The organism is Thermosipho africanus Ob7, from assembly GCF_003351105.1.
GTDB lineage: Bacteria > Thermotogota > Thermotogae > Thermotogales > Fervidobacteriaceae > Thermosipho > Thermosipho africanus.
The window spans coordinates 1-43,572 of the sequence record NZ_NKRG01000010.1; the positions used below are offsets into that span (position 1 = coordinate 1).

At 31.9% G+C, this 43,572-nt stretch carries 46 protein-coding genes; 33 read left to right on the forward strand and 13 right to left on the reverse strand.

The window, feature by feature from the left end:
- The first annotated feature begins 548 nt into the window (after window positions 1-548).
- From OB7_RS08930 to OB7_RS08940, 3 genes are read left to right on the forward strand one after another with little or no spacing between them, the layout of a single operon-like run.
- Window positions 549-1,445: a hypothetical protein gene (locus tag OB7_RS08930; RefSeq protein WP_004100964.1), complete on the forward strand. Its 897-nt coding sequence runs from the start codon at window positions 549-551 to the stop codon at window positions 1,443-1,445.
- Between the two features lie 12 nt (window positions 1,446-1,457).
- Window positions 1,458-2,198 carry a class I SAM-dependent methyltransferase gene (locus OB7_RS08935; protein WP_004100962.1) on the forward strand — a complete coding sequence of 247 codons (741 nt, stop codon included), beginning with the start codon at window positions 1,458-1,460 and terminating at the stop codon, window positions 2,196-2,198.
- Between the two features lie 26 nt (window positions 2,199-2,224).
- Window positions 2,225-3,073, forward strand: a complete 849-nt coding sequence (locus OB7_RS08940) for a DMT family transporter (RefSeq protein ID WP_004100959.1) — start codon at window positions 2,225-2,227, stop codon at window positions 3,071-3,073.
- Between the two features lie 54 nt (window positions 3,074-3,127).
- Here OB7_RS08940 and OB7_RS08945 read toward each other — a convergent pair whose 3' ends face one another.
- From OB7_RS08945 to OB7_RS08960, 4 genes are all read right to left on the reverse strand, one after another.
- Window positions 3,128-4,462 carry an FAD-dependent oxidoreductase gene (locus OB7_RS08945; protein ID WP_114703096.1) on the reverse strand — a complete coding sequence of 445 codons (1,335 nt, stop codon included), beginning with the start codon at window positions 4,460-4,462 and terminating at the stop codon, window positions 3,128-3,130.
- Between the two features lie 131 nt (window positions 4,463-4,593).
- On the reverse strand, window positions 4,594-4,830 hold the full coding sequence (locus tag OB7_RS08950; RefSeq protein WP_012579912.1) for a thioredoxin family protein: 237 nt from the start codon (window positions 4,828-4,830) through the stop codon (window positions 4,594-4,596).
- Between the two features lie 12 nt (window positions 4,831-4,842).
- Window positions 4,843-5,931, reverse strand: a complete 1,089-nt coding sequence (locus tag OB7_RS08955; protein WP_004100954.1) for a permease — start codon at window positions 5,929-5,931, stop codon at window positions 4,843-4,845.
- A 79-nt stretch (window positions 5,932-6,010) separates the two neighbouring features.
- Window positions 6,011-6,274, reverse strand: a complete 264-nt coding sequence (locus OB7_RS08960; RefSeq protein ID WP_004100953.1) for an ArsR/SmtB family transcription factor — start codon at window positions 6,272-6,274, stop codon at window positions 6,011-6,013.
- A gap of 114 nt (window positions 6,275-6,388) precedes the next feature.
- Here OB7_RS08960 and OB7_RS08965 point away from each other — a divergent pair, with 114 nt between their 5' ends.
- Window positions 6,389-7,726 carry an MATE family efflux transporter gene (locus OB7_RS08965; RefSeq protein WP_114703097.1) on the forward strand — a complete coding sequence of 446 codons (1,338 nt, stop codon included), beginning with the start codon at window positions 6,389-6,391 and terminating at the stop codon, window positions 7,724-7,726.
- On the opposite strand, the gene OB7_RS08970 is transcribed toward OB7_RS08965, so the two are convergent.
- Complete coding sequence (locus OB7_RS08970) at window positions 7,721-9,463, reverse strand: ABC-F family ATP-binding cassette domain-containing protein (protein WP_114703098.1); 1,743 nt, start codon at window positions 9,461-9,463, stop codon at window positions 7,721-7,723. The genes OB7_RS08965 and OB7_RS08970 overlap by 6 nt on opposite strands.
- Window positions 9,464-9,470: 7 nt before the next feature.
- Window positions 9,471-9,902, reverse strand: a complete 432-nt coding sequence (locus OB7_RS08975) for a hypothetical protein (protein WP_114703099.1) — start codon at window positions 9,900-9,902, stop codon at window positions 9,471-9,473.
- 140 nt (window positions 9,903-10,042) lie between these two features.
- Between OB7_RS08975 and OB7_RS08980 the strand changes: the two genes are divergently transcribed.
- The 15 genes from OB7_RS08980 to OB7_RS09050 all read left to right on the forward strand — a co-directional run bounded on the left by OB7_RS08980 (window position 10,043) and on the right by OB7_RS09050 (window position 20,245).
- Window positions 10,043-10,855, forward strand: coding sequence for an Mrp/NBP35 family ATP-binding protein (locus tag OB7_RS08980; RefSeq protein WP_004100944.1), 813 nt, complete (start codon window positions 10,043-10,045; stop codon window positions 10,853-10,855).
- Entirely contained in the window at window positions 10,856-11,320 is a 465-nt protein-coding gene (locus tag OB7_RS08985) for a YaaR family protein (RefSeq protein WP_004100942.1), read from the forward strand.
- Between the two features lie 20 nt (window positions 11,321-11,340).
- Window positions 11,341-12,108 carry a 5'/3'-nucleotidase SurE gene (gene surE, locus OB7_RS08990; protein WP_004100941.1) on the forward strand — a complete coding sequence of 256 codons (768 nt, stop codon included), beginning with the start codon at window positions 11,341-11,343 and terminating at the stop codon, window positions 12,106-12,108.
- Window positions 12,086-12,583: a peptide deformylase gene (gene def / locus OB7_RS08995; protein ID WP_004100939.1), complete on the forward strand. Its 498-nt coding sequence runs from the start codon at window positions 12,086-12,088 to the stop codon at window positions 12,581-12,583. Before surE ends, def begins: the two co-directional genes overlap by 23 nt.
- Window positions 12,580-14,130, forward strand: a complete 1,551-nt coding sequence (locus OB7_RS09000) for a DEAD/DEAH box helicase (RefSeq protein WP_004100937.1) — start codon at window positions 12,580-12,582, stop codon at window positions 14,128-14,130. Before def ends, OB7_RS09000 begins: the two co-directional genes overlap by 4 nt.
- Window positions 14,131-14,142: 12 nt before the next feature.
- Window positions 14,143-14,631, forward strand: a complete 489-nt coding sequence (locus tag OB7_RS09005) for an OmpH family outer membrane protein (protein ID WP_004100935.1) — start codon at window positions 14,143-14,145, stop codon at window positions 14,629-14,631.
- Between the two features lie 8 nt (window positions 14,632-14,639).
- Window positions 14,640-15,335, forward strand: a complete 696-nt coding sequence (lptB, locus tag OB7_RS09010) for an LPS export ABC transporter ATP-binding protein (RefSeq protein ID WP_114703100.1) — start codon at window positions 14,640-14,642, stop codon at window positions 15,333-15,335.
- A gap of 2 nt (window positions 15,336-15,337) precedes the next feature.
- Window positions 15,338-16,081: an NHL repeat-containing protein gene (locus OB7_RS09015; protein WP_114703101.1), complete on the forward strand. Its 744-nt coding sequence runs from the start codon at window positions 15,338-15,340 to the stop codon at window positions 16,079-16,081.
- The gene (locus tag OB7_RS09020; protein WP_114703102.1) at window positions 16,078-16,680 is read left to right on the forward strand and encodes a TIGR03936 family radical SAM-associated protein; all 603 of its coding nucleotides are present in this window, start codon (window positions 16,078-16,080) and stop codon (window positions 16,678-16,680) included. Before OB7_RS09015 ends, OB7_RS09020 begins: the two co-directional genes overlap by 4 nt.
- Window positions 16,681-17,049, forward strand: coding sequence for a response regulator (locus tag OB7_RS09025; RefSeq protein ID WP_114703103.1), 369 nt, complete (start codon window positions 16,681-16,683; stop codon window positions 17,047-17,049).
- Window positions 17,042-18,415: a GAF domain-containing SpoIIE family protein phosphatase gene (locus OB7_RS09030; protein ID WP_114703104.1), complete on the forward strand. Its 1,374-nt coding sequence runs from the start codon at window positions 17,042-17,044 to the stop codon at window positions 18,413-18,415. The genes OB7_RS09025 and OB7_RS09030 overlap by 8 nt, the downstream gene beginning before the upstream one ends.
- Before the next feature lie 11 nt (window positions 18,416-18,426).
- On the forward strand, window positions 18,427-18,984 hold the full coding sequence (efp, locus tag OB7_RS09035) for an elongation factor P (RefSeq protein ID WP_114703105.1): 558 nt from the start codon (window positions 18,427-18,429) through the stop codon (window positions 18,982-18,984).
- A 16-nt stretch (window positions 18,985-19,000) separates the two neighbouring features.
- The gene (locus tag OB7_RS09040; RefSeq protein WP_004100923.1) at window positions 19,001-19,336 is read left to right on the forward strand and encodes an Asp23/Gls24 family envelope stress response protein; all 336 of its coding nucleotides are present in this window, start codon (window positions 19,001-19,003) and stop codon (window positions 19,334-19,336) included.
- A gap of 21 nt (window positions 19,337-19,357) precedes the next feature.
- A complete protein-coding gene (gene nusB, locus OB7_RS09045) occupies window positions 19,358-19,765 on the forward strand; it encodes a transcription antitermination factor NusB (RefSeq protein ID WP_428843310.1) in 408 nt (135 codons plus the stop codon).
- Window positions 19,766-19,900: 135 nt separating this feature from the next.
- Complete coding sequence (locus OB7_RS09050) at window positions 19,901-20,245, forward strand: hypothetical protein (RefSeq protein WP_249031076.1); 345 nt, start codon at window positions 19,901-19,903, stop codon at window positions 20,243-20,245.
- Here the strand turns inward: OB7_RS09050 and flhB are convergent.
- The 7 genes from flhB to OB7_RS09085 all read right to left on the reverse strand — a co-directional run bounded on the left by flhB (window position 20,228) and on the right by OB7_RS09085 (window position 28,273).
- Window positions 20,228-21,364, reverse strand: coding sequence for a flagellar biosynthesis protein FlhB (gene flhB / locus OB7_RS09055; protein WP_114703107.1), 1,137 nt, complete (start codon window positions 21,362-21,364; stop codon window positions 20,228-20,230). The two genes, OB7_RS09050 and flhB, sit on opposite strands and share 18 nt — an antisense overlap.
- Window positions 21,295-22,059 carry a flagellar biosynthetic protein FliR gene (gene fliR, locus OB7_RS09060; protein WP_114703108.1) on the reverse strand — a complete coding sequence of 255 codons (765 nt, stop codon included), beginning with the start codon at window positions 22,057-22,059 and terminating at the stop codon, window positions 21,295-21,297. The genes flhB and fliR overlap by 70 nt, the downstream gene beginning before the upstream one ends.
- 6 nt (window positions 22,060-22,065) lie before the next feature.
- Window positions 22,066-24,363 carry a methyl-accepting chemotaxis protein gene (locus OB7_RS09065; protein ID WP_114703109.1) on the reverse strand — a complete coding sequence of 766 codons (2,298 nt, stop codon included), beginning with the start codon at window positions 24,361-24,363 and terminating at the stop codon, window positions 22,066-22,068.
- 17 nt (window positions 24,364-24,380) lie between these two features.
- Window positions 24,381-25,202 carry a purine-nucleoside phosphorylase gene (locus OB7_RS09070; RefSeq protein WP_038042282.1) on the reverse strand — a complete coding sequence of 274 codons (822 nt, stop codon included), beginning with the start codon at window positions 25,200-25,202 and terminating at the stop codon, window positions 24,381-24,383.
- A gap of 123 nt (window positions 25,203-25,325) precedes the next feature.
- Window positions 25,326-25,916 (reverse strand): phosphate propanoyltransferase, encoded by a 591-nt coding sequence (gene pduL, locus OB7_RS09075; RefSeq protein ID WP_004100903.1) that lies wholly within the window; start codon window positions 25,914-25,916, stop codon window positions 25,326-25,328.
- 3 nt (window positions 25,917-25,919) lie between these two features.
- Window positions 25,920-26,996 (reverse strand): ribosome biogenesis GTPase YqeH, encoded by a 1,077-nt coding sequence (yqeH, locus tag OB7_RS09080; RefSeq protein WP_012579900.1) that lies wholly within the window; start codon window positions 26,994-26,996, stop codon window positions 25,920-25,922.
- Window positions 26,997-26,998: 2 nt separating this feature from the next.
- A complete protein-coding gene (locus tag OB7_RS09085) occupies window positions 26,999-28,273 on the reverse strand; it encodes an ArsB/NhaD family transporter (protein ID WP_114703110.1) in 1,275 nt (424 codons plus the stop codon).
- 269 nt (window positions 28,274-28,542) lie between these two features.
- Between OB7_RS09085 and iorA the strand changes: the two genes are divergently transcribed.
- From iorA to OB7_RS09155, 14 genes are all read left to right on the forward strand, one after another.
- Entirely contained in the window at window positions 28,543-30,471 is a 1,929-nt protein-coding gene (iorA, locus tag OB7_RS09090; protein ID WP_114703111.1) for an indolepyruvate ferredoxin oxidoreductase subunit alpha, read from the forward strand.
- Entirely contained in the window at window positions 30,471-31,085 is a 615-nt protein-coding gene (locus OB7_RS09095) for an indolepyruvate oxidoreductase subunit beta (protein ID WP_114703112.1), read from the forward strand. Before iorA ends, OB7_RS09095 begins: the two co-directional genes overlap by 1 nt.
- A 134-nt stretch (window positions 31,086-31,219) precedes the next feature.
- Entirely contained in the window at window positions 31,220-32,131 is a 912-nt protein-coding gene (locus tag OB7_RS09100; RefSeq protein ID WP_249031077.1) for an inorganic phosphate transporter, read from the forward strand.
- 65 nt (window positions 32,132-32,196) lie between these two features.
- Entirely contained in the window at window positions 32,197-33,114 is a 918-nt protein-coding gene (locus tag OB7_RS09105; RefSeq protein ID WP_114703114.1) for an inorganic phosphate transporter, read from the forward strand.
- A 41-nt stretch (window positions 33,115-33,155) separates the two neighbouring features.
- Complete coding sequence (locus tag OB7_RS09110; RefSeq protein WP_114703115.1) at window positions 33,156-36,086, forward strand: alpha-amylase family glycosyl hydrolase; 2,931 nt, start codon at window positions 33,156-33,158, stop codon at window positions 36,084-36,086.
- 15 nt (window positions 36,087-36,101) lie between these two features.
- Window positions 36,102-36,740, forward strand: a complete 639-nt coding sequence (locus tag OB7_RS09115) for a TIGR00153 family protein (protein ID WP_114703116.1) — start codon at window positions 36,102-36,104, stop codon at window positions 36,738-36,740.
- A gap of 20 nt (window positions 36,741-36,760) precedes the next feature.
- Window positions 36,761-37,918, forward strand: a complete 1,158-nt coding sequence (locus tag OB7_RS09120; protein WP_114703117.1) for a metallophosphoesterase family protein — start codon at window positions 36,761-36,763, stop codon at window positions 37,916-37,918.
- Entirely contained in the window at window positions 37,908-40,691 is a 2,784-nt protein-coding gene (locus tag OB7_RS09125; RefSeq protein ID WP_114703118.1) for an AAA family ATPase, read from the forward strand. Before OB7_RS09120 ends, OB7_RS09125 begins: the two co-directional genes overlap by 11 nt.
- 223 nt (window positions 40,692-40,914) lie before the next feature.
- On the forward strand, window positions 40,915-41,157 hold the full coding sequence (locus tag OB7_RS09130; protein WP_004100880.1) for a sulfurtransferase TusA family protein: 243 nt from the start codon (window positions 40,915-40,917) through the stop codon (window positions 41,155-41,157).
- 16 nt (window positions 41,158-41,173) lie between these two features.
- The gene (tsuA, locus tag OB7_RS09135) at window positions 41,174-42,166 is read left to right on the forward strand and encodes a thiosulfate transporter TsuA (RefSeq protein ID WP_114703119.1); all 993 of its coding nucleotides are present in this window, start codon (window positions 41,174-41,176) and stop codon (window positions 42,164-42,166) included.
- A 12-nt stretch (window positions 42,167-42,178) separates the two neighbouring features.
- Complete coding sequence (locus tag OB7_RS09140) at window positions 42,179-42,532, forward strand: DsrE/DsrF/TusD sulfur relay family protein (protein ID WP_004100877.1); 354 nt, start codon at window positions 42,179-42,181, stop codon at window positions 42,530-42,532.
- Between the two features lie 11 nt (window positions 42,533-42,543).
- On the forward strand, window positions 42,544-42,900 hold the full coding sequence (locus OB7_RS09145) for a DsrE family protein (protein ID WP_004100875.1): 357 nt from the start codon (window positions 42,544-42,546) through the stop codon (window positions 42,898-42,900).
- A 12-nt stretch (window positions 42,901-42,912) separates the two neighbouring features.
- On the forward strand, window positions 42,913-43,182 hold the full coding sequence (gene tusB, locus OB7_RS09150) for a sulfurtransferase complex subunit TusB (RefSeq protein WP_004100874.1): 270 nt from the start codon (window positions 42,913-42,915) through the stop codon (window positions 43,180-43,182).
- A gap of 44 nt (window positions 43,183-43,226) precedes the next feature.
- Window positions 43,227-43,572: FAD-dependent oxidoreductase (locus OB7_RS09155; RefSeq protein ID WP_114703120.1), on the forward strand; the 346-nt coding region annotated here is incomplete at its 3' end.

Sequence of the window (43,572 nt, forward strand, 5' to 3'; positions counted from 1 at the left end):
TTGTTTTATCATTTTAACAATTTTCTTTATTGCTGAATCGTAATCACTTCATAGAAGGTAGATTATTTATTAGAATATAACTTTAAATGGTTGAATATTAGTTGATACATAAGTATATAATCTATGCTCCGGATGTTTTTTTAGACTCGTGACAGTATTAAGTATTTTGTTAAATAGTTCTTGCAGAGAAGATATACTAAACGAATATTGTCGATCTACACTTTCTTTTTAACAGGTGCAGCCTTTTTTATTTTGGCCTGAGTAACTCTGTTTGTGTTAATGGGCTTGAAAAAATGAAGTTAACATATAATAAATATTAATTTTCTAAAATTTGGAGAATAAATATTTTGGAATTATTATTATTACTTTGTATCATGTAAATTATTTTTGAAATAAAAACGTTTAATATAATTATCATACATTTTTAAAAGATGAAATGAAATAAATTCATTGTTTTAAATAGATTTAAATTAATATTGACGTTTTATATATTGTTATATATAATATACGTGTCATTTTAAGTGAAAGAATAAAAGGGGGAAGAATGTATGATTGATATGCAACTATTTATGACGAAAGAGGGGGATATATGTAGTGTTGAGGGGTGGTGGCATCCTGAAGATAAAGTGATTTGCAATTACATTTACATACAACAACCTGATGGAGATATAGAGATAGAAAACAGAAAATATGTAAAAGTAATACGTAAGAAAGATGGAAGTTGGCGCAGCTTTGAAGAACAGTTAGAGTATATTAAAAAATTGGGAAGAAAACATACAAAAGCATATTTTGTTGAACATAAAATGTTGGTTGATAAAAGTAATATAGAAAAATTTTATGATCCGTTTTATACATTTGATAAATTTTCGAATAATTATCCTCAAGAGTTTTACTATTTAGAAGAATTTTTAAAATTATTAGGTGTCTCAAAAGAAGAATACAGTGAAATAGGAATGGTTGGATCATATCAGGTAGGACTTAGAAAAGAAAAGAGTGATATAGATGTTTTATTTAGATTTAATTTGAAAAGAAATATGGAAATATTTGAAAAGATTATAGGATTATCATCTAAAAAGGGTATGGAAGTTTTTGATAGAGGAAAGAAAACTCCTTTAAGAGTATACTTTAGGGATAAAATATTTTGTTGCCATTTTGCATATGAAAATACTGAGGATATTCCTAAGATATTTTCGATAGATTATAGGAATTTAGGAGCAGTAAATTATAAAGTTGAAATTATAGATAATACCCATTCAATATATGCACCTACGATTGTTTTAGGAAGAATATTAAGTACAGATGAAAAAATGAATATTGTAATATATCACGGTGGAAATAAGGGAGAGTATAATGTTGGTGATATTTTAAATGTAAAAGGTGAATTGATAGAAAATAATTTGGGAAAGTTTTTAAATGCAAAAAATGTTGAAAAGTTAAAAGATTAAGGGGATGAGAGAATGGGGGGGCATCAAGGTAATTTTAGTAAGATTTGGAATAAAGTTTGGATAGGTAATAATACATATTCTGATGAAAAGGTGAGAGACTATGTTTCAAGATTAAAAGTTAAACAGATAGTAGAATACATAAAGAGAGAATTTAAAATAAGTAATGTTGGAACTATTGCCGAAATTGGTTGTGGTGATGGAAGAATTTTAAAATTAGTAGGGAGAGATTTAAACAGTAAAGAACTTATTGGTATAGATATTTCAGAAAAGGCAATTTATAAGGCAAGGAAAATGTTTGGAAATCAAATGTTACTAAAGCTTGGTAGTGCAGTAAATGTACCAATAGAAGATAATTATTGTGATTTAGTATTGTCATTGGGAGTTATTGAGCATTATAGATTAAAAGAAGACTTAGAAAAATCTGTAAAAGAAATTTATAGAATTTTGAAACCAGGCGGTATAGCGGTGATAATGGTTCCAAATAGAATATCTTTTGGAGTTATTGATAGGATTATTCAACAAATTTTTGGAAAATGGGATTATGGTTATCAAAAAGAGTTAACTCCAAAACAGTTAGAGAAGATAATTAAAAAGAGTGGATTTTCGGTTATTAAGTATAAAATTACCAATCTTATTGTAGTTCCTGGAGTTAGGAAAAATTTTAGGTTCCGTGTAATTAGAACATTTGATACTTTTTTAAAAAAGATTGTAAATGATTGTGGATTTTATCTATATACATATTCTAAAAAATAGCATGAAAATAAAGTTGAGGTGGAAAAATGATTTATGCAATTCTTTCAGCAGTATTGATGGGTAGTACGGCTATTTTTAACAAATTTGCATTAAAAGACTTTGATCCCATGTTTGCCACAGTAATCAACTCGTTGTTAGCAGGTATTTTTTCATTATTTTTTCTAAAAAAGTTTCAGAAAATAAATATGTATGTTATTTTCGTAGGGTTGTTTAATGCCGTAGGATTGCTTTTTATGTTTATGGGTCTTTCAAAGCTTGATCCTGGTATAGCAATGGTTCTTGGAACATCATATTATATCTTTACATCTTTGTATTCTGTCCTTTTATTCAAAGAAAAAATTTCTATGAGTGTATTTTTTCAGATAGCGGTTAATATTTTTGGAATAATTTTAATTATTATGCCTTCTTATAAAGTTGAGAATCTAAATCTTGTTGGTGGTATATTTTCTATATGTTCGGCTCTATTTTTTGCAACCAGTAATTCAGTTGCAAAGTTATCAAAGATTCAGGCAGATTTTTTAGTTTTTGCAAATAATATTATAACTTTCTTAGTTATCAGCATTCTTTATTTTTCTATATATGGAACTAGCTCTCTTTCATTCAGCTTACGTGGCTTTATTTTTCTAACCATAGCTTCATTTATAGGTTCATTTTTGGGATTATATTTTTTCTACAAAAGTTTGAGTAAAATAGGTTTTTCAATTGCAAATATAGTAAGAACTTTAAATCCAATTACTTCGTTGCTACTTTCAAGACTATTCTTTCCAAATGTAATAACAATGAGACAGTGGATAGGTATAATAATTGTTATTTTTTCAATATATAGATTAAATGTTTTAATTAATAGAACAAAAGTTGAACTAAAGAAAGCTTAATTAAAGAGCTCCCCTACCTAAAAAGGCAGGGGAGCTTAGAAAATAAATTTTTGATTACTGAATAGCCTTTAATGCAACAGTATTTAAGAAATTCCAAGGTTTGTTAAAGTGGGGTTGGAAGAAAAAGTCTGAAAATGCAAGATCCACTAAAGTCATATTATTTGAAATAGCAAGTGAAAGAGTATTTATACTTTCTGCTACATTAGCTTTAGACATTATCTGACCACCTAGGATCCTTTTAGTTTTATCGTCATATACAATTTTTATGTATACTTTTTCATACTCAGGCATAAACTCCGGTCTGTTATTTTCTATTGTAAATATAGTTTTCACATCTAAATTTCTTTCTTCTGCAAACTGTTGGCTTAACCCAGTAGTAAAGACGTTATATGAATACACTTTAACACCTGAAGTTCCTTGTGTTCCCTTGTATTCTACCGTATCATCGAACAAATTATATGCAGCAATTGTTCCCATCCTAACAGCATTTGTTGCAAGTGGAATATACTCATATGAATTAGTAGGTGTAAACCAAACGGCTGCACTATCTCCTACGGCAAATAAATCATTTTCAAAAGTATGAAGATACTTGTCGACTTTAATTGCTCCGTTTTCTAGCATTTCTACTTTTCCTTTAAAAAGTTCTGTATTTGGCTTGAATCCCATTGCAAGCACTACCATATCTGCATTATATTCACCTTTGTCGGTGATAATTTTACTTACATGGTTGTTTTCACCTTTAAATTCTACAACTTTTTCTCCAAGAATAAGCTCAACACCGTTATTTTTTAATTCTGCTTCTAAAATATCTGTAAATTCTCTATCAAGGTATCTTGATAGAATTCTATCTTTTATATCAAAGAGCATAACTTCTTTTCCGTTTTCTTTAAAAGCTTCAGCAAGTTCAACGCCAATATATCCTGCACCTATAACGGCAATTCTTTTAGCATTTTTTGAATGATTAATTATATCTTGTGCGTGGTAAAAGTTTTTTGAAAGTTTTATTCCTTCAAGGTCAATTCCTGGAATATTCGGAATAATTGGCCATGAACCAGAAGATATCAGCAACTTGTCGTAAGTATCTTTGAAAGTCTCACCGGTTTCAAGATTTTTAACAAGAACCCATTTTTCATTTGTGTTGACATCAATTACCTCATGTTTCATCTTTGGATTTGCTCCCATTTCTGATAATTGTTTTGGGGAAGAATAGAATAGTTTTTCAGGGTCTTTCACCACGCCACCAACGTGGAGTGCAATTCCACATGAGAGAAATGATATTGTGCCATTTTTCTCATAGATTGTAATATCTACTTTGTCTCCATATAATTTTTTTGCAGTTACAGTAAATGCAGTTCCAGCATGTGTACAGCCTATAACTATTACTTTCATATTTTTTTCAGCCTCCTTAATTTGAGAATAATTTAACTTTTAGACTTCATCTATAATTATACTTAGTTTATACTAATTTGTCAAGTAAAAAATAAGAGGGTAAATTTACCCTCTTATTTTTCTAATTATCCTTATTGTAAAAGCTTTTTTGCTTCTTCGAGTGTAGGAATTTTTCCAGAAATAACTATTTTTCCATCGATTGCAACAGCTGGTGTTGCAACAACTCCGCGAGAGATAATCTCGTTGATATCTTGTACTTTTTCAATAGTTGCATCGATATTTAGTTCTTCTACTGCCATTTTCATTATTTTTTCAGTTTGTTTGCATCTTGGACATCCACTTCCTAAAATTTCAATCTTTTTTGCCATATTATCCCCTCCTTATATTCTTCCGTATATTAAACCAAATATAGTAGAGAATATTACTACCAAGGTAAAGTATGTAAATGCTTTTTTCTTTCCAAAAAGTCTTGTTATAACAATCATACTTGGAAGGCTCAAAGAATTTCCTGCCATAAGGAGTGCAAGTGTTGGCCCTTTTGCCATTCCAAGTTCTCTTAAAGCCTGAACAATTGGTACTTCAGTAAGTGTTGCAAAATACATAAACATTCCAATAACTGATGCAAAAAGATTTGAAAGTATTCCGTTGCTTCCAAGTATTTTTGTAACCACTTCTTGAGGAAGAAGTTTGGTTATTATTCCCGCTAAAAATACTCCAATAAAAAGGTAAGGCAAAATCTTTTTTGCAAAATCCCAAGTTTCTTCCAGCCAGCTTTTTGTAGTATCTCTTTTAAATGAAAACACTGCCATTAAAAATACAATAATTGATATGACAAACATTGTTGTATACTTAACTGCTGGATTAATTTTCAACCCACCAATTATTAAGAATGCAAGTTGTAGCAAGAAAAATACAAGAACTTTTAGACCATTTTCGCTTTTTTCTTCTGTTGTAATAAAACCACCTTCACCTTTTTCTTGGAATAATAATTCCATTATCAGACCAATCAGTATAGCAGCAGTTATAGTTGCTATTAATCTTGCCAGTCCTAGATCCCAGCCAAGAACTCTAGCAGTTAAAAATATTGCAGCTATGTTTATTGCAGGTCCAGCAAAAAGAAACGTGGTTGCCGGTCCAATTCCAGCACCTTTTTTATATATCCCTCCAAAAAGCGGAAGAATGGTACAAGAGCATACTGCAAGTATTCCACCACTTACTGCTGCAATGGGGTAAGAAATAATCCTTTTTGCAGTTGGTCCTAAAAGCTTTAGTACAGCATCTTTTTTTAGCATGACACTTATGGTTCCGGCAATAAAGAATGCCGGTACAAGACAAAGCAATACATGCTCTCTTGCATATTCTTGTAGCATTTGAAATCCATTTAATATGCTATCTTGAACGATAGAAGCATTAAATGGGACAAAGTAGAATATTAAAAATATTGTTAAAATAATCACAAACTCCTTCACAAGAAATCATCCTTTCTATAATAGTTAGTAGTTTCGATAATTAGTATATAATAAAATTCTTATATTGTCAATAAAAAAATTATTTTAAAGCGCTGAGAATAGCTTTAACAATCTTGTTATCTTGCAATTTGTATATTACCATGTTGCCATTTCTTTCATCTTTGATTAATTTTAAATTTCTTAAGATAGAAAGATGCTGTGAAAGGTTTGGTTGGCTCGTATTTATTTGTGATAGAAGTTCACAAACACAATGTTCTTTTTCACTTAGTAGGTATAATATCTTAAGTCTAATTGGATGTCCAAGTGCCTTTAAAATGCTTGCAGCCTCTTCGAATTTTTCCACTTTTTCACTCCTTTTTTTGTAAATTCTTTTTTATTATAACTAATTTTTACTAATATTGTCAATTATTTTTACGTATGTTAAAATAATTAGTAATCCTAACTAAGGAGGATTTATATGGAAATATATAAAAAAATATTTGCAATTGCACTTCCTATTGCATTACAACAATTTTTATCTACTGGTGTCAATTTTGTTGATACCTTAATGATTGGAAAACTTGGTGAAGTTGCAATTGCAAGTGTGGGACTTTCAAATCAATTTTTCTTTTTATACAATCTTATATTATTCGGACTCATATCTGGTGGATCCATCTTTTTTTCACAATTTTGGGGAAAAAAAGATCTTGATGGAATAGCAAAATCATCCGCAGTAACAAGTGCTACTGCCTTACTTTTTTCTGCAGTATTTTTTACTCTTTCTTTTTTCTTTCCACAGACTGTTATGAGGTTCTTTAGCCCTGATCCACTTGTAATTAGTGAAGGAATTATTTATTTAAAAATTATCTCTTTTTCTTTTCCTATATTTGCTTTGAGTATGGTCTTTTCTTTTGTTTTAAGAAGTGTAGAAAAGGCTCATATTCCGATGTATGTAACGATAGTAGAACTATCAACAAATGTATTTTTAAATTATAGCTTAATCTTTGGAAAGTTTGGCTTTCCAAAACTTGGTATTTTAGGCGCGGCTATAGCAACCCTTATTGCAAGAATAGTTGGACTTGTTAGTTTAATTTTGATTATAAAGGTAAAAAATCTTCCAGGATTTTTTACACTAAAACATCTTGAGATGATTGATAAGAAATTTTTAAAAAACTTTTTCCATTACACACTACCTACAATTGCTAATGAATTTGCTTGGTCTTTTGGTATGACTATGTATTCTGTTATATACGCTCATATGAGCACTCAAACAATAGCGGCAAGAAACATAATGGGAACTATTGAAGGATTTGCGTATTCCTTTACATTTTCTATTGCATCAGCTGCATCCGTTATTGTTGGAAATTATCTTGGTGCATCTAGATTTGAAGAAGCTTTTGATGTTTCAAAAAAGGTAATAAAGCTTTCACAGATTGTAGCAATTATTTCTGGCACTTTGACTGTTATTCTTTCCTACTACATAGTAAACTTCTTTGATGTTTCTGATGAGGTAAAAATGCTCGTTAGAGTAACTATAACAATTTCCATGGCCTTTATACCCATCAAGGTCTTTAATGGTTTAAACATTGTTGGTTTTTTAAGAGCAGGTGGCGATACTAGATACTCTTTTATGGTTGAAGCAGGAACTTTATGGCTTCTTGGAGTTCCTTTTGCAGCATTTTCAGGACTTGTTTTAAAATTTTCATTGCCAATTGTTTATCTTTTTACTATGAGTGATGAAATAGCAAAGGCAATTATCCTCTATTCAAGATATCACAGTAGAAAATGGGTAAAAAACGTTGTTGAAAAACTATAGAGCTTTTTCAAGTTCTTCGATTTGTTTTTCAAGTTCTTCGATCTCATGCATTGTATTAAATATATTCTCTTCTAATTCGTTTTTTTGATTTACAAGCTTTTCAGCTTTTACATAATCAGAGTCGATATTTAATAGCTCTTCTTCAACCCTTTCAAGCTCTTTTATTAATTTTTCTTCTTTTTCTTTTTTCTTTTTCAATTGCTCTTTTAGGCTTTTTAATTTGTTTTTCAGTTTCTTTTTCTCCTCAAATTCTATATTTTCTTTCTTTTTTCTTTCTTTTTCTTCGGTTGGAACATATTCACTAAGGTCAGATATTTCTTTTAGTATTCCTTTTTCTAATACAAAAAATTTGTTACACACGTTCTTTATGAGCTCTTCATCATGTGAAACAAGTATAATATTTCCTTTAAATTCTTTTAAAGCATTTTCAAGAGCCTCTAGAGTGTCTAGATCCATATGATTTGTAGGTTCATCAAGCACTAAAAGATTTGGTTTTCTAAGGAGCACCTTTGCAAGAGCAAGGATCTGTCTTTCGCCGCCACTAAGGTTGTGTACTTCTTTAAATACATCTTCACCCTTGAAACCAAATTTTCCAGCATAAGCTCGTATTACATAATCTGGTTCAAATTCCATTTCATTTGATATTTCTTCAAATACAGTACTTTCTTCATCTAATTCTTCTACAAATTGATCAAGAAATTCTACTCTTACATTGTATCCAAATTCAACTGTTCCAGAGCCATTTATATCTCCTTTAATTAACCTTAGTATAGTACTTTTTCCAGAGCCGTTTTTACCAAGCAGAGCCATTTTATCCCCCGAATGGATCGTAAAGCTTACATCTTTTAGTATATCCAAGAATTTTAAATGTTTTACGGTTAAAACTACGTAACCTGGCATTTCAGGAGTTGGAAGGGATATTTTTTTATCAAATTCTTCTTCGTTGAAAGTTACTTCAGATTCAAGCTCTTCAAGCATCTTTTGTAGCATTTTTTCTTTACTCTTTGCTTGTTTTATGAATTTTTCTCTTCCCCATTTTCTGTATCTTTCAATTATCTTTTTTAACCTTTCAATTTCCTTTTGCTTGTTCTTCATTGTTCTTTGTTGGTGGAGTATAAGTCTTTCTCTTTCGACAAGATAACTGTCAAATTTCATTTTAAAATCCCATATTTTTTCGTTGTTTATTTCTAAAAATCTTTCACATGTATCTCTTAAAAAGCTCCTATCGTGCGAGATTATAATGTAACCTCCATTAAAGTTTTTTAAGAGGTTTTTAAGAAATCTTATTCCTAAAATATCAAGATAATTTGTTGGCTCGTCTAATAGAATAAACTCTGCATCTTCAATGAAAAGCCTTCCAATTTGAAGTCTTGTTCTCTCTCCTCCACTAAAAGTGGAGATATCTCTGTGCCAATCTTCTTCTTCAAATCCCAGGCCCTTAAGTATACTTCTAACTAGTCTTTCTTTTTCTGGAGTGTTAGCTACTTTCATATAGTATTCGTATGGAGTTTTTTCATCAAATGTTCTAAACTGGTCAAGATACAAAATTTTACCGGAAGTGATTATCTTTCCTGTATAGTCGTTAAAAATACCAGCTATTGCCTTTAAAAGTGTTGTTTTCCCTGAACCATTTTTACCAATTAGTGCAACCCTTTCTTTATCGGATATATTTAAATTAACATCCGACAACAGAGTTTTTCCTGGAAATGAAATTGTAAGATTATTTAGAATGATCAAAGCAAAATCACCTCGTGCTTATTTTTTTTGTTAATTTAAAGCATTCGATTGAAATTAATATAGCAAAAAGATGCCACAAAATTACAAAGATTGTTATGAAAAATAAATGTATCCCGTTTAAGTTTGTATCTCCATGGGCAAGTCCTGTAAGATAAGCATATATATTGGCAGCTAAGAAGTTAGAAATAGATAGTGAAAACAGTAAAACTAACTTTTTGTATTCAAAGAATGCTTTTTTATCTATAATTTGCAAAGTAATAATGCCTAAGGAAGCAATGATTGTAAACGAAATTAATTCTGCTGGCATCATAAAATCGTATAAAAATTTGCCTTTGCTTATTAAAACGATTATTGTTAGCAATACCGGGGTGACCACTGGAAAAGTTGAAACTATAGAAAATAAGTAACTTAAAAATTTAAAAATGTTGCTTTTTTTCATGTTTTGTCACCCCCTTTCATAGTTAGTTTATCACAAAATGCTCTTTAATTCTAATTCTTGACAGAAAATTCATTATTTATACATATTAACATTAATATATATGTGTTATAATGATATGAAAGAAATATGGAGGTGAGATAATGCAGCCACAGTTTAATTTGAATAATGAAAACACAAAAATTAAGGAAAAGATGAAAAATGTAAAACACAAGATAGCAGTTTTAAGTGGAAAAGGTGGAGTTGGAAAGACCACAGTTGCTGTAAACCTTGCAACAGCACTTGCAGAGAGTGGTTACAAAGTAGGGCTTCTTGACCTTGATATGCACGGTCCTAACATAGTAAGGATGCTTGGTGAAAAAAATCCATCGGTTGATGGTGAAGAGATAGTTCCTGCTGAAATTTTACCTAATTTAAAGGCACTTTCTATAGGTATGCTTGTTGAAAGCGGAAAAGCTGTAATATGGAGAGGTCCACTCAAACATTCTGCTATAAAGCAGTTTTTAGGAGATACAAAGTGGGGTGAACTTGACTTTTTGATTTTTGATTTACCACCTGGAACAGGCGATGAAGCGTTAAGTTTATTCCAAACACTCGATGATCTAGATGGAGTAGTTATGGTAACCACACCTCAAAAAGTAGCCCTTGATGATGTAAGAAGGGCAATTGACTTTGTACATTCGATGAACAAAAAATTAATTGGTATAGTCGAAAATATGTCATTTGTAAGGTGCCCAAAATGCGGAGAAAAAATTGAAATATTTGGAAGTGGCGGAGGAAAAATTCTTGCAGAAGAATACAATGTAGAGCTTTTAGGACAAATTCCTCTTGATCCAAAGGCTGCAAAACTTGCAGATGAAGGAAAACCAGTCACCCTTTATATGAGAGAAAGTGAAGTCGAAGAAGAATTTAGAAAGATAGCTGAAAAGGTCGCAAAAGCTGTAGAGGTGGAATAAATGAGAATTGAGCCAACCGGGGATCCTAAGATAAAAAATGAAAATATAAAGAAGAAAAAAGGTTTAAAAGGAAAGCATAAAGTCAGTTTTTCCAGTGAAACCCCCGGTTTTTTCGATGTTTTGCTTGATGTGGAAGAGGAACAAATAAACCAAGAACTTGAAAGAATAGTAAATGACATTCTGGAGGCGGGGAACGATTTTGTTCGTTCTCCAACTCCAGATTCTTTAAGAAAATACAAAGAAAAGATAAAGAAGTTTTTGAAGCTCATTGAAAAAAAGATGTACAAGCTTGGTGGAAAAATGGATTATGCGACTAACACACCACGTCTTCATGTTATTGTTGAAGAAATCGATTCAAAACTTCAAAATCTTGCAGAGAAATTGATTTCAAGTGAGGCTGGAACAATCAATTATGCTGCAAAGGTTGAGGAAATTAATGGACTTATTCTTGATTTGTATAAGTAACAAGTAAGAGGTGAAAGTGTATGAATATTTTGGTTACAAACGATGACGGTGTAACAGCCGATGGAATACTATGTCTTGCTAGAACATTAAGCAAGAAATACAAGGTAACAGTTGTTGCTCCAGAGACTGAACAGAGTGCAGTTGGACATGCAATTACATTAAGGCTACCGCTTTGGCTTAGAAAGTTAGACATAAACGAAAACTTTGAGATATATTCTGTATCAGGGACACCAGCTGATTGTGTAAAAATGGGAATAGATGTTGTACTTGGGGAAAAACCTGATTTGCTAATAAGTGGGATAAATAGAGGGAATAATTTAGGAACTGATGTTGTGTATTCAGGAACTGTTAGCGGAGCACTTGAGGGTGCTATAGCAGGTGTGCCTTCAATTGCAGTTTCAAGTTATAGCTTTGAAAATCCAATGTACGAAACAGCAGCAAAGTTTATATTAGATTTTCTTGAAGAATTTGATGTAAGATCTATTCCGAGGTTTACTGCTCTTAATATAAATGTACCTTCGGTTCCATATGATCAGATTAAGGGATGGAAATTGACACGACAGAGTAAGAGAATGTACGATGATTACTTTGAAAAACGTGTTGACCCTTCTGGAGGAAATTACTATTGGATGATGGGAACTATAATAGAAGATGATCCCGATCCAAAGGCTGATTACAAGGCTATTGCTGAAAATTATGTTTCAGTAACTCCAATAAGTGTTTTCTTAACAAATGAAGAATATTTAAAAAGATTGGAGGAAAGGTATGAAGATAAGACTATACGGTGATCCAATCTTGAGAAAAAAGGCAAAAATAGTGGAAGATTTTGAATATATTCAACAAATAAAGGAAGACTTGTTAAAGATAATGTACCTTGAAGATGGTGTTGGACTTGCGGCACCACAGGTTGGTATCTCTTTAAGATTTTTTGCAATGGATGATGGTAGCGGACCTTTAATCATTGTAAATCCTGAGATAATAGAACATTCTCAGGAAAAAGAAATTGGAGAAGAAGGTTGTTTAAGTCTTCCAGGTATATTTGAAGATGTTGAAAGGTATAAATGGGTAAAATTAAGATATCAGGATGAATATGGGAAAGTTCAGGAAAAGTTGTTTGAGGGGTACAGTGCAAGAATTGTTCAACACGAAAGGGACCATTTAGATGGAATACTCTTTATTGATCATCTGCCAACTAGCGTAAAAAGACGACTTTCTACTGAGCTTTCTAAAATAATGAGGATGAGAATGGAGGAAAAAAAGTGAATTTTGAGGATTTTAACTTGAGTGAAAAAACGTTGAGGGCAATCAACGAGAAAGGATTTGAAAATCCAACGCCAGTACAGGAAAAGGTAATACCTACACTCTTGAAAAAGGAGAAGAATTTAATAGTACAGGCAAAGACTGGAACAGGAAAGACTGCAGCATTTGGAATACCTTTAATTGAACTACTAGAAAACAAAGGATATGTTCAAGCGATCATTTTAACACCGACTAGAGAGCTTGCACTCCAGGTTTCTGAAGAGATTAATTCTCTAAAGCGAAAAAAATTAAAAATTCTTCCAATATACGGTGGTCAATCTATTCAAAGACAGATTGATCATTTGAGAAAAGGTGTAGATATAGTCGTTGGAACTCCGGGAAGAATATTGGATCATCTTGAAAGGGGAACAATAGACCTTTCAAAAGTGGATTATTTTATTTTAGATGAAGCAGACGAAATGCTTGACATGGGATTTATTGATGATGTCGAGAAAATATTAAAGAGCACATCTGATGATAAATTTTTCTTGATGTTCTCTGCAACAATTCCAAAGAGAATAATTGATCTTGCAAAAAAGTATATAAAAAATTATGAGGTTATAAAGATTCAGGATAAGCAGTTGACAACAAATTTAACAGAACAGATATATATTGAACTAAGAGAAAGTGATAAATTTGAGGCGTTGTGTAGAATAATAGACATGGAAGAAGAATTCTATGGAATGGTATTTTGTAGAACAAAAGTTGAAGTTGATACTGTATCATCAAAATTAATTGAAAGAGGATATGATGCCGAAGCACTTCATGGAGATTTCTCTCAATATCAAAGGGAAAGAGTATTAAAAAAATTCAGGGAAAAGAAGGTTAATATTCTTGTTGCAACCGATGTTGCTGCACGTGGAATTGATATAACAGGCTTAACACACGTTATTAATTATTCAATTCCTTTGAATCCTGAACATTACGTTCACAGAATAGGAAGAACAGGAAGAGCCGGGAAAGAAGGTATTGCGATAACTTTTGTAACTCCAAGGGAATATAGACAATTATTTAGAATAAAGAAGTTTTCTAACGCAAAGATAAAGGAAGGAAAAGTTCCATCTGTGGATCAGATTATTAAGACAAAAGCGAAAAAGATAAAAAAACAAGTTGTTGAAAATAATTCAAAAAAGCATGATATTTACTATGAACTTGCAAAAGAACTTCTCAATGAACTTCCTGCCGAAGAGGTTGTTGCAACGTTACTTAGTATGGGGTATAAATCTTTAAACCCAGAAAGTTACAATAATATTTCTCAAATTTCTTCAAAGAAAGAAGAAGTTGTAAGATTATTTATTGCGCTTGGAAAACAATCTGGAATTAACAAAAAGCAATTGATTGATTACATAGTTAAAAATACCGGTATATCAAGTAAAGTTATAAGTGATATTACGGTATTAGATAAATTTTCCTTTATTACAGTTCCTTACAGAGAGGCTGAAATAATTCTTTCCGTCTTTAAAAAGAGAGGACGAAGATCAATAGTATCAAAAGCAAGGGCGAGAAACTAGGAGGTGGATTTTGTGAAGAAGCTTGGTATGGTAGTTTTAGCATCTTTAATTCTTTTATCATTTGTACTCTTGTTTGCAGGAGGGGATAGTACTCAAGGTCCAAAACTTGCCTACATTGATTCTACAAAGGTTTTACAATCATACGATAAATGGATTGACCTTCAGACAAAGTATCAGGAAGATGTTCAATTTTATCAAAAAAAGTTAAATGAACTTGCAGCTGAGATCAACGATATGAAAGAAAAAGGTGCAGCAGCTGATTTAATAAATGCAAAAATTGCAGAGTACACTCAAAAACAAAAACAATACTCTGATTTGTTAAACAGCGAATATCAGAAAAAGTTTGCAGAGCTTGAACAGGAAATACTTCAAAAAATAGCAGAATATGCAGAGATAATGGGTTATGATTTTGTATTTAATAGCAAGACGATGGCATATGGAAATTCAAAGTACGATATTACCGCTCAATTTATTGAATATTTAAAAAGTATGGCACAATAAAAGGTAATATGGAGATAGTATGTAAGGATGTAAAAAAAAGATTCGGTAGAAAACAGGTTTTAAATGGTATAAATTTAAATGTTAGAACAGGTGAAGTGGTAGGCTTGCTGGGACCAAATGGTTCCGGCAAGACTACTTTATTTAATATTATACTTGGTGTTGTTATCCCAAGCTCTGGGAAAATCTATTTAGGTGAAAAAGATATTACAAAAATTCCTATCCATAAAAGGGCAAAGCTTGGTATAACTTATCTTCAACAAGAAACATCAGTTTTTAGACAATTATCCGTTGAAGATAATTTAAAGCTTGTTATTGAATACCATGATAAAGACGTGAAAAAAATACCAAAACTATTAAAAGAATTTGGAATAGATTCGTTAAAGGATCAATATGCGTTTTATCTTTCAGGTGGTGAAAAAAGAAGACTCGAACTTGCAAGAATGATGACCCTTTCTCCGAAGTTTTTGTTGCTTGACGAGCCTTTTGTTGGTATAGATCCAAAAACAGTTAAAGAAATTCAAAAGATGGTTATATCATTAAAAGAGCGCGGGCTTGGTATAATTATAACGGATCACAGCGTGGATGCATTAAAAGATATTGTTGACAGATTATATGTAATACACAAAGGTGATATAATTGCAAGTGGACAACCAGAAGAAGTTTTAAACGATGAAACTGTAAAAGAAGTTTATTTGGGGGGGTAGTTATGAAAATCATTTTAAGCTTAATTTTTTCTATTTGGGGACTTTTTGCGCCTGAAAGTGTTGTTGTAGATAACAGTGGTGGATATTTTATTTCAAATATGGGGAAATTATATGTAAAAGATGGTAATGTTCTCTATCAATCAAAAGAAAAGAATGAATATATTTTGTCTCTTGTTGATCCAAGAGGCCTCTATTTGAATGGAAAAGATTTGTGGATTGTTGATTTTGATAGGTTAATTAAATATGATTTAAGTAGTAAAACATATAAAAGTTATTTTGCTACTTTTCCAAGGTACTTAAATGATGTTACTATGTATGAAGGAAAAGTTTATGTTACTGACACTTACGGTAACTCTGTTTATATCTTAGAGAATGATAAATTAAATGTTGTCTTTAATATTTTAAGACCAAACGGTATTACAACTGATGGAAAATATTTGTATGTCATTTCTTTTGAAAATCCTGCAGTGGTTTATAAATGTTCTAAGGAAAGTGTTGTTGAAAGCTTTACACTTTCAGATGTTAAAGGTGGAGATGGAATCTTTTTTGCTGATGATTTATTTTTTGTTTCAGGTTACAACTCCAAGAATGTAGTTGTATATGATAAGGATTGGAATAAACTACTTGAAAAGAAAGGTTTTTCATCGCCTTCAGATCTGTATTATAAGGATGGATATTTGTATGTTCCCGATATGAAAGATGGGAAAATTTATGTATTTCAGGTGAAAAAGGAGAAAAGTAAATGAGTTATAGCTATCTTGTAAGGTTTAAAAAACTAGGTCCATATAGATTTGTAGCAGGGCTTGATACAATTACTATGATTGAGAGGACTTTTAGAAGAACAAATTTAAAATTAACTTTTACGGAAGGTTTTCATCCAAAACCTAAGTTTTCATATATTGATCCAGTTTCAACGGGTGTAATCGACCTTGCATTTTACGTAAATATAAATCTTGAAGAAGACTATGATCCGCAAGTTGTTTATAACGAAATTGAAGAGGTTCAGCCGCTTCATTTGAAAGTAGATAATGTAACTAAAAATTTTGTAAATTTATCAAAAATAGAAAAATATGAATTTTTAGTTTTTGTAAAAAAGCCTTTTGATTTTGATGTGACTAAAGTTATTGAAAAGAAAACAAAACGAGGGATACGTCAAATTAGCCTGGATGTTCTTGAAAATGTAAGAAAATTTGAAAAAAAGGATTATGTTGTGATAAACTATATTATTAGGAAGGAAAATACTTTTAATCCATATCTTTTATCAGATAAAGTTTTTCTTGCACTAAGAAAAGAAGCTTATATTCAAGATAATGCTCTTTCTCTTCTTTTTGAAAGGGGTGCTTAAATGAAAAAAATATTAGTGGTAGATGATTCCGAGGTTTTAAGAAAAATTACATCCTTTAATTTAAAGAAAGCAGGCTTTGAAATTTATGAAGCAGTTGATGGTGTTGACGGTCTTGAGAAAATGAAAGAAATAATGCCGGATTTGATAATTCTAGATATTATGATGCCAAGGCTCGATGGTTTTGGAGTTTTAAAGGAAAAAGGTCAAGATGAATCAATTAAGGATATCCCGGTTATAATCTTAACTGCAAAGGGTGGCAGTGAGGATGAAAGACTTGCAAAATCTTTAGGGGCAAAGATGGTAATGACCAAACCATTTAGTCCTTCACAACTAATTGAAGAAGTTAAGAGGTTGATTGAAAATGATTAAAAGATTACAAGAAATTTATGAAAGACTCTGTGAAATTTCTGGTAAAGAATCCAAAATTTTCGAATCAGAAGAAAAACTATTGAATGCAATAGAAGAAGAAATAGAAAAAATAAATGCAGAAATTTTGGCTTACAAGCAAGAGCTTGAATCTTCAACTATTTTAATTGAGAGTCAACTTGAAGAGATAACAAGGCTATATGAGGAAATTTCCACACTTTTTGAAATTAGCAAAATTATTACCTCTAATATTGAGACAAAGCAGATTTTAAGACCTATACTTTATACATTAAAGAAGGCAATGGGATTTAAATGTGGAATAATTTCTATAAATTTTGATGGAAAGGTTATAGAAACGGTTGGAACATGCCCAGAAAATATTGACCAGCTTCTTAGTGAGAATGCAATGGAGTTTTCTCCTGATACAGTTATTAAAGAAAGATGTGAAAAATTAAACGGTGAAAGTATAATTTTTAAATATATTTCAACTACATCTGATGAAAAAACTGGTTATCTATTATTTGTTGGAAAAGAAAGTGGTTCTATTTTTACAGCAGGGGATAAAAAGATCGTAGAATCTACGGCTCAGCAGATTTCAGGGAGTATTGAAAGAGAAATAGCATTGAAAGAAGAAATTGAAAGAGAAAGATTAAACCAGCAGATAGAAATTGCAAGAAATATCCAGCTTAACTTCTTTCCAAAGAAATTCCCACATGATGATAATTTTGATTCTTTTGGTGAAAGCACGCCGGCAATACATGTTGGTGGAGATTATTTTGATATATTTGTAAAAAATGACTTTTTATTTGGAATTGTTGCGGATGTATCTGGAAAAGGACTTCCCGCATCTTTAATTATGTCTTCTATGAGAAGTGCTTTTAAATCTTTGATAGAAAGTACTGATGGAGATTTAAAAAGAACGTTTAATAGTTTAAATAACATGGTTTCTGTAGATGTTGGTGAGGATAGATTTGTAACGTGTGTTTCTTTTAAAATATCAAGAGATGGTGTTCTTGAAGTAATAAATGCTGGTCATGATCCGCTTTACATAGTAAATTCTTCTTCCATATCTAAGGTTGAATCTACAAATACTCCTCTTGGAATGTTTGAGGATATGGATTTTGAGGTTCAAACATTTAAACTTTCTAGTGGTGATTTAATTTTTGCATATACGGATGGAATTCCTGAAGCAAGGAATTTGAGTGGAGAAGAATATGATTTTGAACGTCTTGAGAGAATTTTAAAGAAGGTATATCTTTTATCTGCAAAGGAAATAATATACAACGTTGAGAATGATGTTTTAAAATTTTCTCAGGGTGCCCCGCAGCACGATGATATGACCTTACTTGCTATTAAATATTTTAATTAGGAGGTGTATTGATGGTAGATGTAGGTTCTTTAAGTAAGGGAATGTACATAAAGTATGAAGGAGAAATTTACAGGGTAATTGATGTAAACAAACATTTTAGGGCAAGAGGCTCAGGTTTGATTAGAACAAAACTTAAAAATATATCTACAGGACTTGTAAGGGAAGTAAATTTCAACAGTGGTGAAAAAGTAGAAGAAGCAGAAATTACGTTTAGAAAGGCTTCATATATATATAACGATGGTGAAAACTATTACTTTATGGATAATGAAACGTTTGAACAATATGGTATCCCTGAAAGTGATATAGAAGAAGAAAAAAATTATTTGGTTGAAAATACAGAAGTGGATTTGATAATGCATGATGGTAAGCCTATTGGAATACAGCTCCCAACAAGTGTTGTCCTTGAAGTTGTAGAAACAGAACCAGGATTTAAAGGAGATACAGTTTCTGGTGGAGGAAAACCTGCTGTTTTGGAAACAGGATTGAAGATAACTGTTCCATTCTTTGTTGAAAAAGGTCAAAAAGTAAGGGTAGATACAAGAACTGGTGAGTACATAGAAAGGGCATAAGAAGGAGGGTGAGCCCATGGATTTTGAACAAGGAAGTATAAATATTAGTGATGAAGTTTTAAAAGAAATAGCATTTAGAAGTTTTTTAGAAGTTCTTGAGCTGTCTGCAGATGATAAAGATGCAAAAAAGTTAAAGAAAAATATTGAAATTGAAAGGACACCGGATGATAACGTAATAGTAAATGTCAAGACTGTAGCTCCATATGGAAAGAGTTTGGTTGAATTTGGAAAGAAAATTATGCAGAATATTTCGGAAAATATTCAGAGAATGACGGAACTTCAAGTATCTGCAGTTAACGTTTCTATCATTGATGTAGTTGAAAAAATAGAGCCGGCAGAGGAGGAAGAATAATTGATAAAAAGGCGTCATAAAATGCGCGAAAGTGTTTTTAAAACACTTTTTCAATGGGACTTTCAAAAAGATGAAGACTTAACTGAAATAGCAAAGCAGCATGTAAGCTTACTTGAAGATGAAAAGCTTAGAGAGCAAGCGTATAGTTATATAGAGGGGATTAAGAAGACTATAGAATCTTTAGATGAAATTATTTCTAAATATCTTCAAAATTGGACACTAGATAGACTTTCTGTAACAGATAGAAACATTTTAAGGCTTGGAACGTATGAACTTTTATATGTCGATGATGTTCCTATAGAAGTTACTTTAGATGAAATGATAGAGCTTGGAAAGACATATGGAACTGAAAATAGCGGTAAATTTGTTAACGGGGTATTAGATAGAATAGCCAAGGGGGAAGCACCTAAAGAAAAATTTGAAATGTAAGAGAGACATAGGGGGGTAAATATTTCTTTTTCTGAGGTTTTAGTTGGAATAATAATAGCAGTTATAGTTTTAGCATCATGTTATATGATGCTAACTTCTGTTATTAATTGGTATTTTAATATTAAAAGGGACTATTTGAGAACTCTTGAAGCCTTTTTTATTGTAAATTACATAAGGCACGATTTTTATTCCCGTGGCATTTCTGAAATTGTATATATTTCACCGCAGAGTATCTCTTTTAAGGAAAGAATAAAGACAGGTGTTGTTAAGAGTGTAAAATACAAAGTTTTGGATTATAACGGAAAGTGTGTTGTTGAAAGGCAAGCAAGTGATGGCAAGAATTACTTTGGTCCTTTTAAGGAAAAAATTGAATTTGAAGATGGGAAAGGTTATATCCTTATAAAAAGCTATATTGGAAAGTTTTTAATACCTAAAAAGCCCGTTGACAAGGTAATACGTAAATTAATACCTCTCTTTTAGGCTGTATACGTATGCAAGAACTTCTGCAACTGCTCTGTATAGTTTTTGTGGTATTTCATCACCAATTTCTACGCTAAAATACAATTCCCTTGCAAGTGGTGGATTTCTTAATATTGGCACGTTATTTTTTCTTGCAATTTCCTTTATTTTTTGTGCAAGCTTATCTGCACCTTTTGCAACAACTATTGGAACATCCATTTCATCTGAGTCATACTTAATTGCAACAGCAAAGTGTGTTGGATTTGTTACCACAACGGTAGCTTCAGGTACTTCCTGCATCATTCTGTTCATAGAATATTGCATCATGATTTGACGCTGCTTCCTTTTAATCTCAGGATTTCCTTCCACTTCTTTAAATTCTTCCTTTACTTCTTGCTTTGTCATCCTTATATTTTTTTCATATTCATATCTTGAGAAAAAGTAATCAGCAATTGAGACAATAAATAGTGCGATACCACATTTAATTAAAAGCTCAAATGTAATGTCCCAGATAAGAAGTGCTCCATCGCTTACACTTGTATCTGTTGCAAGAAGCAGTTTGTTCCAATTTGATTTTACGACAAGGTATCCAACATAGCCAACAATAACTAGTTTTAGAATAGATTTAAGAAGTTCAAAAAGTGATCTAAGGGAAAACATTCTTTTGAGACCGCTAATTGGGTTTATCTTTGAAAAATCAAGTTTAATGCTCTTAAAGGTTATTAAAAATTTTGTTTGAAGACTTCCAGTAATGATTCCTGTCATCATTACAAGTGCTACAAAAATAATAAGGTCAATTATAACTCCTTTGAAAGCTTCTATTGTATATATGCCAAGATCTTGTATAGTTAAAGAATCATATGATGGGAGTTTTGAAAAAAATGCAACAGCAGATTGAAGTCCTATTATAATTCCACGGCCTAAAAAAGCAAAGCCAAGCACTGCCGCAAGAAAAGTAAATCCAGAGGTTAATTCCCTGGATATTGGGACTTGTCCTTCTTCTCTAGCTTTTTGTCTTCTTCTTGGTGTTGCTTTTTCTGTTTTATCAGGATCGGCAAATAATTGCAGATCTATCCTGAAAGAAATTGTTGAATTACCTTCTCTAAAAGCACAGTAAGTTTTGCGGAAGTCTCTGCCCATATCGGCACCATCCCTAAAAAGATTACGAATACCAAAAGTGATTTTAGAGGAATTCCAACCATAAAGACGTTCATCTGTGGAACAAGCCTCGAAAGTATTCCAAGTAGAACGTTTATTATAAACATATAACCAATTACCGGAAGCCCTATTTTTAAGGCTATAAAGAACATTTCGATAAATTTTGTTTCAATAAACTTTACTAAAGAGAAATCTAATTTATCCAGGTATAGAGGAAAAGTTTGTATAGAATCTACAACTCCTTGATATACAACCATATGGCCGTTTAAAGAAATAAAGACAAATATTGAAAGAAGAAATATTAATTGACCAACAATTGGACTTTCTTCCATTGTAGGATCCATAGCAGTAGCAAGACCAAAACCAGATTCAATTCCTAATAACTCTCCTGCGATAGAAAATGCACCAAATATAAAATAGGCAAGAAGTCCTATGGCAAAGCCAATAAGGAAATTATTTAGAAGGGAAAGAACGATAGTGATAACTGGTGTATCAAGTGGTATAGGATTTACCTGTGGTAGTGACATATAAGAAAGTGCAAGAACAAGAAAAGCCCTCACTGTCGTGGGCACGAATGCCGCTGACAGTAAGGGTGTAATTAAGAACATTCCAGTTAATCTGCTAATGAGCATTGCCCAATTCAAAAATTGTGTTTCGACAAAGTCGATTATTTCCATTATTTATTAATCCCCAATCTTAAACCATTTAGCTATTTGTTTAAGCCTTTCAGAGACTGAATCTATATCTTTGACCATCTTGTTTAGTTTTTTAGAAAATTCTTCTAGCTTTTTCATTTTTACTTCAATTGTAGTCATTTTGTCAACAGTTTGTCCAACATTTTGGGCAGACCTTGATGAAATTTCTACCATATGGTTGAATACCTCTTTCGTTTGTTCCAAAATAGAAGATACATTCTTTGTTGTATTAACAAGATTTTCAATACGTTGAGTTATTATTTTAAAGCTTTCAGAGAAATCTTCTTTGGTTTTTGAAAGAGCATTAAAACTTTCCTTTGAATTTTCGTATACAGCATTTAAACTACCAAGATTTTCAGTGTAATTTTCCATATCTTTCATTAATTTTTTCGAGATTTCATTAATCTCGACTGATAGTTTCATTATCTCATCTGCAACAACCGCAAAACCTTTTCCAGCTTCTCCCGCCCTTGCGGCTTCAATTGCCGCATTCAGTGCAAGAAGGTTAGTTTGGTTTGCAACGTTTTGAATTTTCGAGATTTCTTCGGTTACTTGATTAAATTGTCTAATTGTTTGGTTTATATAGCTATTGAATTTCTCGATAGTTTCCAGAGAATTTTTGATGCTTTCATCAAATTCTCTTACAAATTTTTGGTTTTCGTCAATTTTTTCTTCTGCTTCAAGTATTTCATCAACAAGGTTTTCGAGAGTAGTTACTACTTGATTAATAACATCTTTTGCATTGTCTGTGCTTGATTTCATTTCGTCAAAGTCATCTAAAATAATAGATGTGTTGTTAGAAAATACCTTTACAGCTTCGGAGAAATCTTGAGAGGTTTTTTGCAAGATATTATTTAGTTCTTCAAGGTTGTCAACCTCAGATACAAGTTGGGTTGAACTTGTAAGGAGCTTTTTAGCAAAGTCTTTAAATGTTTCAGAAAGTTTTTTCAAAGAATCCAAGATTATTTTAAATTCTCCAGATGCTTTGTCGCTTTCAATGTTTACAAATTCACCTTCAGATAATTTTTCAATTACAGTTTTTGAGTGTTCTAAAGATTTAAGAAGTTGCTTTGTTATTACAAATATTAGAACAATGCTAATAGCAAGAATAATTAGCGCAAGAAGTACAGATTTTTGAACTATTGCTTTATTATCTATTTTTAAGCTAATATTTACATCTGGTTTTTCAAGTTCAGGAATTACAAATGGCTTTGGTTTTGGAAAATTAAAGTTTGTATCTAATTTTTCAAATGGTATTGCAACTTCAAGGATACCTATTTCTTTACCAAGATAAGTAAAACTACCCTTTTTTGCAAAATAAGATTTTCCGAGAATTTCGATTATGTTGTTATTACTTTGTGAAAGAGATTGTCCCGTTAATCTTTTTCCGTCTTTTCCTACTTTAGTGGTAATAAGTGCTTTGTTATTCACATACAAAGTGATTTCAGAATTTGAAATTGATTTTATATTATCCAAAAAGTTGTTGTCTAATTTATTTACAAATACCACAAAGCCGTTTATTGTATTTCCAAGTACTGGATGCATAACGGGAACTACAGCAATTGAGTATAGTGAATCTATATATGGAAAAATAAATGTTCGATAAAATACTGATTTAGAATTTAAAATTTCCTTGAATACCTTTGAAAGTTCTTCATTATACGGAGGTTTTTTGTAGAATGAAATATTTGCTGAAGATGAAAGCACATTTGCATATTCTACAACAAACTTGTTGTCAATTTCAGCATAGAGCTTGCTTTTTATTTTTGGCTTTGTTTCATCAATTGTCCAAAGACCAGCGTACTCAAAGTTGTATTTTTCTATAAATGGGAATAATAAAGATTTTCTTTCTGTGATGGATAAATTTTTTTCATTTGCTGCATCTACAACCTCTTTTAAAGAAGCAGCAATTCTTGCACCAGTAAGAAGTTGTTCGTTTTCTTGTTTTATTAAATTAATTACTGTTTGAAATGTGAAATTTGCTTGTGTTGAAAGAGTTTTTAAGTAAATTTCATCGAATTTTTTCTGAATTCTTTGCTCTTGCTCCTTGACTGTTTTTTCAAGATCATTGGTATATTCTTCAGATTGAGCAATTATCTCACTTTGAAATTTTTGGAGATAATCTTCGTAATTTTTCACAACATTTTTGTTTATATTATTTTTAACTTCATCTTGCAAAGTATCTAATTGAGAACTTACAGTTGATATATTGACATAAGTAACTAAAAACATTGGAATCGTTACCAAAAATATCGCAAACAACAAAATTTTTGTCCTAAAAGACATTTTATTTTGATGCCTCCTTATAATTCTTTTACAAGTTCGGAGATTATTTTAACGATCATTCCACCTGTTTTGTTTGCAACTTCTAGTACTTCTTCTGCAGTAAGTGGTTTAAGATCTTCATGAACAGCTTTATCTGTAATTGCGGAAACTCCAAGTACTTTTAATCCACCGTGATTTGCAACTATCACTTCAGGAACTGTTGACATACCAACTGCATCTGCTCCCATCCATCTAAGCATTTTTAATTCTGCAGGAGTTTCAAAGTTTGGACCAGAGACTGCAACGTAAACACCTTCATAGAATGGTATATTTAACTTTTTAGCAATTTCTGTTGCTTTTTGTCTTAATTCTTTATCGTATGCATTTGACATATCTGGAAATCTTGGTCCCCATTCTTCAACGTTTGGCCCAATCAAAGGGTTGTCTCCCATCATATTGATATGATCGGTAATGAACATTGGGCGTCCAATTTCAAATTCTGGATTCATTCCACCGGCTGCGTTAGTAACAATTAATATTTCAACACCAAGAAGTTGCATTACCCTAATTGGGAACGTAACAGTTTTCATATCGTATCCTTCATAGTAGTGGAATCTTCCATTCATTAACATTACATCTTTTCCGTTTAGTTTTCCAAAGATTAATTCACCTTTGTGACCTGGTGCTGTGGAAACTGGAAAACCTGGAATTTCTTTGTAAGAAAATTTCTTTGGATTTTCAATACTTTCTGCAATTCCATGGAGACCAGAACCTAGTATAATAGCAATTTTTGGGATATTGTCAATGTGCTCTTTTAAAAACTCTACAGCTTTGTTGACTCTTTCAATGTATTCTTTCATCTTTAACTCCTCCTTTGCCTTTTTTTTGGAAACATCCAAAAATATTATATCATGACAAATTAAAAACAAGAAAAATCCCCTCCTAAGAAAAAGAAGGGGATTTTTCTAGATTATTTTCTTTAATTATTCTTCATCAATTATATAGACAAGATCACCAGTCTTTAAAAGTGCAGCATTAGCCTCGTCTGTGTCAACGTGGAATTCAAGTGCGTATTTTTCGCTAACTCTTATTAAAACATCGTCGAATATAAGTCTTCTGCCTTCTTTTTCAACTAAAACTTTTACTATATCTTTATCTTTTACACCATATTTTTCTGCATCGGAAGTGTGCATGTGAATATGTCTTTTTGCTATAATCACACCTTTATCTTTAATTACACTGCCTTTTGGTCCGACAATTACTATTCCTGGTGTTCCATCAAGGTCTCCTGAATCTCTTACAGGAGGTCTAACACCAATTTTAAATGCATCTGTAAGGGATATTTCAATTTGTGTCTCTTTTCTTTCTGGACCTAAAACTCTTACTTTTTCAATAGCACCTTTTGGTCCAACTATGATAACAGTTTCTTGACAGGCAAATTGACCAGGTTGACCTAGATCTTTTATTGGAGTAAGTTGGTAGTCTTTTCCAAAAAGAATTTCCACATCTTCTCTTGAAAGGTGAACGTGTCTGTTGCTTACACCAGCAATAATTCCAGGTTCTTTGATTTTCATTTTTTAACCTCCTCTTTTTGGTTTTAGTAATCTATCTCTCAAGGTAACGTTAATATTTTCTGGAACAGTAATTTTGGCTACAAACGGTCCTCTTTTAATGTTGATAAAGCATAAGCCGTTTATTGAAATTTCCTGCTTTTGATCGACTAATATTCTTTCTGTTTTAAAGTTATATTTTGACATATCAGTTTTTTTACATGGTGGCTGCAATAAATCTCCTGCTCTTTGATGGATTAATTGATCTGCTCTTTCACTCTTTGTTTCATGAAAAGTCACTTTTTCAGGAGCAAATATTTGAAAAATTGGCTTTTTATCTCCATCAAATTCAACCTCGATTTTGCAAAAAGCACTAACTAAGATGGCGCGTGATTGGTCAATTTTAAAAGTTTTTCTAGTTAAGTTATTTGTTTTAAGTATTTTAGCCTGACACTCAGGAGATAAAAGATCTATGACTCTGTCATTTGTCAAAATTCCTGGAGTATCGTATATGTAGGTGTTAAAAACTTTCCTTTTTACTATTCCAAGGGTTGTTCCAGGAAATGGAGATATTGTCGGATGCTCTTTTGTAAAAGCTGAAAGGAGAGAAGATTTTCCAACGTTGGTTACTCCTACGATTAAAATGTCTTTTTTTGAGTCTTTAAAGAACTTTTCAAGTTTTTTCAATCCAAACCCATTTTTACTACTTGTGAGGAAGATTTTTTCAGAAGTTGTATTTAATCTTTTTTTAAGCCACTCTTGAGCTTCAATAGAGGAAAGTGATCTTGGGAGAAGGTCAAACTTTGTTATGGCAAAGTACACGTCTTTTCCTTGCAATTTTTCCATTATTTCACTTCTATACGTGCCTTCAAAATCGGTAATGTCTATAACGTATAATACTTTTTCAAAATTTTTAATAACTTTATCGATTTGGTGTAAGAATATTTCTTCTTGTACAGGTACTGTTAATTTTCCATAGTGGATTATTCTATAGCACCTTTGACATAATGGATCAGGTTCATTTTCCAAAATCTCTTTTGGAATATATCCTGGTTTTTTTGGATCTGTGTATTGAAGCTCTGCACCACAACCTCTACATTTCATACTTAACCTCCAATATAGATTCTAAGTAATATGTATAGAAATCCTACTAATGAGGTAACAAGATAAGGTTTAAAAGCCCATTTTATGTATTCTCCAAATGAAAAATTTCTTCCAATTTGTTTTGATAAAAGATTTACTCCAACAATATTTTGAACAGCGCCAAGAGGAGTTAAATTTGTAGCAAGATTTGCACTTATTGCATATACCCACCAAAATGTTGATGAAAAACCGGAAGATATGAGAATTTTGATAACAGGTGCAATGATCAATGTTCCTGGAACAGCGCTGAGCCACGGAATTGAAATTGAAACAAATAAGAATATTACAAAGATAGATAAAAATTGATGATTTGAAAGCGGACTAAATAAACCTGCAAGTAAATTTGTAATACCAATTTCTTCTAGTGTAAAGGAGAGTATGTACAATCCGGCATAAAAGAATAGAGTATCCCAGTCAATTTCATTACTTATATCGTTAAATTGTTTTTTGTGAAATAACATAACCGCTATTGCACCTAAAAGAGCAACAAAGGAAAGATCAAGTTCTATTACTTGATGGAGTCCAAAGAGTGATAAGACTATTAAGAAAACAATTAAAGTGAATTTTAAAGATTTTTTATCTGTAATTGCTCTACTTTCATCTATATCAGAAAGTTTTTCTAATTTTTCTTCAACGGACTTATCGACTTTTGTGTATTTTTTAAACATAAATACGGTTATTAAAAAGCTTATTATTGTAATAAACCACATGTTATTTATAAAATCATTAAAGCCTAAACCACTTACCGAGCCAAGAACTAGGTTCAAAGGACTTCCAATTAATGTTGACATACCACCTATATTATCTATTATTATAGTCAGCATTAAAAATGGGATAGGGTTGAGGCCAAGAGAATCGGTAATCAAAAATATCATGGGGGCTATAAGGATGATTGTTACGAGGTTGTCTAAGAATGCAGAAGAAAGTGCAACCAGCGCCATCAGTCCTACAATTGTTAAAAAGAATCTCTTTCCGCCCTTTTTAACAATTCTAATTGCAAGAAATTGGAAAAGGCCTGTCTTTTTTAAAAATTCAACAATTACCGTCATACCAGCTAAAAGTCCCAGCGTATTAAAATCGATTACTCTGCTTATATTTTCTGGTTCAAGACCTTCTACTAGTTTAAGAGCAGCAACTATGAGGGCAAGACCAAATACGATTGGTGCTTTATATTTTTTTCCAAAGATGATATAACCGTATGCAATTACTACTATTGCTATTGCAAATATTTTTTCCACGAGTCTACCCCCTCTGCAACCAAATTATAATAATCTTGACCACACTCTTTATTATAACTCTTAAAATATACCAATCTTGTTAAAACTATTATAAATTTGTGTGTTAAATTCTTTTCAAAACTTGTTAAAAAAACTGGTATTCTTAAAAAATCGTAGATATACCTAAAAAATTGATTGATTTATATTCTGAATATATTTGCGTTTTTGTCTTATTTATTGGAAAATTATAAATGTGGGTAATGAAAAAATTATGCATTGGGAGTGATAAGATGGCAAAGGTTACTGATATGGTATTACTTAACAAACCTGGAGAGAAGATTTTGCTTCTTGGAAACCATGCTATTGCAAGAGGTGCACTTGAAGCAAACATAGCAGTTTTTGCTGCCTATCCAGGTACTCCAAGTTCCGAGCTTACAGACACTATGGCGGCAGTTGCAAAAGACGCAGGAGTTTACATGGAGTATTCCACAAATGAAAAGGTTGCTTTTGAAACGGCGCTTTCTGCTGCATGGAGTGGTCTTAGGTCCATGACAGCTATGAAGCACGTTGGTTTAAACGTTGCTGCAGATACATTCATGAGTGCCGTTGGAATGGGTGTTGAAGGCGGATTTGTTGTTATGGTCGCAGATGATCCAAGCATGTGGTCATCTCAAAATGAACAGGATACAAGAGTTTTTGGAAAATTTGCAAATGTTCCAGTTCTTGAACCATGCAGTGTTCAAGAAGCAAAGGACTTGACAAAATATGCGTTTGAAATTAGTGAAAAGTTCAAACATATGGTGATTCTTAGAACGACAACTAGATCTTCTCATATGAGAGGAGATGTTGTCTTAGGAGAACTTCCGGATGAGATAGTAAATAAAGTAAGAAGACACGGGAAATTTGAAAAAGATCCGAAAAGATTTGTCGATATTCCCGCACATTCTAGAAATTTCCATCCAAAAATTCTTGAAAACATTGAAAAAATACGTGAAGAATTTGCAAATTGTCCATTTAACAAGATTGAAGGAAACGGAAAGGTTGGAATTATTGCACCGGGGCTTTCATATGCATATGTAAAAGAAGCGCTTTCTTGGTTGAATGTTGATGATGTAAAGATCTTAAAACTTGCAACTCCTTTCCCAGTTCCATATAAATTAGTTGAGACGTTCTTAGAAGGACTTGAAAAAGTATTGATTGTTGAGGAACTTGAGCCTGTTGTTGAGGAACAAATAAAGATGTGGGCGTATGATAAAGGGTTAAATATACCAATATATGGGAAAAATATTGTTCCAAGAATATATGAAATGGACACAAAACGTGCAGTTATTGCAATTTCAAAATTTTTGGGGATTGAAACTCCAATAAACTTTGAAGAATTGGATGCAAAATATAAAGAAATTAGTAGTGTTCTTCCTCCAAGACCACCTTCATTGTGTCCAGCATGTCCACATAGAAATTCTTTCTTTGCAATAAATAAAGCAACAAGAAAGAAAGCAATATTTCCAAGTGATATAGGTTGTTATACACTTGGAGTACTTCCTCCATTAAACGCAGTTGATACAACAGTTGCAATGGGTGGTTCAATTGGAGTTGCACATGGATTAAGTGTGGCGATAAATGGAGCAGCTAATGAAGAGACATATGAAAAGAAACAAGTTGTAGTTGCAACAATAGGAGATTCTACATTCTACCATACAGGTCTTCCAGCAATTGCAAATGCTATATACAACAGATCAAATATTTTAGTAGTTATAGTAGACAACGAAATAACGGCAATGACTGGAGACCAACCAAATCCTGGAACAGGTGAAACTCCACATGGTGTTGGAAAGAGAATACCAATTGAAGATGTTGTAAAGGCTATGGGTGCTGATTTTGTGGAAGTTGTTAATCCATATGATATAAAGAAAACAACGGAAGTTATAAAGAAAGCTCTTGAAGTTGAAGGAGTAAGTGTTGTTGTATCAAGACAAGTTTGTGCGCTTTACAGAGTAGGTAAAGCAAGAAAGAATAAAGAGAAATTGCCACTGTATAAAGTAAACACAGATAAGTGTACAGGATGTAAAACATGTATTGTTACATTTGGTTGTCCTGCTATTTTCTGGGATGCAGAAAATAAAAAAGCAAAGATTGATCCAACGATGTGTTGGGGTTGTGGAAGCTGTGCACAAGTTTGTCCATTTGGTGCTTTTGAATTGGTAAAGGAGGCGGAATAATGGTTGCCGTTAAAGAATATAATATTGTTATTACTGGAGTCGGTGGTCAAGGAATTTTAACTGCTGCAAACCTTTTAGGGTGGGCGGCACTTAACGAAGGATACAAGGTAAGGGTTGGAGAAGTGCACGGTATGAGCCAAAGATTTGGTAGTGTTATCTCATATGTCAGATTTGGTGAGAATGTATACGGTTCAATGGTACCTGAGGGAAAAGCAGATGTTATCCTTTCTTTTGAACCTGTAGAGGCACTTAGATACATAAATTATTTAAAAGGGGGAGGACTTGTATTTACAAATTCTAGGCCAATACAACCAGTACAAGTTGCTATGGGACTTGCAAATTATCCATCTCATGAACAGATAAAAGATATAGTAGAGAATAGATTTAATGCAAAATATATAAGTTTTGATGCAGAAAGTATAGCTAAAGATGCAGGTAATATAATAGCAACCAATGTTGTTTTAATAGGTGCTTTGACTCAAACTCCTGATTTTCCACTTTCTCCAGAATCTATTAAAGAAGTTATTAAGGTTAGTGTTCCAAAGAAGGCAGTTGATTTAAATATGAAAGCCTTTGATATGGGAATTAAAACCGCTCAAGAACTTTTAAAGTAAGGATATAAGTGTTGAAGATATCGGGGAGATTTCTCCCCGATATTTTTTTATCTAAATTTGACAAAATTAGAAAATTTTAATATCCTTAATATTACCGCCATTTTTTGAGAAAGGGGGAAAGATTTTTGTACGTAGTGTTTGCTATATTTTTTGGCATGCTTCTTGGTTCTAATGATTCTGCCAATATATTTGGTCCCTCAGTTGAAAATGGGGTTTTAAAATACAAAACGGTTACTAAAGTAGCTGCATTATGCGTGCTTTTAGGAGCATTAATTGGTGGAGAAAAAGGTATTAGAACTATAAGTAATTTTTCAAATATGTCGCTTTATTTTGCTGCAATAACTGTATTTTCAGCAGCAATAACTATGTTAATTCTTTCGAAAATTGGTATTCCATCTTCATCTTCTCAGGCAATTGTTGGAGCGATATTAGCTGTAGGTATATTAAATAACAATGTTAATTGGAAAATTTTAGTTAAGTTGGTTATTGCTTGGGTTACCACACCTGTTGGAGGAATTATTTTTGGCTTTTTACTTTATAGAATACTTTCTGTACCGTTTAATAAGATAAGATCTCTTTGGGTTAGGGAGAAAGTAATAATAATTTCTACGTTGCTAGTTGGTGCATATGGTTCATATGCTTTAGGCGCAAACAATGTTGCAAATATTACTGGAGTGTTTGCAAATCAAATAGGGATAAGGACGGCAGCTCTTGTTGGAGGGTTAAGCATAGCTGCTGGTGCACTTTTTAGTAATAAGAAAGTAATGTATACAGTCAGTAAAAAAATTATAGAACTTGATTACTTTTCTTCTGCCATATCTATCCTTGGCCAGTCTATCACCGTTTGGATCTATTCTGTTATCGGAATACCGGTTTCTGTATCACAAGCGATAGTTGGAGCAGTAATTGGTACAGGCCTTGCAAGAGGTTCAAAACTTACAAACAAAAAGATTATTTTTCAAATTATTACAACATGGATAGCTACACCACTTTTTTCAGGATTATTCACAATTATTGTTTATTATTTTTCAAAAATCTTTTTTTGATTTAAATAATTGACCTGTGGTAATATAAAAAGATACACTTCTGTATGGAGGTGGTATCTATTTTTTTGTACATCCTACCAGCAATATTTTTTGGATGGTCGCTTGGTGCAAATGATGCAGCTAATATATTTGGAACAGCTGTAAGTAACAGGATAGTTAAATATAGGACTGCTACAATTATTTCCGCGATATTTATCATTCTAGGGGCAATGCTTGACGGTGCGAAAGGTATTGAGACGATAAGTAGTATTTCGTCAAGTCAGATTGGACTTGCCTCCATTTCTGTTTTTGCTTCAGCAATAACTATGACTACCATGACTTACCTTGGAGTTCCAGTTTCTTCTTCTCAAGCAATTGTTGGATCACTAATTGTTACTTCTTTAATAGAAGGAAATGTAAAGTGGGGCGTTCTTGTAAAACTTTTTGCAGCCTGGATAGGTACACCTATTGGTGGGATAATATTTAGCTTTTTGGCATACAAAATTTTTGCGGTACCTTTTAACAAGATAAAGTCCATTTATGTGAAAGAAAAGGTCATTTTTTACGGAACTCTTATTATAGGTGCATATGGTTCATATTCTCTAGGTGCAAATAATGTTGCAAATATTACTGGTGTTTTTGCTAAAACAATAGGTGTGCAAAACGCAGCACTGTTGGGAGGCGTAAGTATAGCGCTTGGAGTTTTAACCTATAGCTATAAAGTGATGTATACTGTTGGTACACAAATAATAGAGCTTGATTATTACTCTTCTGCTATTGCTGTGCTGGGTGAATCGATTACTGTATGGATTTATGCACTTTTGGGAATTCCTGTTTCTACATCTCAGGCAATTGTTGGGGCAGTTATCGGTGCAGGTTATGCAAGAGGTTCTAGACTTTCAAGTAAAAAGATTATTTTAAAAATAGTAAGTGCGTGGGTAAACACGCCTGTTATTTCTGGAGCTATTACATTTTTGATATACTATATAGTGAAAATGTTTTAATTAATATATCGTAAAATTTAAAGGATTTAAGGAGGAGTAAGATGAGGAAGAAGATGTCGCATTCAAGATTTACTTTTCTTTTGATCTTAGCACTTTTTATTTTCTTCTCCGGTTGTATTTCAGAAGTTAAAAGCGAAAGCCAGCTACTAAATTCAAAGCAAAAGGTCCTTGTAAAAGTAAATGTTAATACGCCATTTATTGAGAATGCTACTACTAATACGTGGAGTGTTTCAAAAGAATCTTTTATTGATTATCTTAGTAAAGTGATTATTACTGTTAAGGATGTAAATGATCAGATTGTATTTACTAAGGAAACAACGAACAAAACAAATATTTATTTTGAAATTGAACTTCTTCCTGGAACTTATACATTTGAGGTAAAAGGATATGAGGAAGATTTAGTTATATTTTCAGGGGAAAAAGTTAATCAGATCATAGATGAGAAAAATAATATTGTTAATGTCGAAACTTTTTTTGTTAATGGAATAGTTAGGACAATAATTGAAGTTGACGATATTATTTATAAAAATTATGATATTACATCGGCAACGTTGATCTTCAAAAAAGATACAGCACAAGAAGATTATGAAGAGGTACCTGTAACACTTACAGGTACTTCCACTTTAATTAATAAAGAATTATATCCTGGTATGTGGACTGTAAAATTTGAAGTTGATCTTAAATCAAAGGATGCAAGTATGTTACCAGAAAAAGTTCATCTTGAAAATGAATTTAGCATAGAAGTGCTTCCAGCAAAGACAAAAAGTTTAACATTTAATGTAGTCTTTGATACAGAGGTTAATGAACCGAAATTAGTAGTTGTATTTCCGCAAATTGAGTTGCCTTTTGTGGATCCTGTAACAAATTTAAGTGGAGAGATAAATGAATTAGAAGGGAATCTTTCAATGAATTGGGACTATTCAGATCCAAATGCAGAATTTTATGTGTATAAAGAATTAGAGGAACAAGGAGAATATTTGTATGAATTTGTTGGAAAAACACGCGAGAAAAGTTATACAATAGAAAATTTTACCAAGCAAGAATTCGATAAATTTAGTGGAATCGCTATTAATGTTTATGCCAACGGTAAAGAGAGTGGATTAGTTGTTCTAAAAAAAGAAAATATTAAACTTATAGATTTAGAAAGTGTTGACAGTATAAGTGCTACTTATAACGTTGATACGAATGAGCTTAAGTTGGATTGGAATTATACCAATTCAAGTGTTACTTTTGAAGTTTTGAAAAAAGGTATAAATAGCAATGAATACGAAATAATTTCTCAACTAACACAAAATTCTTTTTCAACAGAATTCACAGGCAGGCAATTTTGGGATCTTGAGAAAATTGCGATTAGAGTAGTTGCTAATGGATTTGAAAGTAAGATTAATGAGATTTCAAGAGATGATATAACTATAACATCATTGAATCTTCCTCTTACATCGTCTACTATGTATACACTATTCATCCGTTCATATTTTGATACTGATGGTGATGGTGTAGGAGACTTTAGTGGAGTTGCTGAAAAGGTAGATTATCTAAAATCTCTTGGAGTAGATACAGTCTGGTTTTTACCATTTAATAAAAGTAAATCTTATCATGGATATGATGTTGAAGATTACTATGATGTAGAACCAGATTATGGAACACTACAAGATCTTGATAATATGATAAAAGTTCTAAATGAAAATGGAATAAAGGTAGTAATGGATCTTGTTGTTAATCATACGTCGGATACACATCCATGGTTTCTTGATGCAGTTGAAAATACTACTAATTCTCCATATTGGAACTATTACATTATGAGCTTGGATGAGCCTCAAAATAAGAATCATTGGCATTATAAGGTTAATTCAAAAGGACAAACTGTGTGGTATTTTGGATTGTTTGATTCATCAATGCCGGACCTTAATTACGACAACCCTAAAGTAATGGATGAAGTGAAAAAAATAATAGATTTTTGGGCAGATATGGGAGTAGATGGATTTAGATTAGATGCAGCAAAACATTATTATGGATTTGACTGGAGCGATGGAATTGAACAGTCAGCAAGCGTTGCAAAAGAGATAGAAGACTATATAAAAGATAAACTAGGGGAAAATGCAATAGTTGTGAGTGAGGTTTACGATGGAGATTCAAATGTTCTTTTAAAATTTGCTCCAATGCCTGTGTTTAATTTTAGTTTTATGTACAATTTGAGAGGAAATTTTGAAGGGAGAGATAACTTAATTTCAGACTCTATTAGTTGGGTTGATTCCTCGTTGTATAATTTAAATGTTTTTCATTTTCCATTTATTGATAGTCATGATCTTGACAGATTTATTTCTGAGCTTGTAGATAGTAAATATCAGGGAGATGTAATATCTGCCACAAAACAATATTTGCTAGTTAATGCTTTACTACTCTCATTAACAGGCATGCCAACTATTTACTATGGTGATGAAATAGGACTTAGGGGATGGAAGTGGCATTCAGAACCATGGGATATACCTGTGCGTGAGCCAATGCAATGGTATAAGGATCAAAAAGGGAACGGTCAAACTTATTGGACAAAAGAGTTTTACGAAGGTATTACTGAAGGAAGTGCTAATGAAGATGGAGCAATATACGATGATCCAGATGATGGAGTATCTGTAGAAGAACAAGAAAATGGATATTCTATTTTAAACTTTTTTAAAGAATTTATCAACTTACGAAAAGATTATCCGGCACTTGCTTTTGGAAGTACTACGATTGAGAGAGATTGGAAAAACTTGTATGTTTTGAAAAAGTCGTATAACTTCCAGGATGTTCTTGTATTAATTAACCTTGATCCAACGTATTCAAATACATACGAAGTTCCAGAAGGGTATAAATGGGTGTGGTATGCATTTTTTGATGGTGACAACTATGAATTTGGAGCAAAAGATGAAATGATTTTACAGAATACAAGTTGGACGATAAATCCAAGGCAAATTTATATATTTGTAAAGTAAAGGAGGAGAAAATATATGAGCCTTTTTTTTGGAAAAAAAGAGCAGGTGGTTATAGAGCTTTTTAGACAGCATCTTGATGCAGTTGAAAATACGATAGTAAAGCTCCAGGATCTTATTTATGAAGAAAAAAAGGAGAAACATAAGGAATTAGCAGAAGAAGTAAGAAAAGCAGAAACAACAGCCGATCAAATAAGAAGGAAAGCAGAACTTGAGATGTATTCAGGTGCGTTTTTACCAAATTTTAGAGGGGATCTTCTTGGAACAATTGAAGCACTTGATAGGATAGCAAACAAGGCAGAAAGCGTTGCAGATGAGATAGATCTGCAGGATTTAACCATTCCAAAAGAGGTCCATGAAAACTTGAAAGCTTTAATATCAAAATCACTTGAAACTTACAAAGCTTTAAAGGAAGCTGCAAAGGAAATGTTCGAAGATTTTGAAAAGGCAAGTCAGATGATTGTAGAAACAGAAAGATTCGAACATGAAACAGACGAGATAGAAAGGAGTACTATTAGAAAGATCTTTTCACTTGATATACCTCTTGCTGAAAAAATTCAGTTGAAAGATTTGGTTCATAGGATAGCAGACATATCAGATACATCTGAAGATGTCTCTGATAGAATTCAGATAATATTGTATAAGAGAAAAGTATAAGGTTTGTTTGAGGTGATTTTGTGAAAATTTTACATACATCTGATTGGCACCTTGGCAGAAGACCTGCTGGGGGTGTCGGGTTATATTCTAATGAAAGGTATGAAGACTATTTTAAAGCGGCAGAGTATATAGTTAATGAAGCTGTTAAAAACAAAGTTGATTTGGTAATTATTTCCGGTGATTTGTTTGATAAAAGTAATATTTCCCCTGAAACATTGTATAAAGCAGAAAGACTTTTAAATGTTTTAAAGGAAAATGAAATTAAAGTTTTAGCTATTGAGGGAAACCATGATCAGGTTTCTACATACAAAGAGTCTTGGATATGGTATCTTGAAAAAAAAGACCTTGCAATATTTCCAAAGTCTTATTTAGATGGTGAAAAGTTTAAATTTGTACCAATAGAAATTGATGGAATAAAATTCTTTGGAGTTTCATATCAATCTAATTTAAATGAAAAGGCGTTGCAAGATTTGTCTCAATCTTTAGATAAAGAAAATAATATAGTTATTGTACACACTGCGATTGTTAACGATTTATCTGATACTCTGCTTCCAGGATGCGTGACAAAGGAAGTCATTGATGCTTTTTCAAATAAAGTTTTGTATATTGCCGCAGGTCATTTTCACTCCTTTTATAAATACCCATCAACAAATCCATTCTTTTTTATACCTGGCGCTCCTGAATATTGGGATTTAAACGAAAAGGAGCAAAAAGGCTATATAATTTTTGACACTGATTCAAGAAAATATACCTTTTATCCATCAAAAAAGAGAAAACTTTCCACATATAGAATCAGTATAGATAATTACAAAGATTTTGTGGCAAATTTGGATGTTGAAAAAGGAGAGATAATAAACCTTGAGATAAATTCTGCATCAGGCAGATATCCTAATGTTGGTTGGATTGAGGTAGAGTTACTATCAAAGGGAGCATTAAAGGTAAATGTGAAGGTGATTTTTGAAGGTCAGGTATATAATAGCAATCAACTTAAAAATCTTAGCAAAGAAGAAATTGAAAAACAGATTATTAAGTCATGGGGAAATATTTTTTCAAAAAATGCAGATGATACATCAAAACTTATCTCGACTTTAAAGAAAATGGAGAGGGAAGAGGATTTGATAGATATATTTGACGAGTTTTTAAACAAATTACTTGAGGGTGAAAAAGATGATAATTAAGAAGGTTTGTTTGAAAAATTTTAGGGTGCATAAAGATAGAGAATTTGAATTTAAACCAGGTATTAATCTTTTGCTTGGAAAAAATGGAACGGGGAAAAGCTCAATATTTGAAGCGTTGAGCGTTGCGTTTTTTTCAAAATCACCACGTGGAAAGTTAGATTCTATTATTACAAAGGATGGAAGTAAAAAGGCTCAAATAAAGGTAGAATTTATTGGAAGCGATGGGAAAGAATACGTTTTGGAAAAAAGTATAGGACAAAGAAAATCAAGTCTTTATTCAAAAGATGGAATCTTGAAATATGAAAGGAAAGAAGATATTTCAGAATACATTAAAACCATTGTTGGAATAAACGAAGAGGTGTTTAATAAAGTAATATATACTTACCAAAATCAACTTACGGATATTTTTTCAAAAACACCTGCTGAGAGAAAGCAGTTATTTGATAGATTATTTGAAACAGATGTGTATAGAGAGATATCCGACAAACTTTTTAAAGTTCAGCAAAGTTATGAAAAAGACTTAGAAGTTAATAAGGTTGAGTTAGAAAAGATAAAGTTAGAACTTGAAAGCGAGGAATTTGCTGATTTAGAGGAAAGAATAAAATCACATGAAGAAAAATTAGAAGAAGTTAAAAATGAGATAGAGAACCTAAGAGCAGAAGTACAGAACCTAAGAAAAAGACAAAAAAGTTTAGAGGATATAATAGAAAGTTATAAAAGAATAAAAAAGGACTTGCAAATGCTGGAAAAAGAAAAAGAACATTTAAATAGCAAATTAGATGATTTAAATAAAAGATTAGAGAATGCAAAAAAAGCCAAGGATATTGTAGAAAAAACAAAAAAAGGATATGAAATGTATTTAGAGCTTGAAAAAGAGGTAAGAAGATTAAATACCAATCAAAAGGAACTTCAAGGGAAAAAGCGTGAAAAAGAAACGCTTCAAGATAAAAGGAATGAATTAGAAAAAAGTAAAAGTGTATTAGAATCTCAAATTAGTAGTTTAAAAGAAAAAAAGGTAGAAATTGAAAAAAGAATATCTGAAAAGGATGAAAAAATTAGTGATTTAAAAAAAGAGATTTTAAAGTTAGATGAATATTTGAAAAATCTTTTGGATGATCAATCTAAACTTTCTGCAGAAATAGAGGAGTTTAATAAAAGATATGAAGATCTAGGGAAACTAAAGGTAGAATTACAACACAAATATTTAAAAATTTCAGAAGAAGAAAAGCTTTCTTTTAATAGGAAGTTGCTTGAAGATGAGATTTCAAGGTTAATGCAACAGATAGAAGAAGTAAAGAAAAATATAAGTTATGAAGATCAATTAGCACAAGATCTTGCAAATTTGCGTGCAAGACTTGAAAATATAAAAAATGTAAGTCGTGAATTATCTAGTGGAATGTGTCCGATATTGAAGGAAGAGTGTAAAAATGTAAAGGAAAAAGGAGGATTTGAGGTATATATCGTTGAAAAGGAAAAAATAGAGGAGGAAATATCTGAGCTTGAAGAAAGTCTAAAAAAGTTAAGAAATTTCAAAAAAGAGAAAGAAGAATTAGAGAAAATTCTAAAAGAAAAAGAAATAGAACTTTCTAATATAAATTTAAAGCTTGAGGAAATTGAAAGGGAAAAGGAAAGTATAAAGGGTATTGAAAATATTCTTAAAACTCAAAACTATGAAGATATGGAAAAAATAAAGAAAGAATATGAGGGAAAATATTTATCTTTAGTAAAGCAAATTTCAGCCACAAAAGAGAGAAAAAGCAGCCTTGAAAAAGATCATGAAAAATATTTAAAAGAAATTAGAGATGAATATGAAAAGTTAAGGAATATAAATGAAAACATATCGTTATTTAACGAAAGTTTTGAGAAAACCTCAAAGGAACTAGAGCAAGTTGAAAAATGCCTGGCAATATATGTTGATATCGAAAAAGACATTTCAAGTACAATGAATTCTATAGAAGAAAAACAAAAAGAGATGGATACATTAAGAAAAGATTTTGACTTGTATAAAAAATTTGAAAAAGAAGCTCAAATGCTAGAAGATATATTAGAAGAAGTTAAAGATACAAAGAAAAAGATAGAAGAAAATAAAAAATGGTCTAGCATTCATGAAAAAGAATTAGAAAAAATTCACAATATAGAAGAAATAGAAAGTGAAAAAGATAATTTAGTTGTAGATATTGATAAAAGAAATGAAAAATTATCGGAACTTTCACAGCAAGTAGGAAAATTAGAGGAAAATGTAAAGTTTCTCAATAGAGAAAGAGAAAGAAAGAAAAGGCTTGAAAATGAAAAAAGAGAGCTTGAATCTAAGAGGATATTTTTAGAAAAGAAGCAGAAATTGACAAGAGAATTTAGAGAAAAATTAAGAGCTTTGGGAATGAAGGTAGCTCACAGAATTTCAGATGAGATTTCTAATCTTTCAACTGAAAACTACATTAGAATGACTGGAAAAGTTGAAATGATAGAATTCTCTGCGGAAAATGATTATGAAGTTATTCTAAGAAATGTTGAAGAATCAATAGAGAGGACATTTTCGATGCTCTCGGGCGGAGAGCAGGTAAGTGTTGCAATTGCCATTAGGGCCGCTCTTTCAAAGATCCTTTCAAAATCAGATTTTTATATACTTGATGAGCCTACCATTAACCTTGATGTTGAAAGGAAAAAGCTTCTTGCAGAAAACATAGAAAAGTTATTTGAAGATGTAAAGCAAGTGTTTATAATAACCCACGATGAAGAATTTACCCACATGGCAGAAAATATTATAAGACTTTAATTTTGTTAATAAACAGTTACAAATATTTTTTGGTAGCTATGAAAACTGTCAAATTTAAAAGCTTTCTTGTTTTTAAGTGTTATTTGTAATGTTAACCAAACTGTAATTTTACGGAAACTAGTCGGTTAAAATAACAAGTTATAATCTAAGTGTAATGTGAAAAAATTCTCAATAATTGAAACAACAGTTTGTGAAAAATATCTTTAAAATGGAGGTGGGTAGTATGGCAAAGTATGAAGTTACAAAAACTATTGATGTAAGAGGAGAGGTATGTCCAGTTCCTGACGTTGAAACAAAGAGAGCATTAAAAAAGATGAAACCTGGAGAAATTTTGGAAGTTTTAATTGATTACCCTATGTCAAAAGAAAGAATTCCAGAAACAGTAAAGAAATTGGGACATGAGGTATTAGAGATAGAGGAAGTTGGAAGAAGTGAATGGAAGATTTATATCAAAGTAAACGGCTAAGTAGGGGGTGCAAAAGATGGCATATTTAGGAATAGTATTTGGACTTATATTTGGTATTATTCTTCAAAGAGGTCGTATATGTTTTAATTCAGCTTTTAGAGATGTAAGACTTTTTAAAGATAATTATCTTATGAAATTTGCAGCTTTAGTAATAGCACTTCAAGTTCTCACATTCCTATTTTTTGCACAAATGGGATGGATTACATTAAATCCAAAACCTTTAAACTGGGTTGGAAATATAATTGGTGGATATTTATTTGGTATGGGAATGGTACTTGCCGGAGGTTGTGCATCTGGTGTTACATATAGGTCTGGAGAAGGTATGACAACTGCATGGTTTGCCGCTATTTTCTACGGTTTAACAGCATATGCAACAAAGTCTGGAGTATTTTCTGGATGGTTAAAGTGGGTTTCAAAATTTAACGTAAATGTTGATCACACAGAAGGAATTTACGCAGCTAAATCCGGTCCAACTTTATCTTCTGTTTTTAACGTGAACCCATGGATTGTAGGAATTATATTTGTGGCAATTCTTTTGTGGTACGTTTTTGGAACAAAAACGACGGAAAGAAGTACAAAGCTTGGTTACAAAACAGCTGCAATAATCCTTGCAATATTGGCACCTCTTGCTTGGATGTCTAGTGCAGCTGCTGGAAGAAACTACGGATTTGGTATTACCGGTGGATGGATTAGCTTGTTCAAAGGATTTTTAAACAAACAACCTTTGAATTGGGAAGGTTGGGAAATTGTAGGAATTATAATCGGTGCAATGATTTCTGCAAAGCTTGCAGGAGAGTTCAAACTAAGAATGCCAAAGAATCCAATTACTTATCTTCAAGTAATGGTCGGTGGTGTTTTAATGGGATTAGGTGCAGTTACAGCAGGTGGTTGTAATATCGGACATTTCTTCACCGGTGTTCCACAAATGGCAATTAGTTCTTTACTTGCTTCACTATTCTTTATCCTTGGAAATTGGACAATGTCATGGATTTTGTTTGGAAGGGACTGAGGAGGAGATAATATGAAAATCACAATTCAGGTTATGGTTCAACCATATACATATCAAGATTTAGATACTGCTGTAAAAATTGCAGAAGCAGCTTTAAAAAAAGGACATGAAGTTACAATATTTTTGTTCTGTGATTCTGCAATAGCAACTAATAAACATATGAAGCCTGTAAGAGGAGATAGAAATATTTCACAACTTTTAAAAGGACTTATAGATAAAGGTGCAAAAGTAGAAATTTGTGGAATTTGTATGGATTACAGGGGAATTACGACGGATATGATAATAGAAGGTTCTAATCCAAGCGGACTTCCAGAACTTGCAGAGCTCATTTACACAAGCGATAGATTTATAAGTCTTATGGCGTGAGGTGAAAAATAATGGAAAAAAAGGTTTTATTTGTTGTATATCAATCTCCAGTTGGTTCAATATGGGTAAATGAAGGATTTAGAACAGCATTTGGAATGTACGGTGAAGATATTGAACCTGCTGTAATGTTAATTGATGCTGCTACAGTTGCATTATCAAAGGATACGAAACCAGAATCTTTGGGACTTCTTTCAATAAAGATAGTTCAAAGATTTATAAAGAGATACAAGACCCCCGTATACGCCGTTAAAGAAGATTTAGAAAAGTACAATGTTAAAAATGTAGATGAAGAGTATGGTGCACAATTTATAAATAAAGATGAATTGTCTGATTTCTTCCATCAATATGATTTGGTTATTTTTATGTGAGAGGTGATTTTAATGGCTTTAGTTTTAGTTAAATATGGTATAAACCATCCTGTTGAAAAACTAAAGATTGAAAGTGCAAAGGAAGATGATTCAATAGTATTAATTCAGGATGGTGTATATTGGAATTTACAAGATTTATCATCCTTAACAAAGGCAAAGGTTTATATTCTAAAGGAAGATTTTCTTGCAAGAGGCTACAAAGAAGATGAGGCAAAATACAATTTGATAGATTACGATGGCTTTGTAGAACTCATAGAAAAGGAAGAAAAATTTATAGGCTAACGGGGAACTTTCCCCGTTAGTCTTTTTAGGTAGGAGGTAAAAACATGTATGAAGCAATAGTAATAGGTGGAGGGCCTGGAGGATATGTTGCAGCGATAAGGCTTTCACAGCTTGGTAAGAAAGTTGCAATTGTTGAAAAAGAAGAATTTGGTGGTACTTGTACCAATAAAGGGTGTATTCCTACTAAAGCTATGCTTACAGCCTCACACCTTTTTACTGAAATAAATGAAAAGGCAAAAAAATTTGGTATCTTAGTTAATAATGTTTCATATGATCTATCATTAATCATGAAACACATGCAAAAATCTGTTACTATGTCCAGAAAAGGCATAGAGTTTTTAATGAAAAAGAACAAGATTGATGTATTTAAAGATAAAGCAGTATTAAAAG

Excerpts from the sequence above, each read along its gene's own strand:
- OB7_RS08930 (WP_004100964.1), top strand. The coding sequence starts at position 549 with ATGATTGATATGCAACTATTTATGACGAAAGAGGGGGATATATGTAGT.
- OB7_RS08935 (WP_004100962.1), top strand. The coding sequence starts at position 1,458 with ATGGGGGGGCATCAAGGTAATTTTAGTAAGATTTGGAATAAAGTTTGG.
- OB7_RS08940 (WP_004100959.1), top strand. The coding sequence starts at position 2,225 with ATGATTTATGCAATTCTTTCAGCAGTATTGATGGGTAGTACGGCTATT.
- OB7_RS08945 (WP_114703096.1), bottom strand. The coding sequence starts at position 4,462 with ATGAAAGTAATAGTTATAGGCTGTACACATGCTGGAACTGCATTTACT.
- OB7_RS08950 (WP_012579912.1), bottom strand. The coding sequence starts at position 4,830 with ATGGCAAAAAAGATTGAAATTTTAGGAAGTGGATGTCCAAGATGCAAA.
- OB7_RS08965 (WP_114703097.1), top strand. The coding sequence starts at position 6,389 with ATGGAAATATATAAAAAAATATTTGCAATTGCACTTCCTATTGCATTA.
- OB7_RS08975 (WP_114703099.1), bottom strand. The coding sequence starts at position 9,902 with ATGAAAAAAAGCAACATTTTTAAATTTTTAAGTTACTTATTTTCTATA.
- OB7_RS08980 (WP_004100944.1), top strand. The coding sequence starts at position 10,043 with ATGCAGCCACAGTTTAATTTGAATAATGAAAACACAAAAATTAAGGAA.
- OB7_RS08985 (WP_004100942.1), top strand. The coding sequence starts at position 10,856 with ATGAGAATTGAGCCAACCGGGGATCCTAAGATAAAAAATGAAAATATA.
- surE (WP_004100941.1), top strand. The coding sequence starts at position 11,341 with ATGAATATTTTGGTTACAAACGATGACGGTGTAACAGCCGATGGAATA.
- def (WP_004100939.1), top strand. The coding sequence starts at position 12,086 with ATGAAGATAAGACTATACGGTGATCCAATCTTGAGAAAAAAGGCAAAA.
- lptB (WP_114703100.1), top strand. The coding sequence starts at position 14,640 with ATGGAGATAGTATGTAAGGATGTAAAAAAAAGATTCGGTAGAAAACAG.
- OB7_RS09015 (WP_114703101.1), top strand. The coding sequence starts at position 15,338 with ATGAAAATCATTTTAAGCTTAATTTTTTCTATTTGGGGACTTTTTGCG.
- OB7_RS09020 (WP_114703102.1), top strand. The coding sequence starts at position 16,078 with ATGAGTTATAGCTATCTTGTAAGGTTTAAAAAACTAGGTCCATATAGA.
- OB7_RS09025 (WP_114703103.1), top strand. The coding sequence starts at position 16,681 with ATGAAAAAAATATTAGTGGTAGATGATTCCGAGGTTTTAAGAAAAATT.
- OB7_RS09030 (WP_114703104.1), top strand. The coding sequence starts at position 17,042 with ATGATTAAAAGATTACAAGAAATTTATGAAAGACTCTGTGAAATTTCT.
- efp (WP_114703105.1), top strand. The coding sequence starts at position 18,427 with ATGGTAGATGTAGGTTCTTTAAGTAAGGGAATGTACATAAAGTATGAA.
- OB7_RS09040 (WP_004100923.1), top strand. The coding sequence starts at position 19,001 with ATGGATTTTGAACAAGGAAGTATAAATATTAGTGATGAAGTTTTAAAA.
- nusB (WP_428843310.1), top strand. The coding sequence starts at position 19,358 with ATGCGCGAAAGTGTTTTTAAAACACTTTTTCAATGGGACTTTCAAAAA.
- flhB (WP_114703107.1), bottom strand. The coding sequence starts at position 21,364 with ATGGGCAGAGACTTCCGCAAAACTTACTGTGCTTTTAGAGAAGGTAAT.
- fliR (WP_114703108.1), bottom strand. The coding sequence starts at position 22,059 with ATGGAAATAATCGACTTTGTCGAAACACAATTTTTGAATTGGGCAATG.
- OB7_RS09065 (WP_114703109.1), bottom strand. The coding sequence starts at position 24,363 with ATGTCTTTTAGGACAAAAATTTTGTTGTTTGCGATATTTTTGGTAACG.
- OB7_RS09070 (WP_038042282.1), bottom strand. The coding sequence starts at position 25,202 with ATGAAAGAATACATTGAAAGAGTCAACAAAGCTGTAGAGTTTTTAAAA.
- pduL (WP_004100903.1), bottom strand. The coding sequence starts at position 25,916 with ATGAAAATCAAAGAACCTGGAATTATTGCTGGTGTAAGCAACAGACAC.
- yqeH (WP_012579900.1), bottom strand. The coding sequence starts at position 26,996 with ATGAAATGTAGAGGTTGTGGTGCAGAGCTTCAATACACAGATCCAAAA.
- iorA (WP_114703111.1), top strand. The coding sequence starts at position 28,543 with ATGGCAAAGGTTACTGATATGGTATTACTTAACAAACCTGGAGAGAAG.
- OB7_RS09095 (WP_114703112.1), top strand. The coding sequence starts at position 30,471 with ATGGTTGCCGTTAAAGAATATAATATTGTTATTACTGGAGTCGGTGGT.
- OB7_RS09110 (WP_114703115.1), top strand. The coding sequence starts at position 33,156 with ATGAGGAAGAAGATGTCGCATTCAAGATTTACTTTTCTTTTGATCTTA.
- OB7_RS09115 (WP_114703116.1), top strand. The coding sequence starts at position 36,102 with ATGAGCCTTTTTTTTGGAAAAAAAGAGCAGGTGGTTATAGAGCTTTTT.
- OB7_RS09125 (WP_114703118.1), top strand. The coding sequence starts at position 37,908 with ATGATAATTAAGAAGGTTTGTTTGAAAAATTTTAGGGTGCATAAAGAT.
- OB7_RS09130 (WP_004100880.1), top strand. The coding sequence starts at position 40,915 with ATGGCAAAGTATGAAGTTACAAAAACTATTGATGTAAGAGGAGAGGTA.
- tsuA (WP_114703119.1), top strand. The coding sequence starts at position 41,174 with ATGGCATATTTAGGAATAGTATTTGGACTTATATTTGGTATTATTCTT.
- OB7_RS09140 (WP_004100877.1), top strand. The coding sequence starts at position 42,179 with ATGAAAATCACAATTCAGGTTATGGTTCAACCATATACATATCAAGAT.
- OB7_RS09145 (WP_004100875.1), top strand. The coding sequence starts at position 42,544 with ATGGAAAAAAAGGTTTTATTTGTTGTATATCAATCTCCAGTTGGTTCA.
- tusB (WP_004100874.1), top strand. The coding sequence starts at position 42,913 with ATGGCTTTAGTTTTAGTTAAATATGGTATAAACCATCCTGTTGAAAAA.